Annotated in this window: 49 protein-coding genes (2 of these 49 running past the window's edge); 22 read left to right on the top strand and 27 right to left on the bottom strand. The window is 66.9% G+C overall.

Annotated features, from left to right (window positions below):
• The 3 genes from ispE to ACR9Y6_RS00490 form a co-directional block, all read right to left on the bottom strand.
• Positions 1-883 carry the 5' portion of a 4-(cytidine 5'-diphospho)-2-C-methyl-D-erythritol kinase gene (ispE, locus tag ACR9Y6_RS00500; RefSeq protein ID WP_481279535.1) on the bottom strand. 506 nt of this gene lie to the left of the window's left edge, so only the first 883 of its 1,389 coding nucleotides appear in the window; it begins with the start codon at positions 881-883; the stop codon falls past the left edge of the window.
• 61 nt (positions 884-944) lie between these two features.
• Complete coding sequence (lolB, locus tag ACR9Y6_RS00495; protein WP_481279534.1) at positions 945-1,553, bottom strand: lipoprotein insertase outer membrane protein LolB; 609 nt, start codon at positions 1,551-1,553, stop codon at positions 945-947.
• 139 nt (positions 1,554-1,692) lie between these two features.
• On the bottom strand, positions 1,693-3,432 hold the full coding sequence (locus ACR9Y6_RS00490) for a tetratricopeptide repeat protein (protein ID WP_481279533.1): 1,740 nt from the start codon (positions 3,430-3,432) through the stop codon (positions 1,693-1,695).
• A 107-nt stretch (positions 3,433-3,539) separates the two neighbouring features.
• Here ACR9Y6_RS00490 and hemA point away from each other — a divergent pair, with 107 nt between their 5' ends.
• Genes hemA through ppk2 form a run of 3 tightly spaced genes read left to right on the top strand, consistent with a single transcriptional unit; the run spans position 3,540 to position 6,746 of the window.
• Entirely contained in the window at positions 3,540-4,811 is a 1,272-nt protein-coding gene (hemA, locus tag ACR9Y6_RS00485) for a glutamyl-tRNA reductase (protein WP_481279532.1), read from the top strand.
• 31 nt (positions 4,812-4,842) lie between these two features.
• Complete coding sequence (gene prfA / locus ACR9Y6_RS00480) at positions 4,843-5,925, top strand: peptide chain release factor 1 (RefSeq protein ID WP_481279531.1); 1,083 nt, start codon at positions 4,843-4,845, stop codon at positions 5,923-5,925.
• A gap of 47 nt (positions 5,926-5,972) precedes the next feature.
• Positions 5,973-6,746, top strand: coding sequence for a polyphosphate kinase 2 (gene ppk2, locus ACR9Y6_RS00475; protein WP_481279530.1), 774 nt, complete (start codon positions 5,973-5,975; stop codon positions 6,744-6,746).
• Here the strand turns inward: ppk2 and ACR9Y6_RS00470 are convergent.
• The 7 genes from ACR9Y6_RS00470 to ACR9Y6_RS00440 form a co-directional block, all read right to left on the bottom strand.
• Entirely contained in the window at positions 6,740-7,594 is an 855-nt protein-coding gene (locus ACR9Y6_RS00470) for a cytochrome c oxidase assembly protein (protein ID WP_481279529.1), read from the bottom strand. The genes ppk2 and ACR9Y6_RS00470 overlap by 7 nt on opposite strands.
• A gap of 4 nt (positions 7,595-7,598) precedes the next feature.
• Entirely contained in the window at positions 7,599-9,452 is a 1,854-nt protein-coding gene (locus ACR9Y6_RS00465; RefSeq protein WP_481279528.1) for a GldG family protein, read from the bottom strand.
• A 2-nt stretch (positions 9,453-9,454) separates the two neighbouring features.
• Positions 9,455-10,189: an ABC transporter permease subunit gene (locus ACR9Y6_RS00460; RefSeq protein WP_481279527.1), complete on the bottom strand. Its 735-nt coding sequence runs from the start codon at positions 10,187-10,189 to the stop codon at positions 9,455-9,457.
• Positions 10,186-11,121 (bottom strand): ABC transporter ATP-binding protein, encoded by a 936-nt coding sequence (locus ACR9Y6_RS00455; RefSeq protein ID WP_481279526.1) that lies wholly within the window; start codon positions 11,119-11,121, stop codon positions 10,186-10,188. Before ACR9Y6_RS00455 ends, ACR9Y6_RS00460 begins: the two co-directional genes overlap by 4 nt.
• A gap of 516 nt (positions 11,122-11,637) precedes the next feature.
• A complete protein-coding gene (locus tag ACR9Y6_RS00450; RefSeq protein ID WP_481279525.1) occupies positions 11,638-12,999 on the bottom strand; it encodes an SRPBCC family protein in 1,362 nt (453 codons plus the stop codon).
• A 228-nt stretch (positions 13,000-13,227) separates the two neighbouring features.
• On the bottom strand, positions 13,228-13,869 hold the full coding sequence (locus tag ACR9Y6_RS00445; RefSeq protein WP_306849782.1) for a response regulator: 642 nt from the start codon (positions 13,867-13,869) through the stop codon (positions 13,228-13,230).
• The gene (locus tag ACR9Y6_RS00440) at positions 13,866-15,131 is read right to left on the bottom strand and encodes a sensor histidine kinase (RefSeq protein ID WP_481282668.1); all 1,266 of its coding nucleotides are present in this window, start codon (positions 15,129-15,131) and stop codon (positions 13,866-13,868) included. Before ACR9Y6_RS00440 ends, ACR9Y6_RS00445 begins: the two co-directional genes overlap by 4 nt.
• Before the next feature lie 191 nt (positions 15,132-15,322).
• Here ACR9Y6_RS00440 and ACR9Y6_RS00435 point away from each other — a divergent pair, with 191 nt between their 5' ends.
• Genes ACR9Y6_RS00435 through ACR9Y6_RS00415 form a run of 5 tightly spaced genes read left to right on the top strand, consistent with a single transcriptional unit; the run spans position 15,323 to position 18,343 of the window.
• Positions 15,323-15,919: a GNAT family N-acetyltransferase gene (locus ACR9Y6_RS00435; protein WP_481279524.1), complete on the top strand. Its 597-nt coding sequence runs from the start codon at positions 15,323-15,325 to the stop codon at positions 15,917-15,919.
• Positions 15,916-16,689, top strand: a complete 774-nt coding sequence (minC, locus tag ACR9Y6_RS00430; protein WP_481279523.1) for a septum site-determining protein MinC — start codon at positions 15,916-15,918, stop codon at positions 16,687-16,689. The genes ACR9Y6_RS00435 and minC overlap by 4 nt, the downstream gene beginning before the upstream one ends.
• A 37-nt stretch (positions 16,690-16,726) precedes the next feature.
• Positions 16,727-17,539 (top strand): septum site-determining protein MinD, encoded by an 813-nt coding sequence (gene minD, locus ACR9Y6_RS00425; RefSeq protein WP_371023387.1) that lies wholly within the window; start codon positions 16,727-16,729, stop codon positions 17,537-17,539.
• A 2-nt stretch (positions 17,540-17,541) separates the two neighbouring features.
• Positions 17,542-17,826 carry a cell division topological specificity factor MinE gene (gene minE, locus ACR9Y6_RS00420; protein WP_306849774.1) on the top strand — a complete coding sequence of 95 codons (285 nt, stop codon included), beginning with the start codon at positions 17,542-17,544 and terminating at the stop codon, positions 17,824-17,826.
• A gap of 7 nt (positions 17,827-17,833) precedes the next feature.
• A complete protein-coding gene (locus ACR9Y6_RS00415; RefSeq protein WP_481279522.1) occupies positions 17,834-18,343 on the top strand; it encodes a hypothetical protein in 510 nt (169 codons plus the stop codon).
• A 159-nt stretch (positions 18,344-18,502) separates the two neighbouring features.
• Here the strand turns inward: ACR9Y6_RS00415 and ACR9Y6_RS00410 are convergent, their stop codons facing one another.
• Positions 18,503-19,759 (bottom strand): multidrug effflux MFS transporter, encoded by a 1,257-nt coding sequence (locus tag ACR9Y6_RS00410; RefSeq protein WP_481279521.1) that lies wholly within the window; start codon positions 19,757-19,759, stop codon positions 18,503-18,505.
• 114 nt (positions 19,760-19,873) lie between these two features.
• Here ACR9Y6_RS00410 and crcB point away from each other — a divergent pair, with 114 nt between their 5' ends.
• The 4 genes from crcB to ACR9Y6_RS00390 all read left to right on the top strand — a co-directional run bounded on the left by crcB (position 19,874) and on the right by ACR9Y6_RS00390 (position 23,213).
• Positions 19,874-20,263, top strand: coding sequence for a fluoride efflux transporter CrcB (crcB, locus tag ACR9Y6_RS00405; protein ID WP_426285430.1), 390 nt, complete (start codon positions 19,874-19,876; stop codon positions 20,261-20,263).
• Between the two features lie 54 nt (positions 20,264-20,317).
• Positions 20,318-21,442, top strand: coding sequence for a cyclopropane fatty acyl phospholipid synthase (gene cfa / locus ACR9Y6_RS00400; RefSeq protein WP_481279520.1), 1,125 nt, complete (start codon positions 20,318-20,320; stop codon positions 21,440-21,442).
• A gap of 35 nt (positions 21,443-21,477) precedes the next feature.
• The gene (locus tag ACR9Y6_RS00395; RefSeq protein ID WP_481279519.1) at positions 21,478-22,917 is read left to right on the top strand and encodes an MFS transporter; all 1,440 of its coding nucleotides are present in this window, start codon (positions 21,478-21,480) and stop codon (positions 22,915-22,917) included.
• Between the two features lie 86 nt (positions 22,918-23,003).
• On the top strand, positions 23,004-23,213 hold the full coding sequence (locus ACR9Y6_RS00390) for a hypothetical protein (protein WP_306849763.1): 210 nt from the start codon (positions 23,004-23,006) through the stop codon (positions 23,211-23,213).
• On the opposite strand, the gene ACR9Y6_RS00385 is transcribed toward ACR9Y6_RS00390, so the two are convergent.
• From ACR9Y6_RS00385 to recQ, 9 genes are all read right to left on the bottom strand, one after another.
• Positions 23,188-23,619: a hypothetical protein gene (locus tag ACR9Y6_RS00385; RefSeq protein WP_481279518.1), complete on the bottom strand. Its 432-nt coding sequence runs from the start codon at positions 23,617-23,619 to the stop codon at positions 23,188-23,190. The genes ACR9Y6_RS00390 and ACR9Y6_RS00385 overlap by 26 nt on opposite strands.
• A gap of 81 nt (positions 23,620-23,700) precedes the next feature.
• Positions 23,701-26,136 (bottom strand): GH92 family glycosyl hydrolase, encoded by a 2,436-nt coding sequence (locus tag ACR9Y6_RS00380; RefSeq protein ID WP_481279517.1) that lies wholly within the window; start codon positions 26,134-26,136, stop codon positions 23,701-23,703.
• 25 nt (positions 26,137-26,161) lie between these two features.
• The gene (locus ACR9Y6_RS00375) at positions 26,162-27,598 is read right to left on the bottom strand and encodes a glycoside hydrolase family 125 protein (protein WP_481279516.1); all 1,437 of its coding nucleotides are present in this window, start codon (positions 27,596-27,598) and stop codon (positions 26,162-26,164) included.
• The gene (locus tag ACR9Y6_RS00370) at positions 27,595-30,249 is read right to left on the bottom strand and encodes a beta-mannosidase (RefSeq protein ID WP_481279515.1); all 2,655 of its coding nucleotides are present in this window, start codon (positions 30,247-30,249) and stop codon (positions 27,595-27,597) included. Before ACR9Y6_RS00370 ends, ACR9Y6_RS00375 begins: the two co-directional genes overlap by 4 nt.
• On the bottom strand, positions 30,249-32,831 hold the full coding sequence (locus ACR9Y6_RS00365) for a TonB-dependent receptor (RefSeq protein ID WP_481282667.1): 2,583 nt from the start codon (positions 32,829-32,831) through the stop codon (positions 30,249-30,251). Before ACR9Y6_RS00365 ends, ACR9Y6_RS00370 begins: the two co-directional genes overlap by 1 nt.
• Before the next feature lie 846 nt (positions 32,832-33,677).
• On the bottom strand, positions 33,678-35,507 hold the full coding sequence (gene zwf, locus ACR9Y6_RS00360) for a glucose-6-phosphate dehydrogenase (RefSeq protein ID WP_481279514.1): 1,830 nt from the start codon (positions 35,505-35,507) through the stop codon (positions 33,678-33,680).
• On the bottom strand, positions 35,504-37,330 hold the full coding sequence (locus ACR9Y6_RS00355; protein ID WP_481279513.1) for a glycoside hydrolase family 15 protein: 1,827 nt from the start codon (positions 37,328-37,330) through the stop codon (positions 35,504-35,506). The genes zwf and ACR9Y6_RS00355 overlap by 4 nt, the downstream gene beginning before the upstream one ends.
• A 70-nt stretch (positions 37,331-37,400) precedes the next feature.
• Complete coding sequence (gene ybaL, locus ACR9Y6_RS00350; RefSeq protein WP_481279512.1) at positions 37,401-39,056, bottom strand: YbaL family putative K(+) efflux transporter; 1,656 nt, start codon at positions 39,054-39,056, stop codon at positions 37,401-37,403.
• Between the two features lie 266 nt (positions 39,057-39,322).
• Entirely contained in the window at positions 39,323-41,137 is a 1,815-nt protein-coding gene (gene recQ, locus ACR9Y6_RS00345) for a DNA helicase RecQ (RefSeq protein ID WP_481279511.1), read from the bottom strand.
• Positions 41,138-41,317: 180 nt separating this feature from the next.
• Between recQ and ACR9Y6_RS00340 the strand changes: the two genes are divergently transcribed.
• Positions 41,318-41,608, top strand: a complete 291-nt coding sequence (locus tag ACR9Y6_RS00340) for a hypothetical protein (RefSeq protein ID WP_481279510.1) — start codon at positions 41,318-41,320, stop codon at positions 41,606-41,608.
• A gap of 13 nt (positions 41,609-41,621) precedes the next feature.
• On the opposite strand, the gene ACR9Y6_RS00335 is transcribed toward ACR9Y6_RS00340, so the two are convergent.
• The gene (locus ACR9Y6_RS00335) at positions 41,622-41,981 is read right to left on the bottom strand and encodes an MGMT family protein (RefSeq protein ID WP_481279509.1); all 360 of its coding nucleotides are present in this window, start codon (positions 41,979-41,981) and stop codon (positions 41,622-41,624) included.
• Positions 41,982-42,056: 75 nt separating this feature from the next.
• On the opposite strand from ACR9Y6_RS00335, the gene ACR9Y6_RS00330 reads away from it, so the two are divergent.
• On the top strand, positions 42,057-42,461 hold the full coding sequence (locus ACR9Y6_RS00330) for a hypothetical protein (protein ID WP_481279508.1): 405 nt from the start codon (positions 42,057-42,059) through the stop codon (positions 42,459-42,461).
• A gap of 3 nt (positions 42,462-42,464) precedes the next feature.
• Here ACR9Y6_RS00330 and ACR9Y6_RS00325 read toward each other — a convergent pair whose 3' ends face one another.
• The gene (locus ACR9Y6_RS00325; protein WP_481279507.1) at positions 42,465-43,589 is read right to left on the bottom strand and encodes an inorganic phosphate transporter; all 1,125 of its coding nucleotides are present in this window, start codon (positions 43,587-43,589) and stop codon (positions 42,465-42,467) included.
• Positions 43,590-43,602: 13 nt separating this feature from the next.
• The gene (locus tag ACR9Y6_RS00320) at positions 43,603-44,232 is read right to left on the bottom strand and encodes a DUF47 domain-containing protein (RefSeq protein WP_306849739.1); all 630 of its coding nucleotides are present in this window, start codon (positions 44,230-44,232) and stop codon (positions 43,603-43,605) included.
• A gap of 126 nt (positions 44,233-44,358) precedes the next feature.
• Between ACR9Y6_RS00320 and ACR9Y6_RS00315 the strand changes: the two genes are divergently transcribed.
• The 7 genes from ACR9Y6_RS00315 (at position 44,359) to ACR9Y6_RS00285 (ending at position 52,768) form a co-directional block, all read left to right on the top strand.
• Positions 44,359-45,678, top strand: a complete 1,320-nt coding sequence (locus ACR9Y6_RS00315; RefSeq protein WP_481279506.1) for a hemolysin family protein — start codon at positions 44,359-44,361, stop codon at positions 45,676-45,678.
• A gap of 55 nt (positions 45,679-45,733) precedes the next feature.
• A complete protein-coding gene (locus ACR9Y6_RS00310) occupies positions 45,734-46,342 on the top strand; it encodes an exopolysaccharide biosynthesis protein (protein WP_426285446.1) in 609 nt (202 codons plus the stop codon).
• Positions 46,343-46,420: 78 nt separating this feature from the next.
• Positions 46,421-47,734 carry an APC family permease gene (locus tag ACR9Y6_RS00305; protein WP_481279505.1) on the top strand — a complete coding sequence of 438 codons (1,314 nt, stop codon included), beginning with the start codon at positions 46,421-46,423 and terminating at the stop codon, positions 47,732-47,734.
• Positions 47,735-47,781: 47 nt separating this feature from the next.
• Positions 47,782-48,333, top strand: coding sequence for a (2Fe-2S)-binding protein (locus tag ACR9Y6_RS00300; RefSeq protein WP_306849734.1), 552 nt, complete (start codon positions 47,782-47,784; stop codon positions 48,331-48,333).
• Positions 48,330-50,606: a xanthine dehydrogenase family protein molybdopterin-binding subunit gene (locus ACR9Y6_RS00295; RefSeq protein ID WP_481279504.1), complete on the top strand. Its 2,277-nt coding sequence runs from the start codon at positions 48,330-48,332 to the stop codon at positions 50,604-50,606. The genes ACR9Y6_RS00300 and ACR9Y6_RS00295 overlap by 4 nt, the downstream gene beginning before the upstream one ends.
• Positions 50,607-50,636: 30 nt before the next feature.
• Positions 50,637-51,401 (top strand): class I SAM-dependent methyltransferase, encoded by a 765-nt coding sequence (locus ACR9Y6_RS00290; RefSeq protein WP_481279503.1) that lies wholly within the window; start codon positions 50,637-50,639, stop codon positions 51,399-51,401.
• A gap of 83 nt (positions 51,402-51,484) precedes the next feature.
• The gene (locus tag ACR9Y6_RS00285; protein WP_306849731.1) at positions 51,485-52,768 is read left to right on the top strand and encodes a polyhydroxyalkanoate depolymerase; all 1,284 of its coding nucleotides are present in this window, start codon (positions 51,485-51,487) and stop codon (positions 52,766-52,768) included.
• A 348-nt stretch (positions 52,769-53,116) separates the two neighbouring features.
• Here the strand turns inward: ACR9Y6_RS00285 and ACR9Y6_RS00280 are convergent, their stop codons facing one another.
• Entirely contained in the window at positions 53,117-54,220 is a 1,104-nt protein-coding gene (locus ACR9Y6_RS00280; protein WP_481279502.1) for an SLC13 family permease, read from the bottom strand.
• Positions 54,221-54,272: 52 nt separating this feature from the next.
• Positions 54,273-55,046, bottom strand: a complete 774-nt coding sequence (locus ACR9Y6_RS00275) for a DUF4097 family beta strand repeat-containing protein (RefSeq protein ID WP_481279501.1) — start codon at positions 55,044-55,046, stop codon at positions 54,273-54,275.
• A 165-nt stretch (positions 55,047-55,211) separates the two neighbouring features.
• Here ACR9Y6_RS00275 and ACR9Y6_RS00270 point away from each other — a divergent pair, with 165 nt between their 5' ends.
• Positions 55,212-55,745: a hypothetical protein gene (locus ACR9Y6_RS00270; RefSeq protein ID WP_481279500.1), complete on the top strand. Its 534-nt coding sequence runs from the start codon at positions 55,212-55,214 to the stop codon at positions 55,743-55,745.
• A 293-nt stretch (positions 55,746-56,038) separates the two neighbouring features.
• On the opposite strand, the gene mazG is transcribed toward ACR9Y6_RS00270, so the two are convergent.
• Together mazG and cysQ are read right to left on the bottom strand one after the other, a co-directional pair.
• Positions 56,039-56,830 carry a nucleoside triphosphate pyrophosphohydrolase gene (mazG, locus tag ACR9Y6_RS00265; protein WP_481279499.1) on the bottom strand — a complete coding sequence of 264 codons (792 nt, stop codon included), beginning with the start codon at positions 56,828-56,830 and terminating at the stop codon, positions 56,039-56,041.
• Positions 56,827-57,077, bottom strand: the 3' end of a protein-coding gene (gene cysQ / locus ACR9Y6_RS00260) for a 3'(2'),5'-bisphosphate nucleotidase CysQ (RefSeq protein WP_481279498.1). Its footprint extends 568 nt past the window's final position; the window shows 251 of its 819 coding nt (coding positions 569-819); its start codon lies off the right edge, out of view — the gene reads right to left on this strand; its stop codon occupies positions 56,827-56,829. The genes mazG and cysQ overlap by 4 nt, the downstream gene beginning before the upstream one ends.

The raw sequence follows: 57,077 nt of genomic DNA, 5'->3' as shown, positions 1-57,077 counted from the left end.
GGCCGGTGCCCCAGAGCGTGTTCAGCCCGACCAGGACGCTGGCCGCATCCGAGCTTCCGCCGCCGAGGCCGCCGCCCATCGGGATGCGCTTGGACACCGCGATCTCGGCGCCGAGCGCCGTACCGGTCTCCGCCGCCAGAAGGCGGGCAGCGCGAACCGTGAGGTCGGCGTCCTCGGGAACGCCCGCCACGGGCGTGGGGCGGGTGATCGCCCCATCGGCGCGGATGCGCAGGCGTACCTCGTCGCCCCAGTCCAGCAGACGGAAGACGGTCTGCAACTCGTGGTAGCCATCCTCGCGGCGTCCGACGATGCGCAGGAACAGGTTGAGCTTCGCGGGCGCGGGCCACACCGTCCAGTCGCCCTCGGCCAGTGGCTCCAGCTCGCGGCTCATGAACACGCGCAGGTGGTCGGGGAAGCCGTTCTCGCGATCGCGCGCGAGTGCCCGGGCGAACACCGGGGCATGCTTGTCGACCACCCGGAACCCGTGCTTCGCATAGAACGGCGCGTTCCAGGGCACGTCGGCGAGGGTACCGAGGTCGACGCGTGCATAGCCGGCCTCGCGGGCCCAGGCGCAGGCGTGCTCAAGCAGCGCGGCGCCGACACCCTTGCCACCGAAGGCGGGCAATACGTCGATCTCGGCGATACCGATGGCGTCGGCGGCGCCATCGGTATCGAGGCAGACGAATCCGATGACCTCGTCTTCCACCGAAGCGACCCAGACCAGGCCACGCGCGATCAGCTGGCGGACGATGTCCGGCGGCAAGGCCATCTGCGAATACGACGGCCACGCCTCGTGCCCACGGAACAATTCGACCGCCGCACGCTCGATCGCGCACAAGTGCTCGGCATCGTCATCGTGGGCGCGGGTGATGGTGAAATGCATGGAGGGAAGGCCGGCTCGGAAGGCGCGGAGTATACCGGCGCGCTTCGCCCGAACCGGTCGGCTACCTGCCGAAGGACCAGTCCTCGATCGACAGGCGCACCTTGTACGGCGCCTTCTCGGCGAACACGCGCACGGGCATCGGCGGTTGCTTCGCGGCATCCCACTGCCGGTAATCGACCGTCCAGCCATCCTGCACCAGGCGCGACGGCAGGCGGTCCGCCCCAAAGACGATGTCCGCGGGACCGCTGTCGGCACGCAGGCCGAGCACCCAGCGCTTGAGTTCGGTCATCGGGATCTGCCAGCCCACGGCGCTGGCCATGAGCGATTCCGCGTCGGGACCGCGGCGCGTGCCACCGTCCAGGCCTTCCAGCTCGGCCCCTTCCGGACCACCGGTGAGGCGGAAGCTGCGCCCGGTGACGGGTGCGCGCACGGTGAATTCATAGCGCTCCCCGTCCTGGCGCCAGGTGAGCCCGCCAGAGCCGGAGTCCTTGCCGTCGGAGACGGAAAGGCGTCCTTGCAGGGTCCAGTGGTCGCTGTCGGCGAGACTGCGTTCGCGCTGTTCCTGCATGCCGAGGGTGACGGCGTCACCGGCCTGGTGGACTTGCGGACGTGTCGTGGCGCAGGCGGCGAGCAGGAGGGCGATCGCCGCGAGGAGTAGGAGCCGGGTCATCGGTGGGGGAAGCTCACGGGCGGGGTGGAGGCTGCGCTTCGCGTTCATCGCCGCTGAAGCGGCTCCCACAGGGACTCTCGCTCGGTAGTGAAGTCCTGTGGGAGCCGCTTCAGCGGCGATGAACGCTTGCGGAAACCCATCAAGGATTGAGCTTCCGCTCGGTCTTCTGCAGCGTGGCGTTCTTCGGATCGATGCGGCGCACCTCGTTCAACAGCTTGCGTGCTTCGTCGTGCTGGCCGCGACTCCATAGCACCTCGGCCAGGTGCACGCCGATGTCGGCGTCCTTGCGCTGGGACCAGGCCCCGCGCAGGGTGCTTTCCGCCTGGTCGAGTTGACCCTGGCGAAACTTGAGCCAGCCCCAGGAATCGGCCACCGAGGGATCGTCCGGACGTGCAGCGCGGGCGGCCTGGATGAGGCTTTGCGCTTCGCCGAGATCGCGGTCGTTGTCGGCCAGCGTATAGCCCAGCGCGTTGCTGGCCTCGATATCGCCGGGCTTCAGTTCGAGCACCTTGCGGAAATCGGCCACGGCCTGGTCGATCCGGCCCGCTTCGGCATAGGCCAGGCCGCGGCCGTAGAGCATCTCGGTGTCGTCGGGCTTCACGCGGAGCGCCTTGTCGTAGGCATCCACGGCGGCATCGAAGCGGCGCGCATCCATGTATAGCTCGCCATCCACCGCGAACGCCTTGCGCAGTTGCTCGGGGCGATCAGCGTAGGTGGTCTGCAATTCGGCCACGATCTCGTGGGCGTCGTCGTCCTTTCCTTGCAGGTGGAGGATCACCGCGCTGCGCACCGAGGCATCGAAGATGCGCGGATCGTCGTCGCCCACGGCGGCGTACCAGTCGAGCGCGTCTTCCTGCTTGCCAAGCAGTTCCGCCAGTTGGCCGAGGGTGAAGGCGTTGTCGGCCTGGACATCGTCCGGCTGCTTGCGGATCTCGTCGTACAGGCGGCGGATCGCCACCTTGTCGCCGGCGCGCGCGGCCAGCGTCATGCGCATGGCGTAGGTATCGCCGTTCTGGGGACCGCCGGCGAGGAGTTTCGTCGCGGCCTTCTCATCCCCGCCCTGGATCAGCAAGGTGGCGTAGGCGAGGCGCAGCCGGGGGTTCTTCGGATCCTTCGCCACGGCCTTGGCGAACAGTTTCTTCGCGCCTTCCTTGTCGCCCGCCCGGAACTTCTGCTGTCCCGCCCAGGCATAGGTGGTGCCATCGTGGAAACGGGTCAGCGCGGCGTCACCGACGGTTTTCGCGTAGTCGTGGCGGCCCAGGTTCTCGCCCAGTTCGCTCATCGCCAGCCAGGCGGTGGAATCGTTCGGCAGGCGCTGCGGCGTCGCGACACGCTCGAGCAGGACACCGGCCTGGGCGGCATCGCGCGCGCCCACCAGGATCCGCCCGAATTCGCGCCAGGCGTCGGGATCGCCCGTGGCGACCAGGGCCTCCAGCTGGCGCTGGGCGTCGGCCGTGTCGCCGCGGTCCAACGCCATGCGCGCCCGGCCCGCGGCCAGTTCGGCGGGCTTGGCGCCCAATGCCGCCCAGCGGTCGAGGGCCTTGCCGGCCGCCGCCTGGTCGTGCACGGCCAGGGCCAGTTCGGTGGCCCGGGCGGCTACCTTGGGGTCGTCGCTGAGTGGGGCGGCCCGCCCATAGGCTTCCGAGGCGCCCTTGAGGTCGCTGGCGGCCAGGGCGAAGTCGCCGGCCATCAGCTGGGCCTGGAGATCGCGCTCGGGCGGGACGATGGCCACCTGCAGGCGGTCGAGCGGCTGCACGCCCGTGCGAATGGCCTTTGGCGCCTCCACGGGGGCCGTGACGCAACCGCCCAGCGCCGCCGCCACCGCGGCCAGGACCACAAAATGCCGCACTTGCTTGAACTTGGACCGACCGCTCAGCACACTACTCTCCGTCATTCCCGATAGGCGTCTGCAAGCGCCCGACGCCTTGTGAGCGCACAATGCGCCCTTAGCTTAGCCGACGCCACCCAAGCCGACCCAAGCCCGTCATGCCACTCATCGCCCTCGGGCTCAATCACCTCACCGCGCCGGTCAGCCTGCGCGAGCAGGTGGCATTCGACGCCACGGTGGCACCGGAGGCGCTGGGCGACCTCACCCGGCAACCCGGGATCGAGGAGGCGATGATCCTCTCCACCTGCAACCGGACCGAGCTTTATTGCAGCGTGGCGGAAGGTTTCGAGGCGGTGCCCGGCCAGTGGCTGTCCCGGCAACACCGATTGACCCCGCAACGCCTCGACGAGTTCCTCTACCGGCACGACGAACACGACGCCGTTCGCCACATGTTCCGCGTGGCCACCGGGCTCGATTCCATGGTGCTGGGCGAGCCGCAGATCCTCGGCCAGGTGAAGGACGCCTACCAGCAGGCGCGGTCCGCGCAGAGCCTGCGCGCCCCCATGGAACGGTTGCTCCAGCACACGTTCGCCGTGGCCAAGCGCGTGCGCACGGATACCCGGATCGGCGCGCATACGGTGTCCGTCGCCTATACCGCCGTGCGGCTGGCCGAGCAGGTCTTCGCCGACCTGCGCCAGGCCTGCGTGCTGCTGATCGGCGCCGGCGAGACGATCGAGCTGGCCGCGCGCCACCTCGCCGACAAGAGCGTACGCCGGTTGATCGTCGCCAATCGCACCCTGGAGAACGCGCAGGAACTGGCCGGCCGGTATGGCGCCTACGCCATCTCGCTGGCCGACCTGCCCCGCCACCTCGCGGAGGCCGATATCGTCATCACCTCCACCGCCTCGCGGCAGCCGGTGGTGACCCGCCGCATGGTCGCCGACGCGATCGCCGCCCGCCGGCGCCGGCCGATGTTCATGGTCGATATCGCGGTGCCGCGCGACATCGAGGCCGAGGTCGCCCAGCTCGACGACGTCTACCTCTACGGCATCGACGACCTCAAGCAGGTGATCGACGAGAACCGCCGCTCGCGTGAACTCGCGGCCCGCGAGGCGGACGCCATCATCGACCTTCAGGTCGAGCGCTACATGGCCTGGCGCCGCGCCCTGAGCCTGCGCAATCCCGCTGTGGACATGCGCATCGCCGCCGAGTCCCAGCGCGACGAGGTCCTGGCCAAGGCGCAGGCGATGCTGGCCAGGGGTCGTCCCGCCGACGAGGCCCTCGCCTTCCTGGCCAACACCCTGACCAACAAGCTCCTGCATACGCCCAGCGCACGCCTGCGCGACGCGGCCATGTCCGGCGATCTCGACCTGCTCCATGCCGCCGGCCGGCTCTACGGACTGGACCCGGACGACGACGTTTCCGCATGATGTACGGCTACAGCCGGACCTCGTGCCCCGAATGACCCCCTCGATCCGCCGCAAACTCGAAGCCCTCGCCGAACGCCACGAGGAGATCGGCCTGCTGCTCGCGCAGCCGGACGTCCTCGCCGACGGCCAGCGCTTCCGCGACCTTTCGCGTGAATACGCCCAGCTCGAACCCGTCGCCTTGTCGTTGAAGGACCACGACCGGGCCGAGCGCGAACTCGCGGAATCCCGGGCGATGCTCGACGATCCCGAGATGCGCGACATGGCGGCCGACGATATCGAACGCATCGAGTCGCAGCTGGCCCGGCTCGACAGCGAATTGCAGGTCCTGTTGCTGCCCAGGGATCCACGCGACGAAGGCAACCTGTTCCTCGAAGTCCGGGCCGGCACCGGCGGCGACGAGGCGGCGATCTTCGCCGGCGACCTCTTCCGCATGTACGCGCGCTATGCCGAGCGCCAGCGCTGGCATGTGGAAATCCTGAACGCCAACGAAGGCGAACACGGCGGGTACAAGGAAATCGTCGCCCGCATCGAAGGCCGTGGCGCCTATTCGAAGCTGAAGTTCGAATCGGGCACGCACCGCGTGCAGCGCGTGCCGGAAACGGAATCGCAGGGCCGCATCCATACCTCGGCGGCCACCGTCGCGATCCTGCCTGAGCAGGACGAGGTGGACGACATCGAGTTGCGCGACGCCGACCTCAAGGTGGATACCTTCCGCGCGTCCGGTGCCGGTGGCCAGCACGTCAACAAGACCGATTCGGCCATCCGCATCACCCACCTGCCCACCGGCACCGTGGTCGAGTGCCAGGACGAGCGCAGCCAGCACAAGAACCGCGCCCGTGCGATGAGCCTGTTGAAGGCACGCCTGCTGGATGCCGAACGCAGCAAGCAGAGCGCCGCGCAGGCGGAATCGCGACGGCTCCAGGTGGGCTCCGGCGATCGCAGCCAGCGCATCCGCACTTACAACTTCCCACAGGGCCGGATCACCGACCACCGCATCAACCTCACCCTCTACCGCCTGACCGAGGTGATGCAGGGCGACCTCGACGAACTGATCGACACCCTCACCCGCGAACACCAGGCCGACGAGCTGCAGACGCTGACCGCGGGCGGCTGAGGGCGTCTTGCCGCACAATGCCCTCACCTCCCCCGCGGAACACGTCGATGGGCAAGAAGAACAAGGCTTACGAAAAAGCGCTCGAGGAATTGCAGGTCGAGCTGGTGGGCCTCACCCGCTGGCTGCGCGCCACCGGCAAGCGCATGGTGGTGATCTTCGAAGGCCGCGACGCCGCGGGCAAGGGCGGAACGATCAAGGCGATCACCGACAAGCTCGATACGCGCGCCGCGCGCGTCGTGGCGCTCGGCAAGCCTTCCCCGGGCGAGGACACGCAGTGGTACTTCCAGCGCTACGTGGCCCATCTGCCCCAGGCGGGCGAGCTCGTCCTGTTCGACCGCAGCTGGTACAACCGCGCCGTGGTCGAACCCGCCATGGGCTTCTGCACCGACGAACAATACGATGCCTTCATGAAGGCCTGTCCCACCTTCGAGAAGCAGCTCACCGATGACGGCATCCTGCTCTTCAAGTACTGGCTTTCCGTGGACCAGGACCAGCAGGAGGAGCGCTTCGCCGAGCGCGCGGCGGATCCGCTGAAGCGCTGGAAGCTGTCGCCGGTCGACCTGAAGGCGAGGGAAAAGTACGCCGAGATGGGCGACCTGCGCGACGCGATGATCCAGCGCACGGATACCCGGGACGCCCCCTGGTTCGTGGCCGATTTCAACGACCAGAAGACCGGGCGCCTCGACCTTATCCGCCACCTGCTCGACCAGGTGCCCGACAAGATGTGTCCCGACAAGGAGTTCGACCTCCCGCCGTTGAAGGGCAAGCCGAAGAAGGACAAGGTCACCCGCAAGGCGTCGCGCGTGCCGAAAGCCTACTGACCCGCCGTGGCACGCCGCCGCACGGGCGCCCTGCGTGGCAGGCGCCCGTTGCGCGACAACCGCAACCATTGACGCAAGGCCAACAGGCCGCCCGCCGATTCGATCATCGCCGCCGGCACCCACATGATCACGCCGCCGATCAGCTGGCCGGTGAGCACGTTGAGGGTGAACGCCCGGCCGCAGATCTCGAAGATGGGATAGAGGTCGGTCTTCGAGAAGGTGACGATGGCGCCGGCCACGATCTGTGGCGTCATCGTGATCCCCGGCGACAGCACCCGCCAGCCCGGCGCCATCCGGCCGGGCGGCTTGGGCCGGTGATCGAGCACGAGCCACCAATAGGACAGGCCCGACAGCACCATCGACCAGTTCATCGCGCGATAGATGCGCCAGTCGAGCATCGCCAGGGTCTGCATGTCCGGGATCAGCCAGACGAGGATCAGGGCGACGAAGAAGACCGTGACGAAGACGGGGTTGAAGGCCAGCGTGGCGAACACGCGCCACGGCGAGGATCGCCGCGCCCGGCGCAGCCGTACGCGCCATGCGAGCGGCAGCCCCGCGCGCAGCGCGGTACCCGGATACGCGGCGATGAGCAGCAGCGGCGCGAGGTGGTGCAGCAGCACCTGCTGGATGCGATGCATGAAGAACTCATGCTCCGCGAAATAATCGAAGTACGTATGCAGGGCGATGTAGATCATCGCCATCCCCGCCCAGAACGCGACGCGCCGTTCCATCGGCACCCGCAAGCGGCGCGACCCACGCACGTACAGCCAGGCCGCCGCGACGAAGACGGCAAGGAAGACCCAGGAGAATTCCCAGGGCACGATCCATTTCAGCACGCCGTCGAGCATGCGCTCAGACCACGCGCCGGCTGCGCCGCGTGCGCCGCCAACCGTAGATGAGGCCGATCAGGGCGACCAGGCCCGGCACCAGCACGATGTTGATGAACTTCAGGCGCAAGCCCAGGGCATCGATCTCGGCGTTGAGCTGGTGCTGCACGTCGCGCAGCTCCTTGCCGATCGCCAGCTTGCGTTGCAGGTACTGCTCCACCTCGCGGCGCTGCTCGGCGGTGGCGGTCGTGGGCGTCGCGCCGTTCTTGGCCGGCTGCAATTCCGTGAGACGGCGCTGGGTCTCGTAGAGTTCGTTTTCCAGTTCGCGCTTCTTGACCAGGAACTTGCGATCGGCGGCCGCCTGCAAGGCGCGTACACGGGTAAAGGGCCGCTGCGAATTCACCCTGCCGCGAATGGAAAGAAGCGCCGTCGAGCCACCCAGGTTGTCGACGAGGTTGGCCACGAAGTCGCCGTTGTTCGCGAACGGGGTGAGTTGCTGCTGGCCCAGGAGCGGCTGCACGTCGATCCACAGGCGGTCCGACAACAGGTCGGTATCGGCCACCAATACCACTTCACCCGGCGCCGCGGCACGGTCCAGGTGACCACGATCGTGGCGTTCCGGGAAAGCGGTGCGGAAGGTATCCCTCAGCCGCGCGGCGAGCACGTAGCGTTCGTGCGTCGGTTCATAGTTCTCCAGCAGGCTGGTGGGGTCGCCCGCGGCGTCGCGCACGCGCTGCGCGGACATCACGGCGGCTTCGTCCGAGGTCTGGACCAGCGGGATCAACCGCGCCTTGGTGTCGGTCGCGAGCTCGAAGAAACCGGCGGTGGAGAAATTCACCCGTTGCAGGCTGGCCGTCACCACGTCGTCGTGGTTGAGATCCTGCGCGCCCAGGCCCAGCATCGCCGGATGGCCGATGCTGTTGCCGTTCAGTTCGATGGTCAACGCCTGCGAGCGGTCGAGCACGACCTTGGTCGGATCGTAGACCACGCCCCAGGCCTCGAACAGCCGGCGCAAGTCGGAATCGTGATCGTCGACGACGCCGTGCGCATCCACCAGCGGCGCATTGTCCATTTCCGAATCGGGATCGACGAACACGACCAGGTGGCCGCCGTGCAACACGTACTGGTCGATGGCGTACTGCGCGTCGTCGGACAGGCGCTTGGGATGGATGAGCAGCAGCACCTTCAGGGCCGGATCGATCCGCTTCAGTCCATCCGGGTCGATGCTGGTCACCTCGGCCAGCTGGTCGAGCTGCCTCACCACCGCCCAGGAGGGTTCGCCGATCACCAGGTTGCCCTCGACGGGAAGCGAACTGATGACGCCCAGCCGGGGCTTTTGCGGCATGCCCAGTTCATACAGCAGCTTGGCGATGTCGTATTCGACGAAGGGCTCCCGCGCGGGATCGAAGAACGGAATCGCCTGCGGCGGCACGTCGCCCGTGCCGGCCGTGCCGACCAGGCCGAAGAACACGCGTTCGCCATTACTGCCACCGGTGGCGGGCGTAAGGCCATAGCTTTCGGCGGCATCCTCGTCGTCGGAATAAGGTACCGGGTCGATCACCTTGAGCCGGATCCGGCCATGCGCGCGAACCGCGATCTCGCGCAGCATCTCGTGCACGCGCTGTTCGTAGCTGCGCAACTGCGGCAGGTCGCGGGTCGCATGCTCGGAAAAATACAGGGTTAGGGTGAGCGGCTTGCGCAGGCTGTCGACGATGTTCTGCGTGCCCGGCGTCAGCGTGTAGATGCGATCGGCCGTGAGGTCGATGCGCGCCGTGCGCAACGACATGGAACTGATCGCGATGGCCACCAGGAAAAGGCCGGCGATGCCGAAGAGCGAGAGGCGCAGGAGGAAGGAGCGCGAGAGGTGGAAATGGCGCATCGTCAGCGCGTCCGCTTCAGGTCGAGCACGATCACGCTGGCCGTCAGCCAGGCGGTGATCGTGGCGAAGAAGTAGACGAGGTCGCGCAGGTCGAGCACGCCACGCGCAATGGCGTTGGCATGCCGCGCGATGCTCAGCTGTCCCATCGCGCCGATCAGTTTCGGTGGCACCGAGTCCTGGAAGAAATCCAGCACCTGCGGCTGGCCGACGAGCAACAGCACGAAACAGACGGCGGCGGTGAGGATGAAGGCGATGATCTGGCTACGCGTCGCGGTGGACATGCAGGTGCCGATCGCGATGAAGGCGCCCGCCATGAGCCAGCTACCCACGTAACCGGCCATGACGACGCCGTTGTCCGGGTCGCCGAGGTAGTTCACCGTGATCCAGATAGGAAAGGTCAGCATGAGGCAGATGCCGATGAACGCCCACGCGGCAAGGAACTTGCCCAGCACGGCCTGGGAGATCGTCACGGGCAGTGAGAACAGCAACTCGAGTGTTCCAGACGCGCGTTCCTCCGCCCACATGGACATCGTCACCGCCGGGACCAGCACCAGGTACAACCAGGGATGCATGTCGAAGAACGGCTGCAGGTCGGCCAGGCCGCGGTCGTAGAAATCGCCGGTGTAGAAGGTGAGAAGGCCGGCCAGCACGAGGAAGATCACCATGAAGACATAGGCCACTGGCGTGACGAAGTAGCCCCAGAGTTCGCGTCGCGCGATCGCCAGCACCGCGCTCATGCCTGCACCCCGCGCGGTTGCGTGGTGATCTGCCGGAAGACCTCGTCGAGCCGGCCCCGTTCGAGCTGGATCTCGGAGATTTCCAGGTTCTGCGTGCGCAGCAAGGCCTGTACCTCGTCGAGGATCGGTTGCCCGGCGCGCGGGAACACCGTGACGCGGCCGTCGAGCGGGTCGACTTCCACGTTCGCCACGCTGGGAATGCGCGCCAGCATCTCGCGAGATACCGCGCTGCCCGCGGCGCTGAAGGAAACCGCGCCGTGATAGCGCGAGCGCGCCTCCAGTTCCGCCGGCGTGGCATCGGCGAGCAAGCGGCCATTGGCGATGATCGCCACGCGGTTGCACAGGGCGTGCACTTCTTCGAGCAGATGGGTGGAAATGAGGATCGTGCGCTCACGCGCCATCGCGTCGATCAACATGCGTACCGAGTGTTTCTGGTTGGGATCGAGGCCATCGGTCGGCTCGTCGAGCATCAGCACCGGCGGATCGTGCAGGATCGCCTGCGCCAGGCCGACACGGCGGCGCAGCCCCTTCGATAGCGTGCCGATGGTCTGATCGAGCACTTCCTCCAGCTCCAGCCGCATCACCACTTCGTCGAAACGGCGAAAGGCGACGTCGCGCTCCAGGCCGCGGACACGGATCATGAAGACGAGGAACTCACGGATCGTCATCTCGCCGTAGCTGGGCGCACCCTCGGGCAGGTAGCCCAGGGCGCGCTTGGCCGCGAGGGGTTCCTTGCGCACATCGTGGCCGCACACGCGCGCGGTGCCCGAGGTGGGCGTGAGGAAACCCGCGATCATGCGCATGGCCGTGGACTTGCCCGCGCCGTTGGGGCCGAGCAGGCCGAGCACCTGTCCCGGTTCGGCACGCAGGCTCAGCGAATCGACCGCGGTCAGCGGGCCATAGCAGCGGGTAAGTCGTTCGGCTTCGATCATCGGCTGGCAGTGTAGCTGTTGCTATGGAATCGCCGACAGACCATGAAAGATCTTCGCGTATTTCCGGGGTTCATCGGGTGGCTGGCTCGGCTTCGCCCTCGCGTTCGTCGTGTGCGGCGAGGGGAGCTGCCGGGCGCCACCCTCGGCACGACGGTAGTCGCCGTCCCTTGGGAAGGGATGCCGCTGCGCGGCCGTGTTTGATGGCTGCGCCCCTTCGGGCTCGGACGGGCGGGCGGGGGTTTCCGATTCGCCCTCCTGGCTCAGCGGAAACGGCCGGCCATCCCTGGCCGGCCCCCTGCGGGCCTTTTCCGCCCGCCCGTCCTCGGCTCCTAATGTCGCGCCGAGGGTGGCGCCCGGCAGCTCTCTCAACCCTGGGGTCGGTTGGTGGGAAAAGCGACGCTCCCGCACCCGGGTGGGTGTTTCACACGGAAACCGCGTTCCTGGACTTCCACGAAGAACCATAAAAAAAGCCCCACCGTTTCCGGCGGGGCTCTTCCGTCTTCGCGTCAGCGCGATTTACTGCGCGGCGGCCGTGCTGGCCGGAGCCGGCGCGGTGCCGGCAGGCGCGGGAGCCGTGGACGAACCGGCGGGAGCCGCTTCCTCCAGGCCCGGCTGCTTCATGCCGGCTTCCTGTTCCGGGGTCTGATCCGGCACGTCGCCCTGCAGCGGCAGGTAGATCTCGAACTTCTGCTCGTCGTAGCCCTCGATCGTGCCCTTGTTGTTCACCGGCGCCTTCACCTGGATGTCGTAGGCACGGTAGGTCACGTCGTCGTACTTGTAGCCGTGGGTCTGCGAGTAGGCCGCCAGCATCTGGCGGGTCTGCGGCAGGCCGGCACCGGTGCCGTTCCACTCGGCCTTGAGGGCCTTGCCACCGAAGGCGAGCACGGCCTTGACGTTGCCATCGACGACGATGCGGCCGTACTTGTCCTTGCTACCCGGCGCGGCCGAATCGGCGGCGGCCGGCGCGGCGGCGGTCGAAGCCTCGGCCGGCGCGGCGGCGTCGAGCGACGGACGCTGGGCGGCGGTGATCTCGACGTCCTGGCCGTTGAGCTTCAGCGTGGTCGAATCGATCTCGGCGGCGACGTCGAACGTGTAGTTCTGGTCGCCCCAGTTCGTGGTGAAGGTGATGCGCGGGCTGACGATGTTCACGCCGAGCTTCTTCGCCGCGGCCTGGATCTCGGCCATCGCCTTGTCCGACGCGGTGTCGACATCGTCGAGCGTGCGCGGGGCGGTGGTGGAGACGAACAGGATCGGCTTGGCCGGCTGGTCCGCGATCGACGGCACCATCTTGCTGTAGTCGATGTTCGGGATCGCCGCCATCAGGTTCTGCAGGTTGGACAGGCTGAACTGGATCAGCGCATCCGGATCGCCGTGGATATAGAGGTTGGAGAAGCGGCTGATGAGGTTGAAGCCGTACGAGACGTCGTACGACCAGTTCACCTTCACGAGCTTCTGGCTGCGGCCGGTGCGCTCAAGCTTGATGGTGAACTTCTTGTCCTCGCCACGCCAGGCGTTGTCGAGGTTCCAGACGATGGTGCCCTTGCCCGCATCGGAGATCTGGGCGAAGCCCGGATCGATCGAGGCGATCTCCAGCGAGCCGTCGCCGACCTTGGGGTCGCCGGCCTTCCAGGCGATCTTGGCACCGGGGCCATAGGCCTTGCCGGACAACTCGAACTGCACCTTCGGGTCGAACGACCGCAGTACGGTGTAGTCAGGGAAGCGGCGGAAGTTGCTGAAAACGTCGTAAACCTGACGCAAGTCCTTGCTGATCAGCATTTCGCGCTCGACATGTCCAGTCGAGGGCATAGCTACGCCGACCACGACACCGAGTACGGCGACGATGACGAGGGCGACAATAAATTCTAACAGACGCGTCATTCCACGGTTCTCCGAACGTCTTACGAACAGGTTCCACGCGCGGCCATGGACGCCGTGCGCTCACCCCTGAAGAATCGGCCCGTGGCAGGGGTTCGCCCGCGCCGAAAGAGCCGATGGTACTTGCTCGCGGCGGCGAACGCCATTGGGTCCCCTGCCCTTTTTCGCAAGCGCGCACAAGCGGATTTTCGGCCGGAGTGGCGGGCTTCGTACCGAACAGTCAGCGCGGACTCAGACGATTCCCAGCTCCAGGGCCTTCAGGACGGCGCGGGTACGGTCGCGGACGCCCAGCTTCGAAAGGATATTGGAGACGTGGTTCTTCACCGTGCCCTCGGCCACCCGCAGGGAATTGGCGATTTCCTTGTTGCTGTAGCCGCCCGAAAGCAGCCGCAGGATCTCGGTCTCACGTTCGGTGAGCGGGTCGGGCTGTTCCAGGCTGGAGAACTGGTTCTGGATCCGGCCCACGCCGGCCAGGAGCCGCTGGGTCACCATCGGCGCCACCAGCGAGCCGCCCGCCGCGACCGTTCGCACGGCCTCCACCAGCTGGTCGAGCGACACGTCCTTGAGGAGATAGCCGCGCGCGCCCGCCTTCAGGCCGGCCAGCACCAGCTGGTCGTCGTCGAACGTGGTGAGGATGATGGTCGGCGGCAGTTCGTTACGCCCCCCCAAGGCCTGGAGCACCTCGAGACCGCTCATGTTCGGCATGCGCAGGTCGAGCAGGACCACGTCCGGCCGCACCTGGGGAATGGTCTGCACCGCCTGCGCGCCATCGGCGCATTCCGCGACGACACGGATGTCGCCGGCGAGGTCGAGCAGGGAACGAATGCCCTGGCGAACCAGGTTCTGATCGTCGACTAGGCAGACGGAGATCATGGGAGATCCTCGGAAGGAACGGAGAGTTTGGCACGCGACGCGTCACTGGGCTCGTCGTCGAGCAAGGGATCGAGGACGGGCCTCGGCGGCGCGTGCGCCAGGGTGGATTCCTCGCCCAGCGGCAGGCGCGCGGTCAGCGCGAAACCGCCGGCGGGGTCGGTACGAAAGGTGACGCTGCCGCCGAACTCGGCCAGGCGCTCGCGCATGCCGGTGAGGCCGTTGCCCGGGCGGAACTCGCCGCTGCCCCGGCCATCGTCGCGAGCGTCGAGGCAGAGTTCGTCGGGGCCGGTGTGGCGGAAGGTGAGCCACAAATGGCGCGCGTTGGCGTGGCGCACGGTATTGGTGAGGATTTCCTGCGCGCAGCGCAGCAACATCTGCGCCCGGCGCGGGTCCTCGACGCCGAAGCGTGGCGGCACGCTCAGCCGCACGTCGAGGCCGGGCACCCCTTCCATGAGGCTGCGCAAGGCCTGGGTGAGGTCGATGGCATCGTCCTGGCGCAGTTCGCTCACCACCTCGCGAACGTCCGCCAGCAGTTGCTTGGCGGTGCTCTGTGCCTTCAGCACGTGCTCGCGGGCGGTGTCGTTGGTGAGGTGGCTGGCCACTTCCAGGTTCAGGCTGAGGGCCGTGAGATGGTGGCCGACCAGGTCGTGCAGGTCCCGGGCGATGCGCATCCGCTCGGCGATGCGGGTGGATTCCGCCAGCAAGGCGCGGGTGGCGCGCAGTTCCGAGTTCAACCGGCGCAGTTCCTCGCGCTCGTCGGCCTGCTGGCTGGCGACCATCGAGGTGATGAAGACCAGGGCCGAGAAGCCGAAATACAGGCAGGCCTGCATCAACGACTGGATGAACGAGAAGCCCGGCACCTCCAGGAACACAGGTACGAGGGCCAGGTGCGCCACGACCATCCAGGCGATGCCCATCGGCAGGCTGACCAGCCATGGCACCACCGTCGCCACGATGATCAGCAGCAGGGCCGCCACGCCGCTCTTGCTCAGCACGCCGATCGCCAGCGCCGTGCCGGTGAGGATCACCAGCACGGCCACCCGGGTCGCGCCGTCCACGCGCGAACCGAGGTTGCGGGTGAGCAGCCAGTACACGAGCCCGAAAACGAGGTAGCAGGCCGTCCACGACAGCAACGCCACGTCGCCGATCTGCCCGGGCTCGTGGCCGGCGCGCTGCATCGACAGCGGCAGCCCGACGCACAGGAAGACGAAGTACGTGGCGTACCTGAGCAGGCGGACGTGATTGAACTGGACCTTGGACATGCCCGCATCATAGGGCTTCACGCGGCCCGCACCACCTGACTGAAGTCACGTGCGCGTCCACGGCAAACACCGGCTTTACAACGGTTTTACATCCACGCGGCGCTCCCCGGCGAGGCCGGAGCGTGCCATAATGCCGCGCATTCGACGGCCCGGGGGTCGTCTTTTTCCAGAACACTCAAGCGGAGCAACGAATGGCCCTTGCCATCCGCGACGTGTGCGAGCACGACCTGGATGCCGTGCTGGCACTCAACAACGAGGCAGGCACCGGCATCCTCGCCACGGACCTCGCCCGCCTGCGTCACCTTTACGACATCGCCCACTACTTCCGTGTCGCCGAACAGAATGGCCGCATCCTCGGTTTCCTGATCGCCATGCGTCCCGACGCCGAATACGCCAGCCCGAACTTCCGCTGGTTCCAGGCCCATTACGAAAGCTTCGTGTACATCGATCGCATCGTGATCGCGTCCGAATCGCGCGGTCATGGGCTGGGCCGGATCTTTTATTGCGATGTGCAGAGCTATGCCGAGGTACGTGTGCCGCTTTTGACCTGCGAGGTCTTCCTCGAACCACGCAACGACCAGACCGTGCTGTTCCACGGCACCATGGGCTTCCAGGAAGTCGGCCAGCAGAAGATGGGCCGCACCGGGCCCAAGGTGAGCCTGCTCGCCCGCGAGCTGCCCAGCTTCCCCTTCGTGCGCGAGCGCTACCTCGAGCAGGGTGGCCTGCCCGCCGTGGAATGGCTGGCCGAACGCCACCGTCCGATCGACGGTGCGGGGGTGGCCGCGTGAACGCCCGCGCCGAATCCCTCGAAGCGGCCTGCGACCTGCGTTTCGGCCAGGTCGGCATCGCCTGCGTGCGTGTGCGCCGCGTCGACGCCGCCGCCCTGGTGGAGGAACTGGAGCGCCGCGTGCGCGCCGCGCCGCAGATGTTCTCCCGCGCCGCGGTGGTGCTCGATCTCTCGCATCTTTCGAAACTGCCGGACGACGGCATGGTCGATGCCCTGCTCGAAGCCATCCGCAGCGCCGGCATGTTGCCCGTCGGCATCGCCTACGGCACCAGCGAGACCGAAGCCCTCGCCGAGCGCATGGGCCTGCCCCTGATCGCCAAGTTCCGCGCGCAATACGAGCCCGGCCACGGCGAAACGCCGCCGGCCGAACCGGCCAAGGCCCGGGCGGAACCCAAGCGCGGCGTAGCATCGCCCGAGCCCGCCGTCGAAAGCGGCGGCACCGTCACCGCGCAACACCACGGCGGCAGCACCGTGCGCTCCGGCCAGCAGGTCTACGCCCGCGACCGCGACCTCGTGGTGACCGCCACCGTCGCCAACGGCGCCGAGGTCATCGCCGACGGCTCCATCCACATCTACGGCAGCCTGCGTGGCCGCGCCATGGCCGGCGCGCAGGGTGACGAATCCGCACGTATCTATTGCTCCGACTTCCGCGCCGAACTGGTGGCGATCGCCGGGCACTACCGCGTGTTCGAAGACATGCCCAAGGAATTCGAAGGCCAGCCCGTGCAATGCTGGCTCGACAATGGAAAACTCATGATCGCGCGGCTGTGACACGGCCGCCGTCGCTGGCAACACTCGGAGACATCTCTTGACTGAAATCATCGTCGTCACCTCGGGCAAGGGCGGAGTCGGCAAGACCACCACCAGCGCCTCCCTCGCCACCGGCCTCGCCATGCAGGGCAAGAAGGTGGCCGTCATCGACTTCGACGTCGGCTTGCGCAACCTCGACCTCATCATGGGCTGCGAGCGCCGCGTGGTGTACGACTTCGTCAATGTCGTGCACGGCGAAGCCACCCTCAAGCAGTCGCTGATCAAGGACAAGCGCCACGAGAACCTCTTCGTGCTCGCCGCGTCGCAAACACGCGACAAGGATGCCCTGACCCAGGAAGGCGTCGAGAAGGTCCTCGACGAACTGACCAAGGAAAACTTCGACTTCGTCGTCTGCGACTCGCCGGCCGGCATCGAGAAGGGAGCGCACCTGGCGATGTACTTCGCCGATCACGCCGTGGTCGTGGTCAATCCGGAAGTCTCTTCCGTGCGCGACTCCGACCGCATCCTCGGCCTGCTCTCGAGCAAGACGCGGCGCGCCGAAAAGGGTGAAGCGCCGATCAAGCAGCACCTGCTGCTCACCCGCTACAACCCCAATCGCGTCGAAGCCGGCGAGATGCTCAGCGTCAAGGACGTCGAGGAAATCCTCGGCATCTCGGTGGTCGGCGTCATCCCGGAATCGGAAAACGTGCTCGCCGCGTCCAACGCCGGCGTGCCGGTGATCCTCGACGACAACTCGAACGCCGGCGCCGCCTACAAGGACACCGTCGCCCGCATCCTCGGCGAAGAGCGTCCGCTTCGCTTCCTCGAGCCGGTCAAGAAGGGCTTCCTCAAGCGCGTATTCGGAGGTTGAGCATGGGTATCCTCGATTTCCTGAAGCGCAAGCCCGAGGCGACCGCGGGCGTGGCCAAGGAACGCCTGCGCATCATCGTCGCCCAGGAGCGCTCCACGCGCGGTGGCCCCGATTACCTGCCGCTGCTGCGCAACGAGCTGCTCGAAGTCATCCGCAAGTACGTGAACGTCGATGTCGAGGCGGTCAACGTCAGCCTCGAACGCGACAGTGGCCACGAGGTGCTGGAGCTTTCCGTCGCCCTGCCCGATGGCAAGGTCGTGGGCAAACCGGCCGCTTCGGCCAGCTGATCCACCCATGGGCGACCATCCGGCCGGGGCGGTCACGCCGCCCGGCACCGATCCCGCCGACGCCGTCCTGCGCGTCGGCGAGATCGGTTTCGACGAACCGCGCAGCCTGCTCGAACGGCATGGCCTCGCACTCGTGGCCATCGCCGACGGCGAAGCCATTCCCGGCAGTTTCTGGGGCGATACCGAAGCCGGCATCATCGGCACGACGGTCTATGCGCGTGCCGACACGCCGGTGCACTCCCTGCTCCACGAAGCGTGTCACCTTCTCGTGCTTCCCGAGGAGAAACGCGCGCTGGTGCACACGGACGCCACCGATTCCATCGAGGAAGAAGACGCCACCTGTTACCTGCAGATCGTCCTCGCCGGCCAGCTGCCATCGGTCGGTTCCGCACGCCTCATGGAAGACATGGACCGCTGGGGCTACACCTACCGGCTGGGTTCCACCCGCGCCTGGTTCGAACACGACGCCGCCGAAGCGCAAGCGTTCCTTCGCGCACGCAGCCTGCCCGTCGGCTGATCGACCGGGGCGGCTGGGGCGGCTGCTTTGAGGTGGGAGCCGACCCTGTCGGCGATGGGTGCTCGCCGTAACCTGGCCCGCTGCCGCGGGATCGCCGACAGAGTCGGCTCCCACCCGCTCTTGGGGTTCACCACTCTCGGGGTCCACCACTCTCGGTTTCTACATTCCCGGTTCCACGCTCCCGGCATCCATACCTTCGGCTTTCGCGCGGGCAAGGCCACGGCGTTCCAGGTGGAGATAGGCGACCCAGGCGGCCAGTCCGAGCAGGCAGAGCGACATGGCGCCCAGGCCGAGAGTCAGCATGCCGCCCGAGAGCGCCGGCGAAAGCACACCCGCGACCAGTGCCGTCAGGATCAGGCTGCCGAAGGCCTGCACCGATGACACGCCGCCGCGTTGCTCGGGAAAACGGTCGAGCAGGAGCAGGGTCAGCGTGGGGAAGGCAAGCTGCACCCCGCAGCCGTAGAGCATCAGCGGTACCGTCGACCATGGCACGCGCGGCGCATCGAGCGTCAAGGCGAAAGCCAGGTTGATGGCGCACGAAGAGAGCATCGCGGCATAACCCCACGCGACGGTGCGCGCCGCGCTCACCTGCCCCGCCACCCGCCCGGAAATGAAGGCTCCCGTGACCATGCCCGTCACCACCGGCACGAACAGCCAGGGAAATCCGTCCGCGCCCAGGTGGAGCAGGTCACGGATCACGCGCGGCGCCGAGGCGATATAGAGGAACAGGCCGGCGAAATTGACCGAACTCGCGAGCGCCAGTGGCCAGAACGGCAGGTCGCGGGCGATGCGCAGGTAGCCAGCAAGCAGCGGCCGCGGACGAAACACCGTGCGCCGCTCCCCCGGGTGCGATTCCACCAGGAAATACGCGACGCCCAGGGTCAGCGCCGTCGTGAACGCCGACAAGGCCCAGAAGATGCCGCGCCAGCCGTCGATGCCGAGCAGCCAGGCACCCACGATCGGGGCGATCGCCGGCGCGACGCCGAAGATCATCATCACCTTCGACATCATCCGCTGCGCTTCCTCGCCGTGCATCGTGTCGCGGACCACGGCGCGGCCCACCACGATGCCGGCGCCGCCGCACATGCCCTGCAACACGCGGCAGCCCAGGAGGAAGGTGAAACTCGGGGCCAGCGCGGCACCCACCGAGGCGACGGTGTAGATGGCCATGGCCGTGACGATCACGGGCTTGCGTCCATAGGCGTCGGACAGCGCGCCGTGGAACAGGCTCATCACGGCATACGCGAGCAGGTACACGCTGAGCAACTGCTGCAAGGCGACGTCGCCCACGCCGAAGTCGCGGCCGATGTCCGGAAAGCCCGGAAAGATGGCGTCGATCGAGAACGGCCCGATCATCGACAGGGCCGCGAGCAATAACGGCAGATGGCGACGCGGATCGCGGGTCGCGGAGGACATGGTCCTGCAAGGCCGTGCGGGGAAGTCTTGCGAGTATAGCGGCAAGAGGTCGGACCCTCGCCGTGGGGCGGGCGAAGGCCCATAATCGATCCATCGATCTCCATCGGGGGTAACGTGGGTTACACCGGTTTCCTGGCCGTCGGGATAGGCGGCATGCTGGGCTGCTGGCTGCGTTGGTGGCTGGCCGTCGTATTCAACCCCCTGTTCCCCACGCTTCCGTTGGGGACCCTGGCCGCCAACCTGCTCGGCGGCTTCCTCATGGGCCTGACCCTCGGCGTGTTCGACCATTTCCAGACGCTGCCCGTCGAGGCGCGCCTGCTGGTCGCCACCGGATTTCTCGGCGGCCTCACGACTTTTTCGACGTTCTCGGCCGAAACTACCGCCCTGCTGCTGCGCCAGCAATACGGTTGGTTCGCCGCGCATGTTGGACTCAACCTCGTCGGTTCGATCCTCATGACGATCGCCGGCCTGGGCATCGCACGCGGAGTATTGAAACACTTCTAACCAGCGCCACGCCGCGCGGGGCGGCGAGAGGGTCACCAGGGAATCAATCAATCGATGAACCACGATTCTTCTTCTCTCAAGGCACGTGCACAGGATCTCCTCGAACACGCGGGGGTCACCATCGGCGGCGACCGCCCCACCGACATCGCGATCCACGACGAGCGCACCTACGCCCGCGTCTTCGCCCACGGCTCGCTCGGACTCGGCGAGTCGTACATGGACGGCTGGTGGGATGTCGCCGACATGTCCGGTTTCTTCACACGCGTACTGTCGTCGCACCTCGACGACTCGTTGCGCACGCTCGACACGCTGATCGCCCACCTCAAGGCGCGCTTCCTCAACCTCCAGCGCGGCGAGCACGCCTGGGAGGTCGGCCGCCAGCACTACGACCTGGGCAACGACCTGTTCGAGGCCATGCTCGGCAAGCGGCTGGTGTACTCCTGCGGCTACTGGGCCCAGGCGGACAACCTCGACGACGCGCAGGAAGCCAAGCTCGACCTGATCTGCCGCAAGCTCCAGCTGAAACCCGGCCAGCGCATCCTCGACATCGGCTGCGGCTGGGGCGAGGCACTGAAGTTCGCGGCGGAACGCTACGGCGTGAGCGGCGTCGGCGTCACCATATCGAAGGAACAGGCGGAATACGCCCGCGCGCTGTGCGAGGGCCTGCCGGTGGAAATACGCCTGCAGGATTACCGCGAGCTCGACGAGCGCTTCGACGCCATCCTTTCCGTCGGCATGTTCGAGCACGTCGGCGGCAAGAACTACAGGACCTGGTTCGAGGTGGCCCGGCGTTGCCTGCGAGCGGATGGCCTCGCGCTGCTGCACAGCATCGGCAGCAACGGCGCGCCGGGACGGCCCGACCCATGGATCGAGAAATACATCTTCCCCAACTCGGTGATCCCGGCGATGAGCCAGGTCGCCGCCGCGCTGGAAGGCCTGTTCGTGGTCGAGGACTGGCACAACTTCGGCGCCGATTACGACCGTACCCTGATGGCGTGGACGGCCAACTTCGAGGCGGCGTGGCCACGGCTTTCGGCCAGTTACGACGAACGCTTCCGGCGCATGTGGCGCTTCTACCTGGGCTGCTCGGCCGGTGTGTTCCGCAGCCGCCGCGACCAGTTGTGGCAGCTCACCCTGTCGCCACAGGGCGTGCGGGGCGGGTACCGGGTCCCGCGCTGACGTCTCCATGACTTCCCGCCCCTTAGGGTCGGGGCATGAACCCACAAGGCGTCGCCCGCGACGAGGTCGTGGAAACCGATGTCCCCGCGCGGCTCGACCGGCTGCGCTGGGGGCGCTTCCATACCCTCGTCGTCGTGGCGCTGGGGATCACCTGGGTACTGGACGGCCTCGAGGTCACCATCACCGGCTCGATCGCCGGCGCCCTGAAATCGAGCCCCGTGCTTCACCTCACCGACATGCAGGTCGGCCTCGCGGCCAGCCTCTACCTGGTGGGTGCGGTCGCCGGCGCCTTGTTCTTCGGATGGCTTACCGACCGGCTGGGCCGGAAGAAACTGTTCACCGTGACGCTGGGCCTCTACCTCGCCGCCACCGCGGCCACGGCGCTCTCCCCGGACTTCCTGACCTTCGCCCTCTTCCGCCTGCTCACCGGTGCCGGCATCGGCGGCGAGTACGCCGCGATCAACTCGGCGATCCAGGAACTGATTCCCGCGCGTTACCGTGGCCATACCGACCTGGTGATCAACGGCAGCTTCTGGCTCGGCGCGGCCGCCGGCGCCCTGGGCGCGGTCGTCCTGCTGGACTCGGGCTGGGTGTCGGCGGAAATCGGCTGGCGGCTCACCTTCGGCCTGGGCGCCGTGCTCGGGCTCGGCATCCTCCTGCTCCGCCACTGGATACCGGAGAGCCCACGCTGGCTGATGCTGAGGGGACGCATCGGCGAGGCGGAAGCGATCGTCGCCGAGATCGAGCGACGCATGGGCGTCGCGCCGCCGGACCGTCCGCTGGCGAGGCTGCGGCTGCGGCCGCACGGGCTGACCATGGCCGACGTCGCCTCCACGCTGTTTCGCCTGTACCCGAAACGTACCGTGCTCGGGCTGGTCCTGATGGCGACCCAGGCCTTCTTCTATAACGCGATCTTCTTCACCTACGCGCTGGTGCTCGGCCGCTTCTACGGTGTCGCCGATGCGGACGTCGGGCTCTACCTGCTGCCCTTCGCGGCGGGCAACTTCCTCGGGCCGCTGCTGCTCGGGAGGTTGTTCGACAGCGTGGGCCGCCGCCCGATGATCGCCATCACCTACACGCTGTCCGGCCTGCTGTTGTTCGCCACCGCGTGGCTTTTCGTGCACGGCATGCTCGATGCGCGCAGCCAGACGGTGGCCTGGAGCGTCGTGTTCTTTTTCGCCTCGGCGGCGGCCAGCTCCGCCTACCTGACGGTAAGCGAGAGTTTCCCGCTGGAACTGCGGGCCTTGGCCATCGCCCTGTTCTACGCCTTCGGCACGGCGCTGGGCGGCGTCGTGGGCCCATGGCTGTTCGGCAGCCTGATCGGCACGGGCGAGCGGGCGGCCATCGGCTGGGGCTATGCCCTCGGTGCCTTCCTCATGCTGGTCGGCGCGGCCGCGGCGGTCCTGCTCGGAATCGCGGCCGAACGCCGTTCGCTGGAAGACGTCGCCGCGCCGCTCGGGCGCGTCGACGACTAGTTGGGGACGCGGACAGCACTTTCCCCGCCGTACCGGTAAAATGCCTACCTAACCCATCCAGTCAGTCCACCAGGGGAATACAGGGCGTGCAGCAGCGTAACTTCGAGGTATCGGTGGTCCAGCCGGGCGGAAAGGTCGCCATCGAGATCGAGTTCAACGAAAAGGTGCACGGCCTGTCCGGCGACACCGTGTGGCTGTCGCTCGAGGACGATACGAGCCTGGAAGACGCCGAGGCGCTGCGCGCGCTGCTCGAGCGGATCGGTCACCGCATCACGGTGACGAACGTACGCTCCTGACCGGCGTGGCGGTGTCCTTCACGGCCACCGCCAGGGGAACCACGTTCGGCGATAGCCGATGGTTCACGCCGTGCACCTTGCCGCAACCCAGGCAATGCCGGGTCATGCCCAGCCCGTGTCGCGCCGCGCGCGGCACGCCGAGCAGGCAACCGCACACATAGCACCCGGCGATGGCGCCCCGCTCCCACAGGCGAAGACGCACGGTCTGCACCGCGGCGACGCTCAGCGCGACCGCGAGGCCGCCCGCGAAGGTCCAGCCCGGCAGGTTCGAGTAGAGGGAAAGGGTGCCGAATTCGCCCGGTAACTGCTGCGCCGCCTTCAGGCCGGCGGCGGCGAGTGCGCCACCGGCCAGGGCGAGCGCACCCGGCAGGTAGGCCCGAAAATACATGCGTCCCGCGTACGACATGGCACTCCCCTTCCCCAGCCGGATCCTCCCGGCCGGGCCAGAGTGTCGGTACGAGGGTCTACCGATCGTGAACGGCGGGGATCAGCCCCGCGCCACCTCGCCGAACGAGGGCGGACGATCGGCCATGGCCTTGCCGAAGGATTCGTTCGGCGTCTCGCCCATGACGAAGCTCAGCGTACCGCCGGCGGCCAGTTCCTTGTGCGGGATCCAGCTCTTCGTCCACGGCTTGCCGTTCCAGCTCACCGACTGGATGTACGGGCGGCCGGGGCCGTTGTCCTTCGCCTCGATGACCAGTACCCGGCCCCCACCGACCTGCACTTCCGCGCGGTCGAGCAGCGGGCTGCCGAAAACGTAGTTCGTGCTGACCGGGTCGACGGCGTACAGGCCCATGGCGCTCATCACGTACCAGGCGCTCATCTGGCCGCAATCCTCGTTGCCGGGAAGGCCGTCGGGCTCGGGCAGGTACATGGTCTCGAGCAGCATGCGCACGCGCGCCTGCGTCTTGTGGTGGGCACCCGTGTACGCGTAGAGATAAGGCATGTGATGCCCTGGCTCGTTGCCGAAGGCGTACTGGCCGACCATGCCGGCGATGTCCGGCGGCGCGTTGTCCGGCAGGGTCGGGTCGGCATTGAACAAGGCGTCGAGCTTCTTCTCGAAGCCTTCCTCGCCACCGAACAGGCCCATGTAGTTGTACACGTCGTGCTGGTTGAGGAAGGTGGCCTGCCACGCGTTCGATTCGGTGAAATCGCGCCACCGGTTCGAATGGCCGATGGCGATCGGATCGAAGGGCTGCAGCCAGGTACCGTCCTCGGCGCGCGGGCGCATGAACTGCGTGTCCTTGTCGAACACGTTGCGGTAGTTCTGCGAGCGCTTGCGCAGCAACGACGCGTCGTCGGCATGGCCGAGCGCTTCGGCCATGTGCGCCACCGCCCAGTCGTCATAGGCGTATTCGAGCGTCTTGCTGACCGCCTCGCCTTCCTTCTCGCTGGGGATGTAGCCGAGCTTGCGGTAGTACGGCAGGCCGAAGTAGTCGTCCTGCATGGCCCGGCGGCGGAACACCGGCCACGCCTTCATGTAGTCGATGCCGGTGAAGCCCTTGGCCTGCGCCTCGGCCAGCACCACGGCGGAGTGGTAGCCGATCATGCAGACCGTCTCCACGCCTTGCAGCGGCCATACCGGCGCGCCACTGGGGCTTTCCACGGCAAGACGGACGAGTCCGTCGACCAGGTCGGGCACGCGCTCGGACTGGTACAGGGTGAACAAGGGATGCTCGGCACGATAGGTATCCCACAGCGAGTAGGTGCTGTAGTTGTGCCGGCCCTCGGGCAGCGTGTGCACCGCGCGGTCCATGCCGCGGTAACGGCCGTCGATGTCGCTGAACACGGTGGGCGCGAGCATCGTGTGGTACAGCGAGCTGTAGAACGTGCGCTTCACCTTGTCCGAGGAGGAGGCGATGCGGATCTTCGACAGTTCGCGTTCCCACTCCGCCTCGGCCGAGGCACGCACGCCGTCGAAATCCCAGCCCGGGATCTCGCCTTCGAGGTTGCGCATGGCGCCATCGATATCCACGCCGGAAATGCCGACCTTCACCAGCAGCGGCTCGCTCGACGCCTTGTCGAAGTGCAGGGCCGCCTTGAGTTGGTCGCCCTTGACCGTGGTCGTTCCCTTCGGCGCCGGCTTGTCGTTCTCGTAAAGCGTGGCGCTGGCGATCGGCCGCGACACCTTCATGGCGAAGTAGATGACACGCCCGCTCGCCCACTGGTACACCCGCCGGCCACCGACGATCGTGTCGTTGCCAACCACGGTGAGTTCCACGTCGCTCAGACGGGTCGGCTTGTCCATGTCGTCCTGGTAGCCGTGGGTCATGTCCAGCAGCAGGTGGGCGTCGCCGTCCTTGCCGAAGGTGTAGCGGTGCATGCCCGCGCGCAGCGTAGCCGTGAGTTCGGCGAGGATGTCGTGCTGGGTGAGCTTCACCCGGTAGTAGCCCGGGTGCGCCGCTTCGCTCGTGTAATGCGAACGGTAGCCCTTCACGCCCGTCTTGTAGCCCTTCGCCGGCTTGCCGTCGCCCTGGCGTTTCGCGTCGAAACGGGACGTATAGTTCACGCCGTCGAAATCGCGATCACCCGGCTGCAGGCGCACCGGCCCCATCGAAGGCATCACCAGGAAATCGAGCATGTCGGCGGCACCGGTGCCGGACAGGTGCGTGTGCGAGAAACCCATGATCGAGCCATCGCCCTGGTGATAGCCGGACGAGGCGTCCCACTGCGCGTTGTACGTGTCCGGGCTCAGCTGGACCATGCCGAACGGCCGCGTCGCACCCGGAAAGGTGTGACCGTGGCCGCCCGTGCCGACGAAGACGTCGACGTAACGCAAGACGCCTTCCGCAGCGGTGCCGCCGCTGGCGGAGGAAGCGTCCAGGCCTTCTTGCACGCCACTGGCCAGCGCGGTGAGGGAACCGACCTGACCCAGTGCCGTGAAGGCGGCCATTCCTTGCAGAAAACGTCGACGGGTAACCATGAATCGCTCCAGTTCGGGCGGCGCGTCAGACGCGCCGCAGGGAATCGGGTTGCTTGTCGGCGAGATGGACCACCAGCTCGCCGAACAAGGTATTGGCCCAGGCGAACCACGAGCGGGTGAATTGCTTCGGGTCGTCCTGGTCGAACGCTTCGTGCATGAAGCCGGTACCGGCGTGGGTCGTCTTCAGCCAGTGCAGGCACTGGCGGATCTCGGCCGTATCGTCGGTGGTGAAGGCTTTCATCATGATCGACATCGGCCAGATCATGCGCAGGCCCTCGTGCGGACCGCCGACGCCCTCACCGGCCGTGCCCTTGAAGAAGTATGGATTCGCCGTGCTCCAGACCTGCGCGCGCGTGCGCTCGTAGCGGGCGTCCCGGCCCGTGCACTCCAGGTAGGGCAATGCGAGCAGGCTCGGCACGTTGGCGTCGTCCATGAACAGCTGGTTGCCATAGCCGTCCACTTCGTAGGCCCAATAATCGCCATGCTCGCCCTGGATCGTGCCGTACTTCTCCACGGCACCGGCGATCTCGTCGGCCAGCGCATGGCACTCGCTCGCGAAGGACTGGTCGCCGAAGAAGGTGCCGTGCATCTGCGCGAGGCGGCGCAACGTCACCACGGCGAAGAGGTTGCCGGGGATATTGAACGGATACAGCGTGGCGTCGTCCGAAGGACGGAACATCGCGTGGATCATGCCCACGGGCCGCGTGGGCTGGCCGTAGCCGTGGAGGAACTGGCTTTCGGTCGGATTCGGCGACGGCCGCTGGAACTGGTAAGGACCGGTGCCGTCCTTGCGCTGCTGTGCGCGGAAGGTGGCGACGATGAGCCGCGTCGCGGCGCGCCAGGACTCGTCGAAAGGTTCGCGGTCGCCCGTGGCCTGCCAGTAGCCGTGCGCGAGGCGCACCGGGTAGCACAGCGAGTCGATCTCCCACTTACGTTCGGCCACCCCCGGCCGCATGTCGGTCTGGTCGGCCTGCGCCCATTCCAGCTTGCTCTTGCCCTTGGGATCAGGCAGGAAGGCGTTCGCGTAGGGGTCGATCGAGATGCAGCGCGACTGGCGGCGGATCAGTCCGCGGAACAGCTTGCGCAGGGCTTCATCCTTCGCCACCAACGGAAGGTAAGGCCACACCTGGGCCGAGGAATCGCGCAACCACATCGCGTCGATGTCGCCGGTGACGACGAAGGTGTCCTCGTAGCCATCGAGGCGACCGACTTCCACCGTGGTATCGAGCGTGTTCGGGAAGCAGTTCTCGAACAGCCAGGCCAGTTCGGGATCGGCGATCTTCTTCTTCGTCGAGGCGATCAGGCTCTCCACCGCCTCGCTGGTGAACTTGCGCTTGCCCACGGGTGGACGCTTGCTCGGGAAGCGCGAGGCGGCGAAGGCGACCGTGCCTACTCCACCGACCGCCGCCGCGCCAGGCACGAGCGACAGCCACTTGATCAGGTTGCGACGGCTTGGGTTCACGGCTTGGTCTCCTTCAGGGCATCCACGAGCGAACGTATCGTGACCGCGCGACGAAGCGCGTCGATGTCGACCTTGCCATCGACGGCGATCTCGACGCTCTCGCCCGGCAGAAGATCGAACGCATTGTTCGACAGGCGCACGTCGAGGTCACCGGTATCGATCCACACCGCACGGGCGAGGCGCTTCGCGCTCACGCTCAGCAGTGGTCCCCGTGCCCCGGCGCGAACCGCGATGTCGAGCCCTGGTTGCGCCGGCAACGCCAGCGTGCGTGCCGCGCCGAAATACAGCAGGTGATGCGCGGCGACCTTGCCTTGCTCCATCAGGTCGAACGACACCACGGTATGCCGCGGATCGGCTCCCTTGAGCAGGGCGGCGTCATCGAGACTGGCGACCGGCGTGCTGGACAGCGCGGCGGCCTTCACGGGTGTGTTCTCTTCGCGCAGCAGCTTGCCGCCCATGTCGTAGACACGAGTACGCAGCGTGGCGTCGAACGCATCGGTGCGGTCGGATACGGCGAAGACACCCGTCTTGCCGTCCCTGCGCAGCGGCACCACGTCCACCGGCGCGTAGAAGCGCTTGGCATGGAACTGCAAGGCCTTCCAGCGGTTGAAGTAGTCGACGCTGGCCCACGACGCGCCGGGCCATACGTCGTTGAGTTGCCAGTACAGCGTGCCCATGTTGCGCGGGCGCGCGCTGCGCAGGTGCTCTGCGGCCAGCTCGATGCCTTCGGCCTGCATCACCTGGCTCAGGTACACGAACGAGGGGAAGTCCTTCGGTTCGCCGTATTCCTGGCGGATGTACAGCAGCAGGCGCTGGTTGCCGTCGCCGTTCGCGAACTTCTGGTGCGCCCGCATCACCTTCGACTCGGGCTGCATGTCGTCCGCCTGGGCGAAGGCCTTGATCGTGGCCATCACGGGGAACGATTGCAGGCCGTACTCGGACTGGAAGCGAGGCGTGATATCGAGGTAGTGGGAGATCGGTTCGGAGCCGGACCAGACCTTCCAGTAATGGACGTCGCCGTCGTTCTCGACGTTGGCGGGGCCCTCGAAATCGGTGCTCGGCGAGCTGGCCCAGTAAGGCGTGCCCGGCGACAGCTCGTTCACCACCTTGCGCAAGGTGCCGCCGAAGAGCTCGCGCATGCCGTCGTCGATCCGCTTGACCTCGTCGGCGTTGACGAACTTGCGGAAATCCTGGCGATCCGGCCAGTCGTCCCAGCCGGTCTGCACTTCGTTGTTACCCGCCCACAACACGATCGACGGATGGTCGCGCAGACGCGTGACCTGCTCCACCGCCTCGATACGCGTGTTCTCGCGGAAGGCGTCGTCATACGGCGTGATCGCGCCGCCGAACATGAAGTCCTGCCAGATCATCAGGCCGAGCCGGTCCGCCATCGCATAGAAGGCGTCGTCCTGGTACGTGCCGCCGCCCCACATGCGCAACATGTTCATGTTGGCGTCGTGCGCCGACTGCAGGATCGCCTGCTTGCGTTCGGGCGTCACGCGGGAGGGAAAGCTGTCGAACGGGATGAGGTTGGCGCCCTTGGCGAAGATCGGCACGCCATTGACCACGAAGGCGAAGCCCCTGCCCCACTGATCCTTCTCGCGGCGCAGCTCCACGCTGCGCAGGCCGGTTTCGCGCTCCGCCTCGGCGACGGTCGCGCCATCGACGGCGACAGCCGCATGGAAACGGTAGAGGTTGGGCTCGCCGTAGCCCACCGGCCACCAGCGCTGCGGACGATCGATGGCCACCGGCACGGCGACATGGTTCTCGCCGGCTTTCAGCGCGACATCCCGCGTCTGTTCACCATGGCGGCCATCGGGCGCGGTCCACTCGACCTTCACCGTGGCTCGCCCGGCCTTGTCCGCGCGGACATCGAGCTGCGCCTGCAAGTCGGCCGTGGCCTCGTCCACCTTCGCCTGTGCGATATGCAGGTCGGCCACGCGCCATCCGTCCCAGCTTTCCAGCCGGACCGGGCGCCAGATACCCATGGTGACGTAGCGCGGACCCCAATCCCAGCCGTACTGATAGTTCGCCTTGCGAACATAGTTGGAGGTCTGCTTGCCCTTGGGCTCGTCGCCGAACGCCGAGTCGAACTCACCCGGCAACGAGTACGGCTGCTTCATCAGCCAGGGCTGGAGCCGTGCGATCGGGGATTGGAAATGCACCTGCAACGTATTGGTGCCGGCGTGCAGGCTGCCCTTCACCGGCAGGCGCCAGCGGCGGAACATGTTGTCCGCCGCGAGCAGTTTCCTGCCGTTGAGGCTGACCTCGGCAAACGTGTCGAGGCCGTCGAAAACGAGATCGACGTGGTCGCGCTTCAGCGCGGCCGCGTCGAGTTGGAAATCCAGCTGGTAATCCCAGTCGGTAAGGCCGATCCATTGCAGGCCGGCCTCGTTGTCGCGCCAGAACGGATCACCGATCCGCCCCAGCGCGAGCAGGTCCGTCTGGACGGCACCCGGCACGACGGCCGGCTGCCAGTCCCTGAAGCGCTCACAGGATCCATTGCAGGACATGGCTCGCACGTGCTGGTCCTCCGCCCCGGGAGCGAGGCGGAACCGCCAGCCGGCGGAAAGGTCTTTCTCCACCGGCGTGGCCGCGCCGGCGACGCCGGCGATGAGCCAGGCCGCCAACGCCAGCGACGCGCGGCGCATCACAGCTTGAAGCCCAGCGTCATCATGTACGTGCGGCCGTTCTTGTAGGCATTGAGCGGCTGGCTCGGCGTGTTGTTGTAGACGAAGTACGTCTCGTCCAGCAGGTTGGTGGCGTCGAGCGACACGCGGATGTGTTCGTTCACCTGGTAACCCACCGAAGCATCGAGTTCACGGAAGATGCCCGTGATCTGCTGCGACTGCAACTGGGCGATCGAGGTGAAGTACGAGGAACGCCAGCTATAGGTCACGCGGGCGCTCCACGGGCCCTGCTCGTAGAACGGCGACAGGTTGAACGAGTTCTTCGAGTTGTACGGCAACGGGAAATCGTTGCTGGTGTCCGCGTCGGAGTAGGTGTAATTGGCGAGGAGCCCGAAGCCGTAGCGGAAATTCTGCTGGTAGCTGAGCGATGCGCCCTTCACCTTGGCCACGCCGGCGTTGATCGGCACCTGCATCTGGTACACGTCGTCACGCAGGTTGGTCAGGTTGTAATGCGTCTCGGCGACATTGGTGTTGAGGATGTAGCCGGAGATGCGACGGAAGAACAGTTCCGCGGCGAGCACGCTGTTTTCCGAGAAGTACCACTCGGCCGACGCGCCGTAGTTGGTCGACTTGTACGGGCCCAGGTCGGTGTTGCCACGCGAGCCGGTCAACGTGCGGTCGTCCAGCGCGACATACGGCGTCATCTGCTGGTAGCGCGGGCGGGCGATGGTCTTCGCCGCGGCGAAGCGCAGGGTCAGGTTGTCGGCCGCGTCGTAGGCGATGTTGAACGAGGGCAACCAGTCGTGGTACGTGCTGCGCTTGTTCACGGCGCCATAGACGTCCGGGCCGATCGCGTTGTAGCCATTCACGGTATCGCGGGTGCGGAAGTAGCGCACGCCAAGGTTGCCGCGATAGTCGTCACCGGCGAAGTCGCCCTGGATGTAGAACGCGCGGTTCTGCTCGGCGACGCTGTAGGTGGCCTTCGGATCGAGCGACACCGTGCCATTCTTCAGGCTCTGCACATAGGCCTTCATCAGGCCCGGGTCGATCGTGGTCCAGTTGCCCATGTTGCCGGAGGAGCTCAGGCCGTCGAGGTAGCCGCTGGGCGTGCCGCCGTCGGCGAAGTCGGCCAGCGAGACGCCGCTGCCGTCCTGGCTGGGCAGGCGCGCCGCGTAGGCGTCCTGGCCGTCCAGGTGATTGGTGGCCTTGATGCCGACCTCGATCTGGTTCAGCGGGCCCCAGCTGACGTCGTGGGCGAAGTCGGCCTGGAAGTAACGCTCGCGGTCGTAGCTCGGCGCGTAGCTGTAGCCGGCGCCATGGGCGAGCATCGCGGAGGCATCGTCCGCGCTGTTGTAGTTGATCTGCGGATGCTGGCCCTTGAGGTTCCAGTCGAAGCCGCCGAAGCCCTGGAACTGCATGTTCCAGATGCCGTCGGAACCGCCCGTGGAACCGGTGTAGCCGATCTGGCTCGACGCGGTCCAGCCGTCACCGAACCAGTCGGCGCGCAGCTGGGCGACGCCGGTGTTCACGGTCGAGTCGCGCTCGTAGCCGTCGAGGTAGGTCGAGGTGTTGGCGTTGTAGCTGCCGCTGGTGGCGACGCCGTTGTTGAAGCCCAGCGCGGTGGCGTTGGCGGCCGAACCCGACCACTCGCCGTAGTGGCTCTGGTTGAAGTTGTTGAACTTCTCGGTGACGTACAGGCCGGTGAAGTTCAGTTCGAACGCGTCGTTCGGCTTCCACTGCAGGCCGGTCGACACGCCGTCGCGCGTGCGGCGCTGCTGGAACCAGGCGGTGTTGATCGCGGTGGGATAGACGCCCTTGGCGTCGGCCGGGACCACGGACGGATTGAACTGGTGGTCCGGGTTGGTGTCGGTGGGATCGTTCACGCGCTGGTAGCCGAAGATCTCGGTGCCCTGGCGGTCGATGATCCGGTCCGAATGCATCAGCGAGCCGATCACGCCGAAGGTGCTGTCCTTGTTCTTCCAGCTATACAGCACCGAAGCGTTCGGCTTGCCCTTGTCGGCGCGGTCGTTATAGCCATAGCTGACGCTGCCGGTGAGCGTGTTCGCGGGCAGGTCGAGCGGACGGCGCGTGTTGACGATGACCGTGCCGCCGATGCTGCCTTCATCGATGTTCGCCTGCGGGGTCTTGTAAACCTGGGCGTTACCGATGATTTCCGAGGCGAGCAGGCTGTAGTTGAACGAACGGCTGTCCGGGTTGTTCGGGTCCGAGGTCCAGTTCGTCGAGGCCACGGTCTGGCCGTTGAGCATCAGGCGGTTCAGCGCCGGATCGGTGCCCAGGATGCTGACCTTGTCGCCTTCGCCGAAGTTGCGATCGACGCTGAGGCCCGGCAGGTGGGAAAGCGACTCGGCCACATTGGTGTCGGGGAACTTGCCCACGTCTTCGGCGGAAATCGCGTCGACGATCGAATCGGCGTTGCGCTTCAGGTCGAGCGACTTCTGCAGGCTGGCGCGGATACCCGTGACCGTGATGCCGTTGAGGTTCGCGGCATCCTGGACGTTCGCCTCCGAACCCGGCGCCGCGGCCGGCTCGTTCTTCTTCGCCGTCGCGGCGGCGGGAGCGGGGGTCGCCGCGTCCTGCGCCATGGCGCTACCCGTGGCGAACAGGCCAGCCATGATGGCCATGGATAGCGTGCTGATTCGGTGGTTCACATCGATCTCCTGGAAATGATCGCAGTCAAGGAGACGACGCTCGCGCATCCGCCCCCTTCCCTGCGTGGTGTCTTCTTCGGAACGAACGCCACCGCGCAGGCCGAGGCCCGCGTTCGCTACCGTTCGTTCCATTGGATTTTGGTTTCTTGCCCTGCGCCCTACCGCGATCGCCGTACATGGCCGGCACGGCCCGCTTGCGTCGTCGTCGCTATTGCAGTGGTGTGACTGAGCGGATTTTTAGGGGCCGCTGACAACGTTGTCAACCGATTTTTAACTCGATCTAAAGATGGCAGGTTTGACGTAAATCGTTGTCGTAAATAGAAATAATAAAATCGAAGAAATAGTGCAGTGCGGAAATTCGCAGGCACGATTTGGATCGATCCATGGAAGCGCCATACATGTGACGATAAACCGTAAGTGGCTTTGCTAACGAGGCTTTTCCCCGCATAGCTGCGAACGCCAAACGCCGTGCCGTGCAAACCGGCGGCTTTGCTGCGATGCAGCGCGAAAATCGCAGGTTCGGCCGTTGTTTTCCTGGCTGCGCGGAGGGAACGGCCGACCACACGCACGAGAGAAATGCCCTGCCATCCCTCGATAGAGGTAGCAGGCCATGGGGCTGAAATGCCTCCGCCAGCGGTCGGTACCGGCCGGTCGTGGGAGCCACCTGACTGTGGGGGCCGCTTCAGCGGCGATGGGGTGCTTGCCGCAACCTGGCCCGCTGCCGCGGGATCGCCGCTGAAGCGGCTCCCACAATTTTCTTGTGGGAGCTCGGGACTCGCGCTATTTCTTGCGCGGACCCTTTCCGCGAGTCGTCGAAGCACGCTTGGTCGGTGCGCGCTTGGTGGATGCCGTAGCCGTTCTCTTGGCCGGAGCTTTCTTGGCCGCCGTTTTCCTGGCAACCGATTTCGTCGCCGTCGACTTGCGCGCCGGAGCGGCCTTTTTCACCGAGGTGCTACGCAAGGTCTTCGTGGCGGCGGCCTTTTGCACGGCCTTGCGGCGCTCCGGCGATTTCTGCGCGGGCGAAGGCGCGTCCACCTTGGGCTTCGCCGTGCGCCTCGCGTTGAGTTCGTTCGCCGAATTCAGCGGACGCCACGACCGTCCACCCAGGGCCAGCAAGGTATCGGCCGAGGCGGGGCCGGCGCTGCCGGACGCGTAGTTCGGGAAATCGGCGGGCGTGCGCTGGGCCCAGTCGTCGAGGATCGGTTGCACCGCGCGCCAGCACGCCTCGACCATGTCGGCCCGCTGGAACAAGGTGGCATCGCCGGTCATGCAGTCGTACAGCAAGGTCTCGTAGCCGACATTGGGTTCGGCGCGGAACCAGTCGGCGTACTTGAAGTCCATGCGCACGGGCGCGAGTTCGACGCGCGGGCCGGGGCGCTTCACGTCGAACTGCAACGAGATGCCTTCGTCGGGCTGGATCTGCAACACCAGCCAGTCCGGACCGAACGCGTCCATGCCCGTGCCGCGGAACGGAGCGAACGGCGCGGACTTGAAGCGGATCGCGATCTCCGTGGTGCGCCGGCCCATGTGCTTGCCGGTACGCAGGTAAAAGGGCACGCCCGACCAGCGCCAGGTGTCGATCGACAACTTCATGGCGACGAAGGTCTCGGTGACGGAATCGGGCGCCACGTTCGGTTCGTCGCGGTAGGAGATCGCCAGTTCGCCGTTCACCGCGCCGGGGCCGTACTGGCCGCGTACGGCGTCCTCGGGCTGGATCGGACGGATCGCCTCGATGGTCTCGGCCTTGCGCGTGCGCACGGCCTCGGCGTCGAACGAGGTCGGCGGCTCCATCGCGACCATCGCCAGCAACTGGAACAGGTGGTTCGGCACCATGTCGCGCAATGCGCCGGTCTGCTCGTAGAACGAGCCGCGACGCTCGACGCCGACCGTCTCGGCCACGGTGATCTGCACGTGGTCGATGCGATCGCGGTTCCAGATGGGCTCGAACAGGCCGTTGGCGAAGCGGAAGGCCATGATGTTCTGCACCGTTTCCTTGCCGAGGAAATGATCGATGCGGTAGATCTGGTCTTCGCGCAGCACCTTGAGGATGCGCTCGTTGAGCGCATGCGCGGAAGCGAGGTCGTGGCCGAACGGTTTCTCGACGATCACCCTGCGCCAGCACTGGCCATCGGGGCCGCCGTCGTCGACCAGGCCGGCCTCGTGCAGTTTTTCGATCACGTCGCCGAAGAAACGCTCCGGCGTGGCGAGGTAGAACAGCACGTTGCCCTTGGTGCCGCGGCGGCGCTCCGCATCCTTGAGCTTGATCGCGAGGCTCTGGAAAGCGGTGAGGTCGTCGAAGTCACCGGCGTGGTAGGTCATCTGGCCGCTCAGCCAGTCCCACGCTTCGGCGTCGAGCTTGCCGCCGCTGTTGCCGACGAAACGCTCGAGCGCGGTGGTCAGGCTCTTCTTCCAGGCGTTGTCGGTCATCTTGCCGTGATTGAAGCCGATCACGGAGAAGTTGTCGGACAGCAGGCCGGTGCGGCGCATGTTGTAGAGGGCGGGAACGACAAGGCGGCTGGTGAGGTCACCAGCGGCGCCGAAAATCACGACGGTACACGGGTCGGCCGGGTGAGCGCGTGAGGCGACGCGCTTCGGTTGGGCTTGGCTCATGCACGGACTCCTTGGGGATCGAGGGCTTCGGGGGTGGCGTGGACATCTGCCGTCGCGCTGTAACAATGCGCAAGACTGAAAGCGGCATTAACCAACGCGACGTGTGAAAAGGCTTGTGGGAAATTACCCAGCAGTCGTTTCGACCGTGGATCGTACTCCTCCGCGAGCAGGCCGAGGTCGTTCGCGAGCCCGATGAGGCGCTTGAACAATTCGCGTGCTTCGTCGTAGCGGCCGAGCAATACGTAATTCTCCACCAGCCAGAAGCTGCATGGCAGGAACTCACCCTCTCCCGGGGGCAGGCCGTCCACGCCGCTGCGCGTGTCGTAGCGGCGCACGAAGCCTTCGACAAGCAGGTCTTCCTCGATCGCCCGCACCGTGGCGACGATGCGCGGATCGTCCGGTGGCAGGAAGTCGGTCAGGGTCACCAGGAGCAGGCTGGCATCCAGTTCGGTCGACCCGTACGACTGGGTGAAGCAGCCGCGCGCGGGATCGACGCCCTTGGCCAGGATGTCGGCCTTGATTTCATCCGCGATCGCGCGCCAGCGCCGGGTGAAGCCCGGATCACGACCGTGCCGGTCCTGTTCGGCGGCGCGCTGGAACGCCAGCCAGGCCATCACCTTCGAATGCACGAAATGGCGTGGCTCGCCACGGATTTCCCAGATGCCCTCGTCCGGCTGGCGCCAGATCCCGGCGAGGTGCTCCAGGAACACCGTCTGCACGTCGTCGGCCTCCGGTTGCAGGGTGACCCCATGGCGGATGGCATGGGCGAAGGCGCCGACGAGTTCGCCGAAGATATCCAGCTGGAACTGCGCCGAGGCGGCGTTGCCGATACGTACCGGCTTCGCACCCTCGTAGCCGGCGAGCCAAGGCACCTCGTATTCCTCCAGGCGACGTTCGCCGGCCACGCCATAGAGGACCTGCAACTGGTCCGGCGATCCGGCCACCGCGCGACGCACCCAATCGCGCCACGCACTGGCCTCGTCGTGATAGCCCGCGTTGACCAGGGCCGAAAGCACGAAGGTGGCATCGCGGGCCCAGCAATAGCGGTAGTCCCAGTTGCGCTGGCCACCGAGTTGTTCAGGCAACGACGTGGTGGGCGCCGCGACGATGCCGCCGGTGGGCAGGTAGCTCAGCCCCTTGAGCACCACCAACGAACGGCGGACGATCTCGCTCCACTCGCCGCTGTCGTTGCAGCGGTTCGACCATCCCTCCCAGAACGCGAGCGAATCGCGCAGTTCGGCATGGGGATCGAGCGCGGCGGGCGGTGGCAGGTGCGAAGGACCCCAGGCCATCATGAAGGGAACCGAATCGCCCTTGCCCACGACGAAGCGGGCGATGCTGTGCATGCCCTCGCCTTCCACGGCCACGGGACTGCGCACGACCAGCATGTCCGGGCCCGCGACGGCGGTGAGGGTGGTCTCGTCCAGGCGGCTGACCCAGGGCACGGCGTTGCCGTAGTCGAAGCGGATCGTGAGCACGGCTTCGAAATCCACCCGGCCCTCGATGCCCTCCACGATGCGCGTGACACCCACCTGGTCGCCGGCGAACGGCATGAAATCGATGACCCTCGCCCGTCCCGTGGCCGTACGCCATTCCGTCTCGAGGACGAGGCTGCCGTCGATGTATCGGCGCGTGCATGCGGCGTCGGGATCGGCCGGAGCGATTCGCCATCGGCCGTTGCCTTCATCGCCGACGAGGGCGGCGAAGCAGGAAGCGGAGTCGAAGCGGGGCAGGCATAACCAGTCGATCGAACCGTTCCGTGCCACCAGTGCGGCGCTTCGGCAATTGCCGAGCATCGCGTAGTCCTCGATCAGGGATGCCATGCTGTCCTCGTCGTTTCGACCGCCAGTCCCCTGACGATAACGAACGGGCCGTTAGGCCGGCGTGTCCACATCAATGCGCGGGGCTGGTCCGCCGTGGCTGTGCCGCCTGGAACATGCTGTGCGCAAGTTCCTGCTCTCCGTAGATCACGTCGCTCGCGCCCAGGCCGTCCAGATGGGCGACGCATTCCACCGAGTGCGCACGCGCCACGATGGGGAGGTCAGGGCGCAGGGCACGCGCGGCGCGAACGATCTGCCCGCCTTCGAAAGGGTCGGGCACGGCGACGATCAACGCCCTGGCACCGGCGAGGTTCGCCTCCGCCAGCACCGGCGCGGCCGCGGCGTTGCCGATCACGATCTCGGCGATGTCCTTTCGACGCAGTTCGCGAACCGCATCCTCGTCGGACTCGATCACCAGCGTTCGCGTCCCGGCGGCATGCAGCTCGTCGAACACACGGCGGCCGACGCGGCCATAACCGACCAGCACCGTATGCCCGGCGATGGCGTCGGGATGATCCTCCGGAGCGTCGGAATCGTGCTTCGCGATCCACCGGTCGAGTGCCACGAAGAGCAGCGGGTTGGCCAGGATGGATACGATGGCCGCGGCCAGCAACACATCGCGCGCCTGTTCGCTCAACAGGCCCAGCGACACGCCGAGGCCGGCGAGGATGAAGGAAAACTCGCCGATCTGCGCGAGGCTGGTCGCGATGGTGAGCGCCGTCTTCGCCGGCCGGCCGAAGGCACGCACGATGGCGAAAGCGGCCACCGACTTGCCCACGATGATGATGAGGCAGGCCGCCAGGACGATCCAGGGGTGTTCGAGCAGGATGCCCGGGTTGAACAACATGCCGATCGACACGAAGAACAACACGGCGAAGGCATCGCGCAGCGGCAGGGTTTCCTCCGCGGCGCGCTGGGACAATTTCGACTCGCCCATCATCATGCCGGCGAAGAAGGCGCCGAGTTCGAAGGAGACGTCGAACAGGTGGGCCGCGCCGAACGCGATGCCCAACGCGATGGCGAGCACGGCGAGGCGGAACAGTTCACGCGAGCCGCTGGCCGAGACCGCCTGGAGCGTCCATGGGATCACGCGCTTGCCGACGATGAGCATCAACGCGACGAAGACGACCACCTTGCCGATGGTCCATGCCACCGTCTCCAGCAGGGCGCCCACGTCGGTCGCCGCCCCGCCCTTCTCCGTACCCAGGAACCCGCCGATCGCCGGTAGCAGCACCAGGGCCAACACCATCGCCAGGTCCTCGACGATCAACCAACCCACCGCGATGCGGCCGCGATCGCTGTCGAGCAGGCGGCGTTCCTCCATCGCGCGCAGCAGGACCACCGTGCTGGCCACCGAGAGCGCGAGGCCGAACACGAAGCCCTGCGCGAGCGGCCAGTCGAGCAACCAGCCCAGCAGCATGCCGAGGCCGGTGGCGACACCCATCTGCACCGCGGCCCCGGGAACGGAGATGGCCTTGACCGAGAGGAGGTCTTTCAGGGAGAAGTGCAGGCCCACGCCGAACATGAGCAGGATGACGCCGAGGTCCGCGAGTTCCTGGGCGATGTGCGCATCGGCGACCCAGCCCGGCGTGAACGGGCCTGCGACCACGCCGGCGACGAGGTAGCCAGCCAGGACAGGCAACCTCAGTCGGTGGGCGATCGCGCCGAAGATGAAGGCGAGAACGAGACCACCGACGATGGTGGCGATAAGCGGCGTGGCGTCGTGCATGGGCGGCTCCCTGAGTCGTCCAGAAAGCAATGGGGGCAAGCGCGGGGCCACGCAAGCGCCACATGAGTGAGACTTGTCTCAACCCACTGCGGTTGTGAACTCCTTGGGAGCTGGTGTAACTCGTGTGGGAGCCGCTTCAGCGGCGATCCCGCGGCAGCGGGTCGGGCACGGCAAGCACCCATCGCCGCTGAAGCGGCTCCCACCGTTGGGTGGCTTCCACTTGACTGGGTGACTTCCACTCGACCACTGCCCGGGTTCGTATTCCGTCAACCCGCCGCCGTGAGCACCGCGAGGAAATCCTTGCCGTAGCGCTTGAGCTTGTTCTCGCCCACGCCACTGATCGAGGCCAGTTCCTCTTCGTTTCCTGGCAACGCGCGGAGCATGGCCAGCAACGTGGCGTCGTGGAAGATCACGTAGGCCGGAACGCCGTGCTGCCTGGCCAGCTCGGCGCGTACGCGCCGCAGTTCTTCCCAGAGCGGCTGTTCGATCGCCTCGATACCGAGCGAACCGCCCGGCACGCTAGCCGGCGACCGCGTACCGCGGCGTCCCTTCGCCGGCCGCGCGTCCTCGCGCAACCACACCCGGCGCTCGCCTTTCAGCACCGGCCCACTGGTGGACGACAGGCGCAAGGTGCCGAAGCCCTCGGGATCCGCCTCGATCCATCCGGCCGCGAGCAACTGGCGAAACACCGAACGCCATTGCGTGGCATCCATGTCGGCACCGATGCCGAACACCGTGAGTTTGTCGTGGCCGAGTTCGCGCACGCGTTCGCCCGCTTCACCGCGCAGGATGTCGATGAGGTGCCCGGCGCCATAGCGCTGTCCACTGCGGTAGATGCACGACATCGCTTTCTGCGCCGCCAGCGTGGCATCCCATGTCTTCGGTGGCACCAGGCAGTTGTCGCAGTTGCCGCAGGGCTCGGGATAGGTTTCGGCGAACGCTTCCAGCAACAGCTGTCGGCGGCAGCGCGTCGCCTCCGCATAGCCGAGCAACGAGTCGAGTTTCAAGCGCTCGATGCGCTTGCGGTCGTCGCCCGCTTCCGATTGCGAGATCATCTGGCTCATGGTGACGACGTCGCCCAGGCCGTAGACCATCCAGGCCTCGGCGGGGAGGCCGTCGCGGCCGGCACGCCCGGTTTCCTGGTAGTAACCCTCCATGCTGCGCGGCAGGTCGAGGTGGGCCACGAAGCGCACGTCGGGCTTGTCGATACCCATGCCGAAGGCGACGGTGGCGACCATCACCACGCCTTCCTCGCGAAGGAAGCGTTGCTGGTGCCGGGTTCGTGTCTCCGTGTCGAGACCGGCGTGGTAGGGCAAGGACTCGACGCCGGCCTCCATCAGCCATGCGGCGGTCTCGTCCACCTTGCGCCGGCTCAGGCAATAGACGATGCCGGCCTCGCCGCGGTGCCCGTCGAGGAAATCGAGCAGCTGCCGGCGCGCGTTCTGCCGCGGCGCCACGCGATAGCGGATGTTCGGACGGTCGAAACTCGAAACGAAGCGGCGCGCGTCGTGCAGGCCCAGCCGCTCGACGATTTCCTCGCGGGTACGCTCGTCGGCGGTCGCGGTGAGCGCGATGCGCGGCACGTCGGGGAATCGTTCGTGGAGGATCGCGAGCCCACGGTACTCGGGCCGGAAATCGTGTCCCCACTGAGAGACGCAATGGGCTTCGTCGATGGCAAACAGCGCGATGGGAATGCGCTCGAGCAGGCCGAGGAAACGCCCCGTGAGCAGGCGCTCGGGTGCCACGTAGAGCATGTCGAGTTCGCCGGCCAGGAGCAGTTCCTCGACCTCGCGTTGGGTCGCCGCGTCGAGGCTGGAATTGAGGTATCGCGCTTTCACGCCCGCTTCGGTCAGGGCATCGACCTGGTCCTGCATCAAGGCGATCAGCGGCGAGACGACGATTCCCGTGCCGTGGCGCATGAGGGCCGGAATCTGGAAGCAAAGCGACTTGCCCCCGCCCGTGGGCATGAGCACGAGCGCATCGCCTCCAGCGGCGACCTCGTCGACGATGGCCTGTTGCTGGCCGCGGAATCCGGGATAGCCGAATACGGAATGGAGAAGATCGAGGGCCTGGGACTGCATCCGTCCATGCTAACAAACCGGCACGACGTGCCGGCATAAGACGACAGCTGAACGGGATGTAGGCCTACACCGATTTGGGACGAAGGGTTGTTTTCTTTCCTTGCGAATCGGCAGGTAATGGGGCCGGGCATGCCGCCCCGCGACTCCATAGCGTTTCACGTCCTCAAGAGGGGGGATGTCATGAAGAAAGCGCTCGTTCCCGCAAGCCTGCTTGCAGGCGCCCTGCTTGTCGCCGCCTTGCCCACGTTCGCCGGGGGAGGACGCATCGGCTTCCATGGCGCCATCGTCGAACCATCCTGCCCGGCGGGCGAGGGCAAGCTCGATTGTCCGGCGCGCCGCCAGGGCGACGCCATCATCCGCGTGCTCGATGCGCGCCAGGCGCGAACCGACGCCAGGCTGTCGTTGTTCGACTACGCCCTGCGCCGCGATCCGTCACGGCCATGGCGCCTGGTCGAGGTCACCTACCGCTGACTCCGCGGACGGGTCATCCCCAGATGGCACGATCGAGGTCATGATCCAGGCCGAAGGCGCTCATGGGCACGCGTCCGTCCTTCACGACCACCCCTTCGGCCTTCAACCGCCGGCACTGTTCGCGATAGCTCCGCGTGCCGGCGGGAATCCCGATCTTGCCGTCGGCACGCAACACGCGATGCCATGGCAGATCGGGACGATTGGGCGCATCGCCGAGCACCCGGCCGATCAGACGGGCGCGTCCGGGATACCCGGCGCGAGCCGCGATGGCGCTGTAGCTGGCCACGCGGCCACGAGGAATGGCCGCGACCGCATCGATGATCCGCCGCGCCCGCTCCATGCGGGCTTCCTCATCGTCGAGTACATCGCTCATGGTCGTTTCGTGCATGTCCGGAACCTCCGTTGAGCGTACCATCGGAAGCCCTCGACGACGGACCAGCAGGCAGTCATGCGGCATTTCGAAGCGATTCGCTCCCACCTGGGCGGCATCCACAAGCTCCGCCAGAACGAGCCCTACATCATCAGCTTCGACCTCGAGCTGCCCGACGGGCGGCACCAGGGCATCTACCTCGCCGAACTCGAGGACGCCGACGGCCAGCGTTTCCTGCGCCTGTCGACGCCGATCGGCCCCCTGGCCGGCGTGGATGCGCGGCGCTGCCTGCGCTTCAATTGGGAGCAGCGCACCGGATACCTGGCCGAAGCCGATCTCGACGGCTCGCCCTATCTGCACCTGTGCGAGAACCGCCCGTACGACTACCTGGACGAGCGCGAACTGGCCCGGCTGATCGAGGAACTGGGTGCCATCGGCGACCAGCTCGAGCAGGTCGTCAATGGCGAGGCCGACGCGCTGTAGGCCTTAGAACAGCAGGTAGCCCAGCTTGACCAGGCCGTAGCCGAGTCCTGCCGTGATGGGCAGGGTGAGGATCCATGCCCAGACCATGCGCTCGACCACCGACCAGCGGATGGCGTTGAAGCGCTTGGCCGCGCCCACGCCCATGATCGACGCGGAGACGTTATGGGTGGTCGACACCGGGACGCCGAGCATCGAGGCGGTGAGGATCACGGCCGCGGAGCTGCCTTCGGCGGCGAAACCATTGATGGGATGCAGCTTCACCATCTTGTGGCCGAGCGTCTTGATGATGCGCCAGCCGCCACCGGCGGTACCCCCAGCCATGGTCAGCGCGCAGACCACCTTCACCCAGACGGGAATCGGAAAGCCGCCGGCCGCGGCCGGGTCGTGCGGGATGCGCAGGAAATGCAAGAACGCGGGCAGGTGGTCGAACTGGCCGGCCGCCGTCGCGCCAGCCAGGGCCAGGGCGATGATGCCCATGCTCTTCTGCGCGTCGTTCATGCCATGGGACAAGCCCATGGCGCTGGCCGAGACGATCTGCGCCTTGCCGAAGAAGCTGTTCACGAAGGGCGTGCGGCCGAAGCGGTGCAACCGGCCCTTGCGGCTGGAGAGGAAGCCCAGCAACGCATAGAGCCCCCCCATGATGGCGAATCCGATCACGAAGCCGAGGAAGGGCGAGACGATCATCGGCACGATGACCTTGGGCACCACGCCCTTGCCGAGCCACCAGTGCGCGCCACCCTGCCACCAGATGATCGAATGGAAGTTATCGCCGGCAGCGGCCAGCGCGGCACCGCACAGGCCACCGACCAGGGCGTGGCTGGAACTGGAAGGCAGGCCCAGCCACCAGGTGATCAGGTTCCAGATGGTGGCGCCGAGCAACGCGCTGATCAGCAGGTGCGAACCGACCTCGACCACGCCCGTGTCGATCAGGCCCGAGGCGATCGTCGCCGCCACCGCCGTGCCCCAGAGGGCGCCCGCCAGGTTGGTGACGGCGGCCAGCAGGACCGCCTGGCCTGGCGTGAGTACCTTGGTCGCGACCACGGTGGCGATAGAATTCGCCGTGTCGTGGAAGCCGTTGATATAGGTGAACGCGAGGGCGATCAGGACGACCGCGATGACCATGCTCATGGGCCGCCCGCCGTCAGGAGTTCTTGAGCACGATCGAATACACGACGTTGCCGACGTCCCGGCACTTGTCGACGGCCTTCTCGACCAGTTCGAAGAGGTCCTTGGCGAGGATGGCCCGGAGCGGATCGGAAGCTTCGGCGTAGAGGGTGCGATAGGGGTCGAGCAGCAGGCGGTCGGCCTCGGACTCCAGCGCCTGGAGCTGGTCGCGGAGCTTCTTCACCGGGTCGATCTTCAGGCCGTGGCGGAGCTGGCCGATCATCGCCACCACCACGTCGGCGGATCGCTCCAGCAGCGCCGCACGCTGGCTGAAATCGATGCCCTGCAGGCGCTCGGCGACGATCACGTAGCGTTCGGCGAACTTCTCGATGGTCTTGGGGATCTTGTACAGCGCCGAGTTCAGGGCCTCGATGTCCTCGCGATCCAAGGCGGTGACGAAGGTGTTCACCAGTTCCTCGCCGATCTGGCCGTGCAAGGCCTTCTCGCGGGCCCGCGCGGTGCTGAAGGCGGCCATCACCGGGGTACGGTCGGTCTGGGTGACCAGCTCGTGCATGGCCCGGGCGCTTTCCCGCGCGGCCTCCGCACTGGCTTCGAGCAGCCCATAGAACTTGTCGCCCTTACCGAAGATCGTCTGGAGTGAAAACATGGCGTCGCCTGGGGAACCTTGGGGATTTATGACGCTAATGTTACCGGACTGGGCCTGGCGGTGCCGTGGGCTTTCGCCGACGAACCTCCACGACCCGGCACGGCCCATCTGCTATATAAGCCCCCGATGCTCTCCGAACTCCTGCTGGTCCTCGTCCTGTCCCTCGGCAACGGCTTCTTCGCCCTGTCCGAGATGTCCGTCGTCGCGTCGCGCAAGAGCCGGCTCAAGCAACTGGCCAGGGACAGCCGGCGCGCCCGGGTGGCCCTGCAGCTGGCCGAATCGCCGGAGCGCTTCCTCTCCACGGTCCAGGTCGGCATGACCCTGATCATCCTGGTCACGGGTGCCGTGGCCGGCGACAGCCTGGGCGAGAAGTTCGCCGAACTGCTGCACGGCGGCGGCCCGCTCTGGCTGGAACCGTACGTGCGCGTGGTCGGCTGGCTGCTCGGTTTCCTGCTGATGTCCCTGGTCCAGATCGTCATCGGCGAACTCGTGCCCAAGCGCGCGGCCCTCTCCGCCCCCGAGCGCATCGCCTGCCAGATCGCCATGCCGATGCTGGTGATTTCGCGCATCACCCTGCCGATGGTCTGGCTGCTCAACCATCTGTCCACCGGCATCCTCCGCGTGCTCCGCCTGCACCGGACCAGCGCCAGCGCCGCCACGGAAGAGGAAATCCGCCTGCTCGTGGCGGAAAGCGCCGAGCAAGGCATCCTCGACAGCGACGAGCGCAACATGGTGAACCGCGTGCTGCGCCTGGGTGACCGCACGGTGGACTCGGTGATGACCCCGCGCATGAAGATCGCCTGGCTGGATGTCGCGGCCTCGCGAGAGGACAACCTGGAGGTACTGCGGGAGACGCAGTTCTCGCGCTACCCCGTCTACCGTCGTGACGAAAGCGAAGTGGTCGGCACGGTCGAGGTGAAGTCGCTCATCGGCTCACTCGAACGCGGCCAGGTCGATCTCTTCGCCCGCGTCGCCCGACCGCTGTTCGTACCGGCCACCGCCCGCGCCCTCGACCTGCTCGAAGCCTTCCGCGACGCCGACACCCAGCTCGCGCTGGCGGTGGACGAATACGGCGACATCGAAGGCCTGGTCACCTTGAACGACCTGCTCACCGCCGTGGTCGGCGCCACCGCCCCCGCGGCCGACGACGCCGGGCAGGCGGGGCCCATCGTGCGCCGCGACGATGGCAGCTGGCTGCTCGACGGCTCGCTGCCCGCCGACGACCTGCGCGAACTGCTCCAGCTGGACCGCCTGCCCAACGAGGAAGAACACGACTTCCGCACGGTGGCCGGCATGATCACCACGCAGTTCGGCCACATCCCCCAGGCTGGCGAATCCTTCACCTGGCAGGGCAACCGCTTCGAAGTGGTCGACATGGACGGTGCCCGCATCGACAAGGTGCTGGTCAGCACGGTGGGTGCCGAGGAGCCCGTTGCAGGCGAATGACGAAGGCGCGGTAACGTAAAGCGGCGGTTCAAGCGCCGACCGCGACAGTCGTTGCATGACCCCGACCGAACCGCGCGAAGACAAGACCGCCGCCCTGCTGAGGGCGGCGCTCATGTCCACCCCGGGCGAACGGATCACCATCGAGCAATTGCTCGAGCCCCTCAGGCGCCGCGCCTTCGGCTTCCTCCTGCTCTTGCTCGCGATACCGAATTTCATCCCGGTGCCGCTGGGCATCGGCGGCATCATGGGCGTGCTCGTGGTCGCGCTCGGCCTGGAAATGCTGATCGGGCTGGAACATCCGTGGATTCCGGGCTTCCTTCGTCGGCGCACGATGTCGCGCGAGGGCCTGCTGCGTTTCCTCGACCGCATCGCGCCCATGACGCGCCGGCTGGAAAAAATCTGCCAGCCGCGCCTGCAACGCCTCACGCAGCGCCCGTTCACCTTCGTCTCCGGCGCCATCATGATCCTCATCGGCATCCTGCTGGCCTTGCCGATTCCGTTCACCAACTACGTATTCGGCGGCATGCTGATCGCCTTCGCCTTCGCGCTGGTGGAACGCGACGGCGTGCTGCTGATCGTGGTCTGGGCCACGACGGTGGCGATCGTGATCGCCTCGGCCACCTTCAGCCGGGCCCTGGCCGATCTTTTCCGTCACATGTTCTAGCCGACGGGCGGCGCGCGGGCTTGCGGGAGCCGTGCCGCGCGGGCGATCCTGCGCGCTTTACCCAGGCGACGACGATCCATGGAAAATCCCGGCTACGCCCGCCGCCTCACCCTCATGGACGCCGCGCTCATCGTCGTGGGCGGGATCATCGGTGGCGGCATCTTCCTCAATCCCGGCATCGTCGCGCAGCGCACCGGCTCCGGCTGGGTGCTGCTGGGACTCTGGGTCGCCGGTGGCCTGCTGACCCTGATCGGCTGCCTCTGCTACGCCGAACTGGGCGCGCGGCGGCCGGAGGCGGGCGGCAGCTATGTGTACCTGCGCGAGGCCTTCGGGCGGCTGGCCGGATTCCTGTTCGGATGGACCATGCTGCTGGTGATCTACAGCGGCAGCAGCGCGGCCGTGGCGACCATCTTCGGCAGCTACGCCACATCCGTGTTCGGCCTTTCGCCCGGCCTGATCAAACCGCTCGCCATCGGCGCGCTCGTCTTCGTCACGGGGCTCAACCTCTTTGGCATCCGCTTCGGCGCCCAGGTACAGAACGTCTTCGCGATACTGAAGCTCACCGCCATCGTCGTGCTGGTGGTCACCGGCGTCGCTTTCGCGGGAGCCGGCACCACCCAGGCGCTGGAGGCGAGCCCGACCCAGGTGACCGGCAGCCTCGCCGGTGCCCTGCTGCCGGTATTGTTCGCCTTCTCCGGCTTCAGCTACCTCAACAACCTCGCCGGCGAAGTCCGCGATCCGCAGCGCACGCTGCCGCGAGCGTTGATCGTGGGCATGCTGGTGGTGATCGCCGCCTACGTGCTGACCAACTACGCCTACCTCGCCGTGCTCGGCCACGACGGGCTCGCGGCCAGCCAGGCACCGGCAGCCGATGTGATGAGCCGCGTGTTCGGCACCGCCGGCGCGAAGCTGATCGCCATCGGCATCGCCATCTCCACGCTCGGTTTCTGCAACATCACCCTCGTCGCCGGCGCCCGCGTCCTCCAGGTGATGGGCCAGGACGGCCTTTTCTTCTCCAGCGTGGCCAGGCTGCACCCGCGCTATCGCACTCCGAACATCGCGCTGATGATGCTTTCGGCGTGGGCCATCGTGCTCGTCTGGATCGCCAACTACGGGCAGCTGCTGGATTTCGCCGCGTTCGGCGACTGGGCCGCCTACGCGGTCACCATCGCCACGCTGTTCTGGTACCGGCGGCATGCCCAGGGCCGGCCCGCGTTCGCCACGCCCGCCTATCCCTTGCTACCGCTGGTCTTCCTCGCCACCGTGATCGGCGTGGTCGTGGCGTACGCCTGGGACAAGCCACTCAGTGCCGGCGTGGTCTGCCTCGTGGTGCTGTCGGGACTGCCCGTCTACGCGGTGTGGCGACGGCTGTTCAGTAAAGTCGCTCGCTGAACCATGGCACGGATGCCACAATGACCCGGTTCAGTTGAGGAAAGCCGATGGCACAGCAAGGTCCGACGTCTCCCGTACCCGTTCCGCCCAAGCAGGACGCCCGTCAGCCGGCGCCCAAGCCGGTACGTGAAGGCATCGACCTCATCGTCAACGACAAGCGCTACCGGCACACGGGCGACAAGACCATGCCCCTGCTCTGGTACCTGCGCGACGTGCTGCGCCTGACCGGCGCGAAGTATGGCTGCGACCAGGGCGATTGCGGCTTCTGCACGGTCATCGTCGACGGCAAGGCCGTGGCCTCCTGCCAGACGAAGATGGAAAAGATGTCCGGCAAGCGGGTGACCACGGTCGAGGGCCTGTCCGCCGCTGACGGCACGCTGCACCCCGTGCAGCAGGCCTGGATCGACGAGGACGCCATCATGTGCGGGTTCTGCCAGCCCGGCCAGATCATGGCCGCGGTGGACCTGCTCTCGCGGCAGAAGAATCCCTCCGACGCGGATATCGACAAGATCGGCAACCTCTGCCGTTGCGGCAGCTATGGGCGCATCCGCAAGGCGATCAAGCGCGCCGCCGGCGCGATGAAGGACCCGAAGGCATGAGTGGCGAGGTCCGACTTTCCCGCCGCCGGTTCCTCAAGTACGCCGCCGGCACCGCCGGGGCGCTGGTCATCGGCGTCGGCACCGCGGAGGCCCTGGATCGCCCGCCGCCGCTCGGCCTGCTCGGCGACGCCTGGGCCCAGGTCGGCCCTTACCTGCGCATCGCCGCCGACGGCCGCATCTACATCGGCGTGCGCGATCCCGACAACGGCGAAGGCACGGCCACGTCGCTGGCGCGGATCATCGCCGAGGAACTCGACGCCGACTGGTCGCGCGTGATCGTGGAGCCGCTCGGCCTCGGCGTCACCCAGGGCAACGGCGAACCGAAATTCACCTACGGCCGCCAGCGCAGCGGCGACGCCACCAGCATTCCCGCCGCCTGGGCCGACCTGCGCCAGGCCGGCGCGCTCGGTCGCTGGCTACTCCTGCAGGCGGCCGCGCGCCGCCTAGGCGTCCCGGCGGAACAGCTTCGTGGCGAAAGCGGCATGGTCGTCGCCGCCGACGGACGGCGGATTTCCTATGCCGACCTGGCCTCGGCCGCGGCCGGCATCGACGCGCCGTCGACACCCCCGCCGGTGAAGCAGGCCGAGCGTTACCACCTGATCGGCCAACCCGCCGGGGACATCGACGCGCGCGCCGTCGTCACCGGCACGCTGCGCTATGCCTTCGATGAAAGCATCGGCGATCCCGTGATCGTCGTGCTGGCGCGGTGCCCCTACCCCGGCGGCTCGCTCGACACGGCCGATCGCGACGCGGCGAAGAAGGTCGAGGGCGTCTTCGACGTCATCGAGATCACACCCGAGCAAGGCCAGCAGCCCGGCCTCGCCGCGCAGGCACCCGCCCTGGCGGTGCTCGCGCGCGACACCTGGTCGGCCTTGTCCGGTCGCGCCGCGTTGAAGGCGACCTGGAAACCCGGAGGCACCACCGAACAGTCGAGCACCATGCTCGAGCAGAAGGCGCTCGACCTGTTCGGGGACGATGCCGCCGCGCCGACCACCGTGCGCAACGACGGAGATATCGCCGCCGCGCGCAAGAAGGCCGCGCGCGCGCTCGAAGCCACGTATTTCCAGCCCTGGGTCGCGCATGCCACGGCGGAAACCCCCAATTGCGTCGTCCGCCTCGACCCGGACACCAGCGTGACGGTGATCGCCGCCACGCAGTCGCCACGCCAGGCGTACACGGTCGTGCAACGCATGACCGGGTTCCGTCCCGAGCAGATCGACATCCAGGTGCCGCGTGGCGGTGGCGGTTTCGGCCGCCGGCTGGAGCAGGACTACATCGCCGAGGCGATGGCGGTCGCCCTGGCCAAGAAACCCGACGAGATCCGCAACCGGCCGGTCAAGCTGCTCTGGACCCGCGACGACGACCTGGCGCGCGACTATTACCGTCCGCTGGCGGTACACCGCCTCAACGCGTCGCTGGATCGCAAGAAGAACATCGTCGGCTGGCACCAGCGCATGGCGAGCCCGTCCGCGCTGGCGGGACGGGCCACGCCGGACAATCGGCTCTGGCAATCGGAACTGGTCGCCGACGCCCTGCCCGCGGGACTCGTTCCCAATTTCCGCAGTGACTGGTACCCGCTGGAATCGACGCTGGCCCGCGGCGAGTGGCGGGGCTCGCCGCACGTCACGCCGACCTTCGCCAGTGAAAGCTTCATCGACGAACTCGCGCACGCGGTGAAGGCCAATCCGCTCGACTTCCGTCTCGCCCTGCTCGGCGAGGCGCGCCAGTTGCCGTACAACGGCCGTGGCGGCCCCATCGACACCGCGCGCATGGCGAACGTGCTGAAGCTCGCCGCCGACAAGCTCGACTGGAGCCGTTGGCTGCGCAGCGAGAATGGCCTCGGCATCGCCTGCGCCTATGTCTTCGGCGCCTACGTGGCCCACGCCATCGAAGTGGCGCCGACCACCGATGGCATCGACATCCACCGCGTGGTCTGCGTCGCCGACGTCGGCCGCGCGATCAATCCCCTCGGCCTGGAAGCCCAGTTGCAGGGGGCCACGCTGGATGCGCTGTCCACCGCCCTCAACCTCGCCATCACGGTGAAGGACGGTAAGATGCAGCAGACCGGCTTCCGCGACTACCCGATCGCCGCGACGCAACCGATGCCCTACGAGGTGGAGACGGTGATCGTGCCGTCCACCGTCGATCCGGCCGGCGCCAGCGTGATCGGCGTACCCTCGGCGGCGCCGGCCCTCGCGAACGCCGTCTTCCGCGCCACCGCCGTGCGGGTACGCCGATTGCCCCTGCTGCGCGAACTGGCGCGACTGCGCTAGTCCTTGTCTTCCACCGCCCCGAGGTACCGCATGACCATCGCATCGTTTACCTCGGGCCCTCCGGCCCAGCGGACCGACGCCGACCTGATCGGCAGCAACAAGCGCTTCTACGACGCCTTGTGGACGGACGCGAAGCTGTTCTCGCCGGAGCAGTTCAATACCTGGCCCCTGGTCGCCGAACTGGCCGCGCAGACCGCGCGACGGCTCGAAGTGGCGCCGGGCCTGCGTCCCCGCCTGCCACTGGCGGACACCCAGTTCGTCGACCTCAGCCGACCGGCGCTGGCGGAGCTCGGCCGGCACGGCGCGCGCGTGGCCAACGCCATGATCGGCGCCCTGCCCTTCCGCGACGCCAGCTTCGACTTCGTCTGCGCCTTCGACATCCTCGAGCACGTGGTGGACGACGAAGGGGCCCTGGGCGAACTGGCCCGCGTGGCCGAACCGGGCGCCCGCCTGCTGATCTCGGTGCCCCTGCACCCGGACGCATGGACCGCCTTCGACGACTTCGTGGGCCACTACCGCCGCTACGAGCCCGAGGCGATCCGGGCCTTGCTGGACCGGCATGGATTCACCATCGAACGCAGCGCCGTCTACGGCATGCAGCCGAAATCGTCGAAGCTGCTCGACCTCGGGCAGTGGTTCCTGACCCACCAGCGCGCCCGCGCCATGTGGTGGTACAACCGGGTGTTCATGCCGCTGGGCGTGCGTTTCCAGAAGCCGTTGGCCTTCACGACCGGCTTCGAACCAGGGCCCGGAGTGGACGAAGTCCTGCTGGTCTGCCGCAAGGCCGCCACTTAAATCGAGTAAAAACAGGGGCTTTACACATGGCGCGGCGCAACTGGTTATGATGCGCCACCTTTCCCGCCCCGGACGCAAGCTGCATGCTCTATCTCATGCACGAATGGCAACGCTCGATGCTCAGCCCGCTCTCCTACTGGGCCGAGGCGGGCGCGAAGATGTTCGGCGACATCGCCAGCCCGTTCGCCCGGGTGCCGGGCGCGGAACGCGCCGCCGCCGGTTACGAACTCATGTACCGGCTGGGCAAGGCCTACGAAAAGCCTGAATTCGATATCCACAGCGTGCACGCCCACGGCCACGACGTCGCCATCGTCGAACAGGTCGCCATGGCCAAGCCGTTCTGTACCCTCAAGCGGTTCAAGCGCTTCTCCGACGACCAGGCCACCGTCGACAAGATGAAGAACGACCCGGCCGTGCTGGTCGTCGCGCCGCTGTCCGGACATCACTCCACGCTGCTGCGAGACACCGTCCGCACGCTGCTGCGCGATCACAAGGTGTACATCACCGACTGGGTCGACGCGCGCATGATCCCGCTCGACCAGGGCTCGTTCTCGCTGGCCGACTACGTGTCGTACATCGAGGAATTCATCCGCCACGTCGGCGTGCATCGCGCGCACGTGGTCTCGGTCTGCCAGCCCACGGTGCCGGTGCTCGCGGCGGTATCGCTGATGGCCGCCCGTGGCGAGGCCACGCCGGCCACGCTCACCCTCATGGGCGGTCCGATCGACACGCGCAAGAGCCCCACCAGCGTCGACAACCTGGCCACCACGCGTCCGCTGTCGTGGTTCCGCAACCAGCTGATCCACAAGGTGCCCTATCAGTACCCGGGCGCGGGCCGCGAAGTCTATCCGGGCTTCCTGCAGCACGCGGGATTCATCGCGATGAATCCGAGCCGCCACGTGATGTCGCACTGGGACTTCTACGAGAACCTGCGCAAGGGCGATCTCGACGACGCCGACCAGCACCGCAAGTTCTACGACGAATACAACGCCGTGCTCGACATGCCGGCCGAGTACTACCTCGACACGATCGAGACGGTGTTCCAGGAACACCGCCTGCCCAAGGGCACCTGGGAAGTGCACGGCGAGCTGGTGCAACCGGCGAAGATCAAGGACACCGCACTGCTCACCATCGAAGGCGAGCTCGACGACATCTCCGGCCTTGGCCAGACCGAAGCGGCGCACGGCCTGTGCAAGGGCATCGCGAAGAAACGCCGCAAGCACATCACGATCGAGGGCGCCGGCCACTACGGCATCTTCAGCGGCCGCCGCTGGCGCGACGTGGTCTATCCGGATGTCCGCGATTTCATCAAGGCCTTCGACCGCGGCAACAGCAACACCGGCGCCCAAGGCACCCGCAAAGCCTGATAACCAGCCCCGGTGGATAACCAGCCCTGGTGGGGATGACCAGCCCTGATGGGGATGACCAGCCCTGATGGGATGAGTAACCCTTGTAGGATGACCAGCCCTTGTGGGAGCCGACCTTGTCGGCGATCCCGCGGCAGCGGGCCAGGCTGAAGCAAGCACCCATCGCCGCTGAAGCGGCTCCCACAAGAGCATCGGGTAGACCGGTTAGGAATAGACCTGGCGGGAGCCGACCTTGTCGGCGATCCCGCGGCAGCGGGCCAGGGTGCGGCGAGCACCCATCGCCGACAGGGTCGGCTCCCACCAAGGTCGGCTCCACCAGAGGCGGCCCCACCAGGCGAAAGCTTGCCGCTAGAGCAGGGCCCAGCCCAATAGTCCGATCACCACGAAGAACGGCACGGACCACACGTGGAAGCTCGCCCACGCCTTGCGCTCGCCGAGCAGCCGCAGCGCGATCAGGTTCGCCAGCGAGCCCAGGACGAAACCGAATCCGCCCACGTTCACGCCGAAGGCGATCGTGCGCCAGTCGTGCGAATACTCCGCCAGGAGGATCGCCGCGGGCACGTTGCTGACCACCTGTGAAGCGAGCGCGCCGGTGAGGTACAGGTGTGGCGCGTGCTCCAGGCCCAAACCCGCCACGAACGAACGGACCCCGTCGAGCCCCGCCAGCATGCGCAGGTCGATGAACATGAGCACGAAGGTCAGCAACAGCCCCCAGTCGATGCTGGCGACGACACGCCGGCGCAACGCGAGGAAGACCACCACGACGCCGAGCAACCCCCAGCCCACATATTGCAGGTCGGCCAGTACGATGAAGGGCACGTAGAGCAACGCCGCCACGCCGAGCATCATGCGATCGACGGGCTCCCCACCACGCTCATGCACTTCCAGGGGCATGGCGGGAAACGCAAGCGCCGTCAGTGCGAGCAACAAGGCCAGGGCGATCGCGACGAGCGGCAGCATCTCCCAGACGAAGCCACCGAATCCGTTGTTCCATTGCTGCCAGAGGAACAGGTTCTGCGGATTGCCGATCGGCGTGAGCATCGAGCCCGCATTCACCGCCAGGGCTTCGAACACCACTAGGCGCGTCGCCGGCATGCGTGCGATCCGGCACATGCTCAGGGTCAAGGGCACCATCACGAAGAGCGACACGTCGTTGGTCAGGATCATCGACAGCACGGCCGTGGCCGCGACGAGGCCGAGCGCCGCCACGCGCCGCGTCGAGGTGCGATCGATCAGCCAGCGTCCCGCCATGTCGAGGGCGCCGCTGGATTCCACGCCCTTGGTAAGGATCAACAGGCCCGTGAGCGCGGCTATGGTGGGCCAGTCGACCAGGGAGGGCCAGGCGGCGACGCGTGAAGGCCGTGCGATCGCGAGGGCGATCGACACGGCCAGCAATACGAGGAAGAAGACATCGCGGCGCAGCGCGCGCAACGAAGGAGGTAGCCACATCATGAAGGAAGGATCCCGCCGCCGAGGACGGGATCATATCGGCTTCCGGCGTGGGTCAGCGATTCTTGTCCGGAACGTCGACGCGGCCGGTGACACCATGGTGGTCGACATCGCCGCTGCCTTGCGTGCGAACCCGGAGGTCGCCACGAACGCCGTCGACGTTGAGGTCGCCCGAACCGATGGTCCCGACTTCCACGTTGCCGCCGATGTCACTGAGCTTCGCGTCGCCCGAGCCGACCGTGCCGATGCGGACGCCACCGTTCACGTGCTTCGCCTCGAAATCGCCGGAGCCCACCGTGTCGACTTCCACGGGGCCGGTGCCGTCGAGCTTCACCTCGCCGGAGCCCACCGTGGTCCGTACCGACCCCTTGATGTCGCTCGCTTCCAGTTCACCCGAGCCCGACGAACTGTCCAGTGACGCGACGCCGCGCACCTTCGCTTCGCCCGAGCCCACGTTGACCATGACCGGGATGGTCGACGGCACGCTGGCCTCGACCTTCAGGTCGCTGTAGTGACTGCCGAAACCGGACCAGCCACTGTTGCGGTTGTTCTTCAGTTCGACCAGGAGCGTGTCGCCGTCGCGTTCCTGCGTGACGACGAGGTTGTCGACGGTTTCCTGATCGGAGGCGCAGGCCTTGCCGCGCACCGTTCCCTTGCCTGCGGGCGCGCCGCCGGAAAGGTGCAGTTCGTAGGCATGGACGGAGAAGCGGACGGCGCGGACGCCGGAAAGATCGAGATCGAGGTTGCGATCCGCGTGGAACTTGCACTGGTCGTCGGCCATGGCGATGGCCGGTACCAGCAACAGCGAGGCGAGAAGCAGGTGACGCATGGAAATCCCCTCCGGTGGATGCGGTGTGCCGGTGATGGATGCCAGCCACGCGCAAAAGGTTGTAACCGCGATTTCACACGAATCTGAGCGGTTGGCAACAAGCCCGTCAACCGCCGGCGAGGCGGCACGTTTTCCCCCGTGCAAGTCCAACCGGGAGATCACCCTATGCAACGCAAGACCCTTCTCGCCAGTGCCGCTTCCCTTTTCCTTGCCGGTTCGGCCGCCTTCGCGTTCGCGCAGGATGCCACCCCCAAGACGCCGCCCGCCCCGGCGGCCCACGCCAGCCAGCCGGCCGACCCCCAGCAGGGCCCGAAGTGGGACCGCGATGGCGACCGTGGCCATGGTCGCGGCGAGCATGGCGGCTGGGGCCGTCACGGTGGCGGCATGGCCCGCTCCGGCGTCATCGGCGACCTTCGCGCGCTCGAACGCCTGTACATCGTGTCCGGCCGCAGCAAGGAACTGCCGGCGCTCTACAACGATGTGCTGGCCAAGTCGCAGAACCCGATGGTCCGCGATTACGTGTACCGCCACCTGGCACGTGCGCAGATGCAGCCGCAGAATCCGGACGCCGCCATCGCCACGATGCGCAAGAGCCTCGACGAGAACCTCGCGCAGGACCAGAAGCGTCACCAGGAAATGGAGCAGTTCAAGGCGCACATGGCGCAGCGAATGGCCGATAAGTCGGCTGCTTCGAAGTGAAGTGAGGGAAACGGGGCCGCAAGGCCCCGTTTTCTTGGGGCATCTGTTGCGCCTCTGTGGGGCCTCTGCCGCACCTCCGTGGGGCCGCCCCATTGTGGGAGCCGCTTCAGCGGCGATGGATGCTTGCCTCACCCTGGCCCGCTGCCGCGGGATCGCCAACAAGGTTGGCTCCCACAAAGGCTGCTTGCCTCACCCTGACGCGCTTGCCGCGGAATCGCCGATACATCGGCTCCCATAGGGCTGGCCATGCCACGACTACCTGGGTGGGGGCCGACCTTGTCGGCGATTTGCGATCAGCCTGCCTCGCGCTTCACCCGGCGCCAGAGCATCTCCTGCTCCTGCAACGAATAGGACGCCAGTTCGCGCCCTTCCATCGCGGCAAGCGCCTCCATCGCGCGGAAGCGCCGCTCGAACTTCGCGTTCGCACCACGCAACGCGCGCGACACGTCGACCTTCGCATGCCGCGCGAGGTTCGCCGCCACGAACAGAACGTCGCCGATTTCATCGGCCAGGCGTTCCTCGTCGGCGCCGTTCTCGAATTCGTGGCGGACTTCCTCGATCTCTTCCTCGATCTTGTCGAGCACCGGCCGATGGTCCGGCCAGTCGAAGCCGACGTTCGCCGCGCGCTTCTGCAACTTCACCGCGCGCTGCCATTCCGGCAACCCACGTGAAATACCGGCAAGCGCGCTGGTGTCGTCGGCGCCCTTGGCCGCGCGTTCCTCCGCCTTCAGGCGATCCCAGTCGCGCGAGCGCGCAAGGTCGCTGGCATGCGTCACGTCGCCGAAGACATGGGGATGACGACGCAGCATCTTGTCGCAGATCGCCTCGACGACATCGCCGAAGGCGAAATGCCCCGCTTCTTCCGCCATGCGTGCATGGAACACGACCTGCAGCAGGAGATCGCCCAGTTCGTCACGCAGGTCGTGCATGTCCCCACGGTCGATCGCATCGGCGACCTCGTAGGCTTCCTCGATCGTGTACGGCGCGATCGTGGCGAAGTTCTGCTTCACGTCCCAGGGACAGCCGTTCTCCGGATCGCGCAGGCGCGCCATGATGGCGATGAGGTCGTCCACCGGGCGCGTCACGCGGCATCCTCCGGATCGACCAGCCGCGCCGCCCAATCGACCGAGGTATCGCCACAGGCGATGAATTCGGGATTGATGAGCGAATCGCGCGTGTTGTAGCGAAAGGGGCGGCCCGCCAGGTCGAGCACGGCGCCACCGGCTTCCTCGAGCACGCATTGCGCCGCGGCGGTGTCCCATTCGGACGTGGCACCCAGGCGCAGGTAGATGTCCGCGTCACCCCGCGCGATCACGCAGAACTTGAGCGAGG

The sequence above is a fragment of the Luteibacter sp. TLI7-4A genome, from assembly GCF_056754745.1.
This window is presented reverse-complemented; position numbering and strand designations above follow the sequence as displayed.

Excerpts from the sequence above, each read along its gene's own strand:
- lolB (WP_481279534.1), bottom strand. The coding sequence starts at position 1,553 with ATGACCCGGCTCCTACTCCTCGCGGCGATCGCCCTCCTGCTCGCCGCC.
- hemA (WP_481279532.1), top strand. The coding sequence starts at position 3,540 with ATGCCACTCATCGCCCTCGGGCTCAATCACCTCACCGCGCCGGTCAGC.
- prfA (WP_481279531.1), top strand. The coding sequence starts at position 4,843 with ATGACCCCCTCGATCCGCCGCAAACTCGAAGCCCTCGCCGAACGCCAC.
- ppk2 (WP_481279530.1), top strand. The coding sequence starts at position 5,973 with ATGGGCAAGAAGAACAAGGCTTACGAAAAAGCGCTCGAGGAATTGCAG.
- ACR9Y6_RS00470 (WP_481279529.1), bottom strand. The coding sequence starts at position 7,594 with ATGCTCGACGGCGTGCTGAAATGGATCGTGCCCTGGGAATTCTCCTGG.
- ACR9Y6_RS00465 (WP_481279528.1), bottom strand. The coding sequence starts at position 9,452 with ATGCGCCATTTCCACCTCTCGCGCTCCTTCCTCCTGCGCCTCTCGCTC.
- ACR9Y6_RS00460 (WP_481279527.1), bottom strand. The coding sequence starts at position 10,189 with ATGAGCGCGGTGCTGGCGATCGCGCGACGCGAACTCTGGGGCTACTTC.
- ACR9Y6_RS00455 (WP_481279526.1), bottom strand. The coding sequence starts at position 11,121 with ATGATCGAAGCCGAACGACTTACCCGCTGCTATGGCCCGCTGACCGCG.
- ACR9Y6_RS00450 (WP_481279525.1), bottom strand. The coding sequence starts at position 12,999 with ATGACGCGTCTGTTAGAATTTATTGTCGCCCTCGTCATCGTCGCCGTA.
- ACR9Y6_RS00445 (WP_306849782.1), bottom strand. The coding sequence starts at position 13,869 with ATGATCTCCGTCTGCCTAGTCGACGATCAGAACCTGGTTCGCCAGGGC.
- ACR9Y6_RS00440 (WP_481282668.1), bottom strand. The coding sequence starts at position 15,131 with ATGTCCAAGGTCCAGTTCAATCACGTCCGCCTGCTCAGGTACGCCACG.
- ACR9Y6_RS00435 (WP_481279524.1), top strand. The coding sequence starts at position 15,323 with ATGGCCCTTGCCATCCGCGACGTGTGCGAGCACGACCTGGATGCCGTG.
- minE (WP_306849774.1), top strand. The coding sequence starts at position 17,542 with ATGGGTATCCTCGATTTCCTGAAGCGCAAGCCCGAGGCGACCGCGGGC.
- ACR9Y6_RS00415 (WP_481279522.1), top strand. The coding sequence starts at position 17,834 with ATGGGCGACCATCCGGCCGGGGCGGTCACGCCGCCCGGCACCGATCCC.
- ACR9Y6_RS00410 (WP_481279521.1), bottom strand. The coding sequence starts at position 19,759 with ATGTCCTCCGCGACCCGCGATCCGCGTCGCCATCTGCCGTTATTGCTC.
- cfa (WP_481279520.1), top strand. The coding sequence starts at position 20,318 with ATGAACCACGATTCTTCTTCTCTCAAGGCACGTGCACAGGATCTCCTC.
- ACR9Y6_RS00395 (WP_481279519.1), top strand. The coding sequence starts at position 21,478 with ATGAACCCACAAGGCGTCGCCCGCGACGAGGTCGTGGAAACCGATGTC.
- ACR9Y6_RS00385 (WP_481279518.1), bottom strand. The coding sequence starts at position 23,619 with ATGTCGTACGCGGGACGCATGTATTTTCGGGCCTACCTGCCGGGTGCG.
- ACR9Y6_RS00380 (WP_481279517.1), bottom strand. The coding sequence starts at position 26,136 with ATGGTTACCCGTCGACGTTTTCTGCAAGGAATGGCCGCCTTCACGGCA.
- ACR9Y6_RS00370 (WP_481279515.1), bottom strand. The coding sequence starts at position 30,249 with ATGCGCCGCGCGTCGCTGGCGTTGGCGGCCTGGCTCATCGCCGGCGTC.
- ACR9Y6_RS00365 (WP_481282667.1), bottom strand. The coding sequence starts at position 32,831 with ATGGCGCAGGACGCGGCGACCCCCGCTCCCGCCGCCGCGACGGCGAAG.
- zwf (WP_481279514.1), bottom strand. The coding sequence starts at position 35,507 with ATGAGCCAAGCCCAACCGAAGCGCGTCGCCTCACGCGCTCACCCGGCC.
- ACR9Y6_RS00355 (WP_481279513.1), bottom strand. The coding sequence starts at position 37,330 with ATGGCATCCCTGATCGAGGACTACGCGATGCTCGGCAATTGCCGAAGC.
- ybaL (WP_481279512.1), bottom strand. The coding sequence starts at position 39,056 with ATGCACGACGCCACGCCGCTTATCGCCACCATCGTCGGTGGTCTCGTT.
- recQ (WP_481279511.1), bottom strand. The coding sequence starts at position 41,137 with ATGCAGTCCCAGGCCCTCGATCTTCTCCATTCCGTATTCGGCTATCCC.
- ACR9Y6_RS00340 (WP_481279510.1), top strand. The coding sequence starts at position 41,318 with ATGAAGAAAGCGCTCGTTCCCGCAAGCCTGCTTGCAGGCGCCCTGCTT.
- ACR9Y6_RS00335 (WP_481279509.1), bottom strand. The coding sequence starts at position 41,981 with ATGAGCGATGTACTCGACGATGAGGAAGCCCGCATGGAGCGGGCGCGG.
- ACR9Y6_RS00330 (WP_481279508.1), top strand. The coding sequence starts at position 42,057 with ATGCGGCATTTCGAAGCGATTCGCTCCCACCTGGGCGGCATCCACAAG.
- ACR9Y6_RS00325 (WP_481279507.1), bottom strand. The coding sequence starts at position 43,589 with ATGAGCATGGTCATCGCGGTCGTCCTGATCGCCCTCGCGTTCACCTAT.
- ACR9Y6_RS00320 (WP_306849739.1), bottom strand. The coding sequence starts at position 44,232 with ATGTTTTCACTCCAGACGATCTTCGGTAAGGGCGACAAGTTCTATGGG.
- ACR9Y6_RS00315 (WP_481279506.1), top strand. The coding sequence starts at position 44,359 with ATGCTCTCCGAACTCCTGCTGGTCCTCGTCCTGTCCCTCGGCAACGGC.
- ACR9Y6_RS00310 (WP_426285446.1), top strand. The coding sequence starts at position 45,734 with ATGACCCCGACCGAACCGCGCGAAGACAAGACCGCCGCCCTGCTGAGG.
- ACR9Y6_RS00305 (WP_481279505.1), top strand. The coding sequence starts at position 46,421 with ATGGAAAATCCCGGCTACGCCCGCCGCCTCACCCTCATGGACGCCGCG.
- ACR9Y6_RS00300 (WP_306849734.1), top strand. The coding sequence starts at position 47,782 with ATGGCACAGCAAGGTCCGACGTCTCCCGTACCCGTTCCGCCCAAGCAG.
- ACR9Y6_RS00295 (WP_481279504.1), top strand. The coding sequence starts at position 48,330 with ATGAGTGGCGAGGTCCGACTTTCCCGCCGCCGGTTCCTCAAGTACGCC.
- ACR9Y6_RS00290 (WP_481279503.1), top strand. The coding sequence starts at position 50,637 with ATGACCATCGCATCGTTTACCTCGGGCCCTCCGGCCCAGCGGACCGAC.
- ACR9Y6_RS00285 (WP_306849731.1), top strand. The coding sequence starts at position 51,485 with ATGCTCTATCTCATGCACGAATGGCAACGCTCGATGCTCAGCCCGCTC.
- ACR9Y6_RS00280 (WP_481279502.1), bottom strand. The coding sequence starts at position 54,220 with ATGATGTGGCTACCTCCTTCGTTGCGCGCGCTGCGCCGCGATGTCTTC.
- ACR9Y6_RS00275 (WP_481279501.1), bottom strand. The coding sequence starts at position 55,046 with ATGCGTCACCTGCTTCTCGCCTCGCTGTTGCTGGTACCGGCCATCGCC.
- ACR9Y6_RS00270 (WP_481279500.1), top strand. The coding sequence starts at position 55,212 with ATGCAACGCAAGACCCTTCTCGCCAGTGCCGCTTCCCTTTTCCTTGCC.